This window comes from Actinophytocola algeriensis, assembly GCF_014203735.1.
Taxonomy (GTDB): Bacteria; Actinomycetota; Actinomycetes; order Mycobacteriales; family Pseudonocardiaceae; genus Actinophytocola; species Actinophytocola algeriensis.
Genome location: NZ_JACHJQ010000016.1, coordinates 1 through 55,116, shown reverse-complemented (window position 1 = coordinate 55,116; position 55,116 = coordinate 1). Strand labels below are relative to the sequence as shown.

At 69.1% G+C, this 55,116-nt stretch carries 58 protein-coding genes and 7 pseudogenes (1 of these 65 only partly in view); 30 read left to right on the top strand and 35 right to left on the bottom strand.

The genetic code is table 11. The features are described 5' to 3' along the window. The 10 genes and pseudogenes from FHR82_RS44380 to FHR82_RS44340 form a co-directional block, all read left to right on the top strand. A protein-coding gene (locus tag FHR82_RS44380) for a non-ribosomal peptide synthetase (RefSeq protein WP_221465090.1) crosses the window boundary here: on the top strand, positions 1–615 show its final stretch. 2,622 nt of this gene lie to the left of the window's left edge; the window shows 615 of its 3,237 coding nt (coding positions 2,623–3,237); its start codon lies beyond the left edge, outside the window; its stop codon occupies positions 613–615. A gap of 116 nt (positions 616–731) precedes the next feature. After that, on the top strand, positions 732–1,058 hold the full coding sequence (locus FHR82_RS44375; RefSeq protein ID WP_184816729.1) for a PadR family transcriptional regulator: 327 nt from the start codon (positions 732–734) through the stop codon (positions 1,056–1,058). After that, positions 1,055–1,411, top strand: coding sequence for a DUF1048 domain-containing protein (locus FHR82_RS44370; RefSeq protein ID WP_184816728.1), 357 nt, complete (start codon positions 1,055–1,057; stop codon positions 1,409–1,411). The genes FHR82_RS44375 and FHR82_RS44370 overlap by 4 nt, the downstream gene beginning before the upstream one ends. A gap of 1 nt (position 1,412) precedes the next feature. After that, on the top strand, positions 1,413–1,739 hold the full coding sequence (locus tag FHR82_RS44365; RefSeq protein WP_184816727.1) for a DUF1048 domain-containing protein: 327 nt from the start codon (positions 1,413–1,415) through the stop codon (positions 1,737–1,739). Positions 1,740–1,861: 122 nt separating this feature from the next. Further along, positions 1,862–2,677 (top strand): ABC transporter ATP-binding protein, encoded by an 816-nt coding sequence (locus tag FHR82_RS44360; RefSeq protein WP_184816726.1) that lies wholly within the window; start codon positions 1,862–1,864, stop codon positions 2,675–2,677. Next, complete coding sequence (locus FHR82_RS44355) at positions 2,677–3,441, top strand: ABC transporter permease (RefSeq protein ID WP_184816725.1); 765 nt, start codon at positions 2,677–2,679, stop codon at positions 3,439–3,441. The genes FHR82_RS44360 and FHR82_RS44355 overlap by 1 nt, the downstream gene beginning before the upstream one ends. Positions 3,442–3,855: 414 nt before the next feature. Then, positions 3,856–4,071, top strand: coding sequence for an MbtH family protein (locus FHR82_RS44350; protein WP_184816724.1), 216 nt, complete (start codon positions 3,856–3,858; stop codon positions 4,069–4,071). A 17-nt stretch (positions 4,072–4,088) separates the two neighbouring features. After that, positions 4,089–4,403: pseudogene (locus FHR82_RS48240) on the top strand (AMP-binding protein); the annotation flags it as partial. A 61-nt stretch (positions 4,404–4,464) separates the two neighbouring features. Next, complete coding sequence (locus FHR82_RS44345; protein WP_221465088.1) at positions 4,465–5,931, top strand: non-ribosomal peptide synthetase; 1,467 nt, start codon at positions 4,465–4,467, stop codon at positions 5,929–5,931. Between the two features lie 9 nt (positions 5,932–5,940). Further along, a pseudogene (locus tag FHR82_RS44340) lies at positions 5,941–6,465 on the top strand (FAD-dependent oxidoreductase); the annotation flags it as partial. Positions 6,466–6,473: 8 nt separating this feature from the next. On the opposite strand, the gene FHR82_RS47130 reads toward FHR82_RS44340, so the two are convergent. The 7 genes from FHR82_RS47130 to FHR82_RS48235 form a co-directional block, all read right to left on the bottom strand. Beyond that, a complete protein-coding gene (locus FHR82_RS47130; protein WP_260418219.1) occupies positions 6,474–6,947 on the bottom strand; it encodes a DUF6292 family protein in 474 nt (157 codons plus the stop codon). 360 nt (positions 6,948–7,307) lie between these two features. Beyond that, positions 7,308–7,739, bottom strand: a complete 432-nt coding sequence (locus FHR82_RS44335) for a DUF6766 family protein (protein ID WP_184816723.1) — start codon at positions 7,737–7,739, stop codon at positions 7,308–7,310. Positions 7,740–7,924: 185 nt separating this feature from the next. Next, positions 7,925–8,176, bottom strand: coding sequence for a hypothetical protein (locus FHR82_RS44330; protein ID WP_184816722.1), 252 nt, complete (start codon positions 8,174–8,176; stop codon positions 7,925–7,927). 203 nt (positions 8,177–8,379) lie between these two features. Continuing rightward, on the bottom strand, positions 8,380–9,123 hold the full coding sequence (locus FHR82_RS44325) for a GAF domain-containing protein (RefSeq protein ID WP_311771592.1): 744 nt from the start codon (positions 9,121–9,123) through the stop codon (positions 8,380–8,382). Positions 9,124–9,173: 50 nt separating this feature from the next. Then, positions 9,174–9,878 carry an ANTAR domain-containing protein gene (locus FHR82_RS44320; protein ID WP_184816721.1) on the bottom strand — a complete coding sequence of 235 codons (705 nt, stop codon included), beginning with the start codon at positions 9,876–9,878 and terminating at the stop codon, positions 9,174–9,176. A 141-nt stretch (positions 9,879–10,019) separates the two neighbouring features. Then, positions 10,020–10,769, bottom strand: a complete 750-nt coding sequence (locus tag FHR82_RS44315) for a GAF and ANTAR domain-containing protein (protein WP_184816720.1) — start codon at positions 10,767–10,769, stop codon at positions 10,020–10,022. 191 nt (positions 10,770–10,960) lie between these two features. After that, complete coding sequence (locus FHR82_RS48235; RefSeq protein ID WP_376706504.1) at positions 10,961–12,733, bottom strand: erythromycin esterase family protein; 1,773 nt, start codon at positions 12,731–12,733, stop codon at positions 10,961–10,963. 146 nt (positions 12,734–12,879) lie between these two features. Here FHR82_RS48235 and FHR82_RS44305 point away from each other — a divergent pair, with 146 nt between their 5' ends. The 5 genes from FHR82_RS44305 to FHR82_RS44290 all read left to right on the top strand — a co-directional run bounded on the left by FHR82_RS44305 (position 12,880) and on the right by FHR82_RS44290 (position 16,439). Beyond that, on the top strand, positions 12,880–13,365 hold the full coding sequence (locus tag FHR82_RS44305; protein ID WP_225943834.1) for a flavodoxin family protein: 486 nt from the start codon (positions 12,880–12,882) through the stop codon (positions 13,363–13,365). After that, positions 13,362–13,493: a hypothetical protein gene (locus FHR82_RS47120; RefSeq protein WP_260418215.1), complete on the top strand. Its 132-nt coding sequence runs from the start codon at positions 13,362–13,364 to the stop codon at positions 13,491–13,493. The genes FHR82_RS44305 and FHR82_RS47120 overlap by 4 nt, the downstream gene beginning before the upstream one ends. A gap of 148 nt (positions 13,494–13,641) precedes the next feature. Then, complete coding sequence (locus tag FHR82_RS44300) at positions 13,642–14,439, top strand: alpha/beta fold hydrolase (RefSeq protein WP_221465087.1); 798 nt, start codon at positions 13,642–13,644, stop codon at positions 14,437–14,439. After that, positions 14,436–15,830 carry a hypothetical protein gene (locus FHR82_RS44295; protein ID WP_184816719.1) on the top strand — a complete coding sequence of 465 codons (1,395 nt, stop codon included), beginning with the start codon at positions 14,436–14,438 and terminating at the stop codon, positions 15,828–15,830. The genes FHR82_RS44300 and FHR82_RS44295 overlap by 4 nt, the downstream gene beginning before the upstream one ends. A gap of 45 nt (positions 15,831–15,875) precedes the next feature. Then, positions 15,876–16,439 (top strand): LLM class flavin-dependent oxidoreductase, encoded by a 564-nt coding sequence (locus FHR82_RS44290; protein ID WP_221465086.1) that lies wholly within the window; start codon positions 15,876–15,878, stop codon positions 16,437–16,439. A gap of 48 nt (positions 16,440–16,487) precedes the next feature. Here FHR82_RS44290 and FHR82_RS44285 read toward each other — a convergent pair whose 3' ends face one another. The 4 genes from FHR82_RS44285 to FHR82_RS44270 form a co-directional block, all read right to left on the bottom strand. Further along, entirely contained in the window at positions 16,488–17,459 is a 972-nt protein-coding gene (locus tag FHR82_RS44285) for an SDR family oxidoreductase (protein ID WP_184816718.1), read from the bottom strand. 100 nt (positions 17,460–17,559) lie between these two features. Continuing rightward, positions 17,560–17,895 (bottom strand): STAS domain-containing protein, encoded by a 336-nt coding sequence (locus tag FHR82_RS44280; protein WP_184816717.1) that lies wholly within the window; start codon positions 17,893–17,895, stop codon positions 17,560–17,562. Between the two features lie 652 nt (positions 17,896–18,547). Then, positions 18,548–19,666: an acetate/propionate family kinase gene (locus FHR82_RS44275; protein ID WP_184816716.1), complete on the bottom strand. Its 1,119-nt coding sequence runs from the start codon at positions 19,664–19,666 to the stop codon at positions 18,548–18,550. Beyond that, positions 19,663–21,999 (bottom strand): phosphoketolase family protein, encoded by a 2,337-nt coding sequence (locus FHR82_RS44270; protein ID WP_184816715.1) that lies wholly within the window; start codon positions 21,997–21,999, stop codon positions 19,663–19,665. The genes FHR82_RS44275 and FHR82_RS44270 overlap by 4 nt, the downstream gene beginning before the upstream one ends. An 82-nt stretch (positions 22,000–22,081) precedes the next feature. Between FHR82_RS44270 and FHR82_RS44265 the strand changes: the two genes are divergently transcribed. Then, positions 22,082–22,333, top strand: coding sequence for a metallothionein (locus FHR82_RS44265; protein WP_184816714.1), 252 nt, complete (start codon positions 22,082–22,084; stop codon positions 22,331–22,333). A 24-nt stretch (positions 22,334–22,357) separates the two neighbouring features. Then, on the top strand, positions 22,358–22,843 hold the full coding sequence (locus FHR82_RS44260) for a hypothetical protein (RefSeq protein WP_184816713.1): 486 nt from the start codon (positions 22,358–22,360) through the stop codon (positions 22,841–22,843). A 15-nt stretch (positions 22,844–22,858) separates the two neighbouring features. On the opposite strand, the gene FHR82_RS44255 is transcribed toward FHR82_RS44260, so the two are convergent. The 8 genes and pseudogenes from FHR82_RS44255 to FHR82_RS44225 form a co-directional block, all read right to left on the bottom strand. Next, positions 22,859–23,776 carry an aldose 1-epimerase family protein gene (locus FHR82_RS44255; protein WP_184816712.1) on the bottom strand — a complete coding sequence of 306 codons (918 nt, stop codon included), beginning with the start codon at positions 23,774–23,776 and terminating at the stop codon, positions 22,859–22,861. Between the two features lie 30 nt (positions 23,777–23,806). Then, the gene (locus FHR82_RS48230) at positions 23,807–23,974 is read right to left on the bottom strand and encodes a zinc-binding dehydrogenase (RefSeq protein WP_376706503.1); all 168 of its coding nucleotides are present in this window, start codon (positions 23,972–23,974) and stop codon (positions 23,807–23,809) included. Further along, entirely contained in the window at positions 23,902–24,756 is an 855-nt protein-coding gene (locus FHR82_RS44250) for a zinc-binding dehydrogenase (protein ID WP_376706502.1), read from the bottom strand. Before FHR82_RS44250 ends, FHR82_RS48230 begins: the two co-directional genes overlap by 73 nt. Positions 24,757–24,794: 38 nt before the next feature. After that, positions 24,795–26,250, bottom strand: a pseudogene (locus FHR82_RS44245) (aldehyde dehydrogenase family protein). A 23-nt stretch (positions 26,251–26,273) separates the two neighbouring features. After that, positions 26,274–26,477, bottom strand: coding sequence for a hypothetical protein (locus FHR82_RS44240; protein WP_184816711.1), 204 nt, complete (start codon positions 26,475–26,477; stop codon positions 26,274–26,276). Between the two features lie 3 nt (positions 26,478–26,480). Continuing rightward, on the bottom strand, positions 26,481–28,565 hold the full coding sequence (locus tag FHR82_RS44235; protein ID WP_184816710.1) for a xanthine dehydrogenase family protein molybdopterin-binding subunit: 2,085 nt from the start codon (positions 28,563–28,565) through the stop codon (positions 26,481–26,483). Further along, on the bottom strand, positions 28,562–29,566 hold the full coding sequence (locus FHR82_RS44230; protein ID WP_184816709.1) for an FAD binding domain-containing protein: 1,005 nt from the start codon (positions 29,564–29,566) through the stop codon (positions 28,562–28,564). The genes FHR82_RS44235 and FHR82_RS44230 overlap by 4 nt, the downstream gene beginning before the upstream one ends. Continuing rightward, the gene (locus tag FHR82_RS44225) at positions 29,563–30,075 is read right to left on the bottom strand and encodes a 2Fe-2S iron-sulfur cluster-binding protein (protein ID WP_184816708.1); all 513 of its coding nucleotides are present in this window, start codon (positions 30,073–30,075) and stop codon (positions 29,563–29,565) included. Before FHR82_RS44225 ends, FHR82_RS44230 begins: the two co-directional genes overlap by 4 nt. Before the next feature lie 90 nt (positions 30,076–30,165). On the opposite strand from FHR82_RS44225, the pseudogene FHR82_RS47110 reads away from it, so the two are divergent. Then, positions 30,166–30,744, top strand: a pseudogene (locus tag FHR82_RS47110) (cation:proton antiporter domain-containing protein); the annotation flags it as partial. A gap of 122 nt (positions 30,745–30,866) precedes the next feature. Then, positions 30,867–31,433, top strand: a complete 567-nt coding sequence (locus FHR82_RS47105; RefSeq protein WP_311771591.1) for a cation:proton antiporter domain-containing protein — start codon at positions 30,867–30,869, stop codon at positions 31,431–31,433. A 24-nt stretch (positions 31,434–31,457) separates the two neighbouring features. Here the strand turns inward: FHR82_RS47105 and FHR82_RS44215 are convergent, their stop codons facing one another. The 3 genes from FHR82_RS44215 to FHR82_RS47100 all read right to left on the bottom strand — a co-directional run bounded on the left by FHR82_RS44215 (position 31,458) and on the right by FHR82_RS47100 (position 33,486). Further along, complete coding sequence (locus tag FHR82_RS44215) at positions 31,458–32,198, bottom strand: GAF and ANTAR domain-containing protein (RefSeq protein WP_184816707.1); 741 nt, start codon at positions 32,196–32,198, stop codon at positions 31,458–31,460. Between the two features lie 480 nt (positions 32,199–32,678). Next, a complete protein-coding gene (locus FHR82_RS44210; protein ID WP_225943836.1) occupies positions 32,679–33,131 on the bottom strand; it encodes a DUF421 domain-containing protein in 453 nt (150 codons plus the stop codon). Positions 33,132–33,138: 7 nt separating this feature from the next. After that, entirely contained in the window at positions 33,139–33,486 is a 348-nt protein-coding gene (locus FHR82_RS47100) for a glycoside hydrolase family 15 protein (RefSeq protein WP_184816753.1), read from the bottom strand. 245 nt (positions 33,487–33,731) lie between these two features. Between FHR82_RS47100 and FHR82_RS44200 the strand changes: the two genes are divergently transcribed. From FHR82_RS44200 to FHR82_RS45505, 3 genes are all read left to right on the top strand, one after another. Further along, positions 33,732–34,139, top strand: coding sequence for a four-helix bundle copper-binding protein (locus FHR82_RS44200; RefSeq protein WP_184816706.1), 408 nt, complete (start codon positions 33,732–33,734; stop codon positions 34,137–34,139). A gap of 146 nt (positions 34,140–34,285) precedes the next feature. Next, complete coding sequence (locus FHR82_RS45510) at positions 34,286–34,630, top strand: Rho termination factor N-terminal domain-containing protein (RefSeq protein ID WP_221465084.1); 345 nt, start codon at positions 34,286–34,288, stop codon at positions 34,628–34,630. Between the two features lie 4 nt (positions 34,631–34,634). Next, a complete protein-coding gene (locus FHR82_RS45505) occupies positions 34,635–34,856 on the top strand; it encodes a hypothetical protein (RefSeq protein WP_221465083.1) in 222 nt (73 codons plus the stop codon). Between the two features lie 104 nt (positions 34,857–34,960). Here the strand turns inward: FHR82_RS45505 and FHR82_RS44190 are convergent, their stop codons facing one another. The 5 genes and pseudogenes from FHR82_RS44190 to FHR82_RS44175 all read right to left on the bottom strand — a co-directional run bounded on the left by FHR82_RS44190 (position 34,961) and on the right by FHR82_RS44175 (position 38,895). Continuing rightward, positions 34,961–35,503, bottom strand: coding sequence for an HPP family protein (locus FHR82_RS44190; RefSeq protein ID WP_184816705.1), 543 nt, complete (start codon positions 35,501–35,503; stop codon positions 34,961–34,963). A gap of 4 nt (positions 35,504–35,507) precedes the next feature. After that, positions 35,508–35,687, bottom strand: a complete 180-nt coding sequence (locus tag FHR82_RS47890; RefSeq protein ID WP_311771590.1) for a hypothetical protein — start codon at positions 35,685–35,687, stop codon at positions 35,508–35,510. Continuing rightward, positions 35,663–35,965: a hypothetical protein gene (locus FHR82_RS44185; protein WP_311771589.1), complete on the bottom strand. Its 303-nt coding sequence runs from the start codon at positions 35,963–35,965 to the stop codon at positions 35,663–35,665. The genes FHR82_RS47890 and FHR82_RS44185 overlap by 25 nt, the downstream gene beginning before the upstream one ends. A gap of 3 nt (positions 35,966–35,968) precedes the next feature. After that, positions 35,969–38,482 (bottom strand): annotated as a pseudogene (locus FHR82_RS44180) (molybdopterin oxidoreductase family protein). A gap of 11 nt (positions 38,483–38,493) precedes the next feature. Continuing rightward, positions 38,494–38,895, bottom strand: coding sequence for a ChaB family protein (locus FHR82_RS44175; RefSeq protein WP_184816746.1), 402 nt, complete (start codon positions 38,893–38,895; stop codon positions 38,494–38,496). Between the two features lie 232 nt (positions 38,896–39,127). On the opposite strand from FHR82_RS44175, the gene FHR82_RS44170 reads away from it, so the two are divergent. Both FHR82_RS44170 and FHR82_RS44165 read left to right on the top strand, forming a co-directional pair. Beyond that, positions 39,128–40,192, top strand: coding sequence for an L-dopachrome tautomerase-related protein (locus FHR82_RS44170; RefSeq protein WP_184816704.1), 1,065 nt, complete (start codon positions 39,128–39,130; stop codon positions 40,190–40,192). A 39-nt stretch (positions 40,193–40,231) separates the two neighbouring features. Continuing rightward, positions 40,232–40,396 (top strand): annotated as a pseudogene (locus tag FHR82_RS44165) (zinc ribbon-containing protein); the annotation flags it as partial. An 8-nt stretch (positions 40,397–40,404) separates the two neighbouring features. Here the strand turns inward: FHR82_RS44165 and FHR82_RS44160 are convergent. Next, positions 40,405–40,815: a hypothetical protein gene (locus FHR82_RS44160; protein ID WP_184816702.1), complete on the bottom strand. Its 411-nt coding sequence runs from the start codon at positions 40,813–40,815 to the stop codon at positions 40,405–40,407. A 387-nt stretch (positions 40,816–41,202) separates the two neighbouring features. On the opposite strand from FHR82_RS44160, the gene FHR82_RS44155 reads away from it, so the two are divergent. The 3 genes from FHR82_RS44155 to FHR82_RS47885 all read left to right on the top strand — a co-directional run bounded on the left by FHR82_RS44155 (position 41,203) and on the right by FHR82_RS47885 (position 42,866). Beyond that, positions 41,203–41,346, top strand: a complete 144-nt coding sequence (locus FHR82_RS44155; protein ID WP_184816701.1) for a hypothetical protein — start codon at positions 41,203–41,205, stop codon at positions 41,344–41,346. Between the two features lie 109 nt (positions 41,347–41,455). Then, positions 41,456–42,349: a recombinase family protein gene (locus FHR82_RS47095; RefSeq protein ID WP_311771588.1), complete on the top strand. Its 894-nt coding sequence runs from the start codon at positions 41,456–41,458 to the stop codon at positions 42,347–42,349. A gap of 55 nt (positions 42,350–42,404) precedes the next feature. Further along, positions 42,405–42,866, top strand: coding sequence for a recombinase zinc ribbon domain-containing protein (locus tag FHR82_RS47885; protein WP_311771587.1), 462 nt, complete (start codon positions 42,405–42,407; stop codon positions 42,864–42,866). A gap of 263 nt (positions 42,867–43,129) precedes the next feature. On the opposite strand, the gene FHR82_RS44145 is transcribed toward FHR82_RS47885, so the two are convergent. The 4 genes from FHR82_RS44145 to FHR82_RS44130 form a co-directional block, all read right to left on the bottom strand. Beyond that, positions 43,130–43,495, bottom strand: coding sequence for a hypothetical protein (locus FHR82_RS44145; RefSeq protein WP_184816700.1), 366 nt, complete (start codon positions 43,493–43,495; stop codon positions 43,130–43,132). 69 nt (positions 43,496–43,564) lie between these two features. Continuing rightward, positions 43,565–44,506, bottom strand: a complete 942-nt coding sequence (locus FHR82_RS44140; RefSeq protein ID WP_184816699.1) for a hypothetical protein — start codon at positions 44,504–44,506, stop codon at positions 43,565–43,567. Positions 44,507–44,515: 9 nt separating this feature from the next. Then, on the bottom strand, positions 44,516–44,956 hold the full coding sequence (locus tag FHR82_RS44135; RefSeq protein ID WP_184816698.1) for a hypothetical protein: 441 nt from the start codon (positions 44,954–44,956) through the stop codon (positions 44,516–44,518). 48 nt (positions 44,957–45,004) lie between these two features. Further along, entirely contained in the window at positions 45,005–47,809 is a 2,805-nt protein-coding gene (locus FHR82_RS44130; protein WP_184816697.1) for an AAA family ATPase, read from the bottom strand. Between the two features lie 351 nt (positions 47,810–48,160). On the opposite strand from FHR82_RS44130, the gene FHR82_RS44125 reads away from it, so the two are divergent. Beyond that, positions 48,161–48,892, top strand: coding sequence for a hypothetical protein (locus tag FHR82_RS44125; protein WP_184816696.1), 732 nt, complete (start codon positions 48,161–48,163; stop codon positions 48,890–48,892). Positions 48,893–48,897: 5 nt separating this feature from the next. After that, positions 48,898–50,214, top strand: a complete 1,317-nt coding sequence (locus FHR82_RS44120; protein WP_184816695.1) for an APC family permease — start codon at positions 48,898–48,900, stop codon at positions 50,212–50,214. A gap of 46 nt (positions 50,215–50,260) precedes the next feature. Here the strand turns inward: FHR82_RS44120 and FHR82_RS44115 are convergent, their stop codons facing one another. The 3 genes from FHR82_RS44115 to FHR82_RS44105 are packed head-to-tail and all read right to left on the bottom strand — an operon-like array spanning position 50,261 to position 52,882. Further along, entirely contained in the window at positions 50,261–51,070 is an 810-nt protein-coding gene (locus FHR82_RS44115; protein WP_184816694.1) for a tryptophan synthase subunit alpha, read from the bottom strand. Further along, on the bottom strand, positions 51,067–51,909 hold the full coding sequence (locus tag FHR82_RS44110; RefSeq protein WP_184816693.1) for a prenyltransferase/squalene oxidase repeat-containing protein: 843 nt from the start codon (positions 51,907–51,909) through the stop codon (positions 51,067–51,069). Before FHR82_RS44110 ends, FHR82_RS44115 begins: the two co-directional genes overlap by 4 nt. 19 nt (positions 51,910–51,928) lie before the next feature. Then, on the bottom strand, positions 51,929–52,882 hold the full coding sequence (locus FHR82_RS44105; protein ID WP_184816692.1) for a hypothetical protein: 954 nt from the start codon (positions 52,880–52,882) through the stop codon (positions 51,929–51,931). A gap of 586 nt (positions 52,883–53,468) precedes the next feature. On the opposite strand from FHR82_RS44105, the pseudogene FHR82_RS44100 reads away from it, so the two are divergent. Continuing rightward, positions 53,469–54,626: pseudogene (locus FHR82_RS44100) on the top strand (IS256 family transposase). The last annotated feature ends 490 nt before the right edge of the window (positions 54,627–55,116 follow it).

The window sequence follows — 55,116 nt, the reverse complement described above, 5'->3', positions numbered from 1 at the left end:
AGGGCGGAGGTACGTGGTTTCGGGGTCGACGTGGCGGAGGTCGAGGAAGCACTGTCCGAGCACCCCAGGCTGGTGCGGTCGGTGGTGGTCGGTGGGGAGGACCCCGCCGGGCGGCGGTGTCTGGTGGCCTATGTGGTCCCGGTGAGCGGCGAGGCCGTCGACGACGAGGCAGGCCCTTCGGGTGACGAGCTGCGCCGGTTCACCGTGGGGCGGTTGCCGGAGTTCCTGGTGCCGTCGGTGTTCACGGTGCTTGAACACCTGCCGCTGACGCCCGGCGGGAGAGTGGACCTGGCGTCGCTGCCCGAACCCGAGTTCGGCGGCAGGCAGTACCGGGCGCCACGCAACGACACCGAACGGGTTCTGGCCGAGGCGTTCGCCGACGTGCTCGAGCTGGACCAGGTGGGCATCGACGACGACTTCTTTGACCTCGGTGGCAACTCGCTGCGTGCGATCAGGCTGGTCGGCCTGATCAGGTCGGAGCTGGACCAGGAAGTATCCATCCGCACGCTGTTCGCGGTGCGCACCGTCACCGGCCTTTCCGACATGTGGAACAACCTCGCCAAGTCCAGCAGACCGGCTCTGCGCAGGAAGACCAGGGACGGCCAGGTTCTCTGAGCGTCGTCCGTCTCCCAGCCGCCACTTCCGAGCGGTCCTGGACTTGTCGCTACTCCGTGATAACGTGTAGTGGTACTCGGCACTACGTAGTACCAGGGGCGCGAAGAGGATCCGCGATGGATGACCTGACGGAGATGCTCAAGGGCACGCTCGAAGGCTGCGTGCTCCACATCATCGGCAACGAGGAGACCTACGGGTATGCCATCACGCGTCAGCTGAACGAACTCGGCTTCACCGACGTCGTGGAGGGAACGATCTACACCATTCTGGTGCGACTGGAGAGGAACGGGCTCGTCCAGGTGACGAAAAGGCCATCCGGACAGGGGCCGCCGCGCAAGTTCTTCGCGCTCAACGACGCGGGCCGTGAACGGCTCGCGACGTTCTGGACGAAATGGGAGTACCTCTCATCACGAATAGACAATCTCAAAGAGGGCGGGCGATGAGCTTCTGGGAGACCGTGACAGGCAGTGACCTCACGAGGGAATGGAAGGCGTTCGAGGCGCGGGCCGAGAAACTGCCGGCCGAATACCGGGCGGCCTGGGAACGGATCAAGGTCAACATATCCCCGCACTCGGACTTCACGGGCCGCAACCTGATCCCGATTCTCGATGGCGTCCTGGGGCTGCTCGAGGAGACGGCGGCGGACGGGCTGAGCGTCCAGGAGGTGCTCGGTGACGACATCGACGGCTTCTGCGGGGCGCTGACCGGCGGAGAAGAGGCTCCGAGCTATCGCGACCGGTGGCGCGAGCAGCTGAACAGGAACGTCGCGAAGAAGCTGGGCCAGTTGGGAGGCTGAAGTGGGGATCCAGGACATCATCCAGGGCAAGAAGCAGTGGCGTGCGCACATGGCGCGGGTCAAGGCACTGCCGCAGGACTACCAGATCGTTTACAAGGAGATTCAGCGGTACCTCTTCAAGGTCGGACCGATCGACCTGCCTGACGGCCCGGTGCTCTCGAAGATCGTCGACTTCTTCGAGGAGGGCGTCGCGTCCGGCAAGGGAGTTCTGGAACTCCTCGGCACTGACGTCGCCGCCTTCGTCGACGACCTGGTGAAGGACTCGCGCACCAACGCGGACGTCTATCAGGAGTCCATCAGCGGAGAGACCGGCACGGCCGGCAAGTAACACCCGTCGATCCATCAGGGAGGTGGTCACGACATGACCAGAGAGTGGATCAGGCAGAAGTGGCGCTGCCGGATGATCAGTGCCGCCGGAGAACGCACAGGAAGTGAAGAGAGGGCGGTCTGATGACAACGCACCAAGGTCCGGCGATCCGCGTGCAGGGCTTGGAGAAGTCGTACAAGGACCTGAAGGTGCTGCGCGGCGTGGACTTCGAGGTGTCGCGAGGCGGTATCTTCGCCCTGCTCGGGTCGAACGGGGCAGGCAAGACCACGCTCGTGCGGATCCTGTCCACGCTGCTCCGACCCGACGCGGGGACCGTAATTGTCAACGGCTTCGATGTCGCCACGCAGGCCGCGGACGTGCGGGAGTCCATCAGCCTCACCGGGCAGTTCGCGGCCGTCGACGACATCCTGACCGGGCGGGAGAACCTCGTACTGGTCGCGAAGCTGCGGCACCTCGCCGACCCGGGACGGGTCGCGGACGAGATGCTCGAACGCTTCTCACTGACCGAGGCGAGCTCGCGGCGGGCGCTGACGTACTCGGGTGGTATGCGCCGCCGCCTCGACATCGCGATGAGCCTTGTCGCGAGCCCGCCGGTCATCTTCCTTGACGAGCCGACAGCCGGGCTCGACCCCCAGGGGCGCCTCGAGGTGTGGGAGGTCGTCAGGGAACTGGCCGGACGCGGCACGACGGTGCTGCTCACGACTCAGTACCTGGACGAGGCCGAGCAACTCGCGGACCGGATCGCGATCCTCCACGAGGGCCGGATCCTCGTGAACGGCACCCTCGCCGAGCTGCAGGCACTGCTTCCGGCTCCGAAAGTCGAGTACGTCGAGAAGAAGCCGACTCTCGAAGACGTCTTCTTCGCCCTCGTCGGGGAAAACGGCAAGGAGGATGCCGGCGATGACCACAGCGTCGGTACGATGACCAAGGAGCGATGATGAACAGGCATTTCCTCGGCGACAGCACTGTCCTGCTCGGCCGCTCCCTGCGTCACATCGCGCGCAGCCCGGACACCATCATCACGACCGCGGTCATGCCGATCGCCATGATGCTGATGTTCGTCTTCGTGTTCGGCGGCGCGATCGACACGGGTAGCGGAGAGTCCTATGTGAACTACCTGCTGCCCGGCATCCTGCTCATCACCATCGCGTCGGGCATCTCCTACACCGCTTTCCGGCTGTTCGTGGACATGAAGAGTGGCGTGTTCGAGCGGTTCCACTCCATGCCGATCGCGCGATCGGCCGTCCTGTGGGCGCACGTGCTGACCTCGTTGGTCGCCAACCTGATCTCGCTCGTGGTCGTCCTGGGCGTCGCGCTGATCATGGGCTTCCGCACGGGAGCCGAAGTGCCGGCCTGGCTCGCGGTCGCCGGCATCCTGCTCCTGTTCACCCTGGCGTTGACCTGGATCGCCGTCATCCCCGGCCTGTCCGCGAAGTCGGTCGAGGGCGCGAGCGTGTTCTCTTACCCGCTGATCTTCCTGCCGTTCCTCAGCTCGGCATTCGTACCGACCGACGGCATGCCAGGGCCGGTGCGTGCCTTCGCCGAGAACCAGCCGGTCACATCGATCGTCAACACGATCCGCGCACTGTTCACCGAGCAGTCGGTCGGCAACGACATCTGGGTCGCACTGGCCTGGTGTGTCGGCATTCTCGTCGTCGCGTTCGTGTTCGCCACGGCGATCTACCGCCGTAAGATCTCCTGAGAAGTCGACACAGAACGTAGGCTCGAACCACAACAGCCCCGTCCCGGCTGGATCGTGTTCCGCGACAGGAAACCGATCCAGGCCAGGCGGGGTTGTTGTGCTGAACTGGCCGGATTCAATTCTCGACAAGCCTGTTCGTGGGTGTCCTCCCGGTCATGCTGGCACAGAACGCCGGTGGGATAAAGGTTCGGGTGGGTGGCGGGCGGCCGGGCGATTTCGCTGGTCTTGTGGGTCGTGGAGGTCGGGTCCTAGCGTCTCAAACGCCGGCGTCAGCGTTCTGGGTGTCCGCGAGTGCCGGATGTCCCGTCGCCAGGACACTCGTGATCGGTGAGCTGTCCGGCTTCGGTGTTCTTTTCGCATTGTGTCGCTTCGTTTGCACGCTGGGTCGCGTCGTGTCTGTTGAGGACGGTGGCAGTGAGTACGAACCCTTTCGATGACGAGAACGGCAGCTTCTACGTCGTGGTGAACGACGAGGACCAGCACTCCCTGTGGCCGGTGTTCGTGGAGGTCCCCGCGGGCTGGCGGGTGGTCTTCGGTGAGGCGGCCAGGGCCGAGTGCCTGCAGTACGTCGAGCGGAACTGGACCGACCTGCGGCCGAAGAGCCTGCGGGAAGCCATGGCCACGGACTGAAGGCGCTGAGCACGCACATGATTCTCCGGGGAAAGCGCGTCGCTCTGCCTCCGACGCCCGTCGTCCACGCGCGGTTCGAGGCGCACGCAAGGACCACCCCGGATGCCGTCGCCGTCAGCTGTGCTGGGGAGCGGTTGACCTACGCGGAGCTGGACGCCGCGGCCAACCGGTTCGCGCACTTCCTCACCAGGCGCGGACTGGGCCGGGGCGCCAGGGTCGGCCTCTGTCTCGACTATTCGGTCGACCTGGTCATCGCGATCCTCGGCACGCTCAAGGCGGGCGCGGCCTACGTGCCGTTCGATCCGGCCTATCCCGCGGCGAGGCTCCGGGAGCTGCTGCGGCAGAACCCCGGTCTGGCCCTCGTCGTGGCGTCCCCGGCGACGGCCGGGGCTGGTGGCGTCCCCGGCGGTCGAGGTGGTCGCCCCCGGCCGGCTTTCCGACTGCCTCGGCGATCTTCCGGCGACCGGTCCCGACGTCCTGATCACCGGGGACGACCTGTGCTACGCGGTCTTCACGTCCGGGTCGACGGGTACGCCGAAGCTCACCGGGGTGCGGCACGAGGGCTGGTTCAACCTGCTGAACTGGCTGCGGCTCGAGTACGGCCTGCACCAAGGGTCCGCCAACCTGGTCGTCAGTGCCTTCGGCTTCGACCTCTCCCAGCGCAGCCTGATGATGCCGTTGTTCTGCGGCGCGACCCTGCACCTGATGGCGAGCCGCAACTTCGACGTGGCGATGGCCTACCGCCTGCTGGACGAGCACGGAATACGCACGGTGCACTGCGCGTCGAGCACGCTGTACCTCCTGGTGGACTGGGAGACCGCACGTGGGGGTGAGACGCTCGCCGGGCTGGACTACGTGCTCTTCGGCGGGGAGCCGCTGCTCGTCGGGAGGATCGCGGACTGGGCGGGGCGCGAGGGGAACACCTGCACACTCCTGCACCAGTACGGCGTCGCCGAGTGCACGGATGTCGCCTCGTCGTACGACCTCGCTGGCATCCGGCAGGGCGGACACGACATCGCCCCGGTCGGCCTGCCGGTCCACAACACCGAGATCCACCTCCGCGACGAGCGGGGCAGTGGTGTCGGGACGGGGGAGTACGGCGAGATCTGCATCTCCGGAACCAGCGTCGGCGCCGGCTACCTGAACGGTGAGGGACCCGAGTCGGAGCGCTTCACGACGACCCTCGTCGACGGTGTGCCGCGCAGGCTGTACCGCACGGGTGACCTCGGCTACGTCACCGAGTCCGGGCAGCTCGTCGTCGTCGGCCGCATGGACGCGCAGGTGAAGGTGCGGGGCATGCGTATCGACCCCAACGACGTCGAGCGCGCGCTCTGCAGGCTGGACGGGGTCAGGCAGGCCGCCGTGGTGCCCTGGAAGAGCGACTCGGGCGAGACGGAGCTGATCGCGTTCGTCGTCCCGGCTGGGGACGGCCTCGACGGTGGCGGCCTGCGCGCCGGCCTCCTCGAGACGCTGCCGAGGAACATGGTGCCCACCAGGTTCGTCGACATTCCTCGTATTCCGCTGAGTCCGCACGGAAAAGTGGACCGCGCGGCACTGGTTGCGGATTTCGGGAACCAAAACGCCGACATCGTCGACCGGCCGTTGAAGGCGAACGGGAGTACTGCGATGATTGTCGACGGAGTGCACGCCATCTGGTGCCGGGAACTCCAACGCGACGACATAGCGATCGACGACGACTTCTTCGCTCTTGGCGGCCAGTCCGTGATCATGGCCAGAATCCAGGGATTTCTCATCGAGGAACTGGGCGTCGAAGTCCCGATGGACCAGATGTTCCGCAACTCGACGGTCGCCTCCATTGCCGCGTACATCGAATCCAAGGGTGCCGTAACTCAACAGTAAGCGAGGGCCATGTACGACGTAGTTGTCATAGGCGCCCGTTGCGCGGGTTCGCCTGCGGCGATGCTGTTCGCCAGACAGGGTTACCGCGTCCTGCTCCTGGAGAAGGTGTGTTTCCCACAGGACACCCTGTCGTCGCACTACATCCACCAGCCGGGCGTGGCGCTGCTCGACGGGTGGGGGCTGCTGGACAGGCTCCGCGACGCGGGTTGCCGGCCGATCGACCACCAGAGCTACGAGGCGCTCGGTGTCCGTCTCGACGGCTTCTCCCTGCCCGCCGACGGCCACCGGACCACGTACGCGCCGAGGCGTTTCGTGCTCGACCCGGTTCTCGCCGACGGTGCCGTGGCGTCCGGTGTGGACTTCCAGGAGTCGTGCACGGTCAACGACCTCGTCCACGAGGACGACCGGGTCGTCGGGGTGCGGTACACCACGCCACGAGGCGCCGAGGCGACGGAACGGGCGCGGCTGGTCGTCGGCGCGGACGGCATGCGGTCGCTGGTGGCCCGCAAGGCAGGCGCAGAGAAGGTCGTCGAGCGCTGTTCTCAGCGGGTTGCCGGTGGCAGGCAGGCCGACGGCCGCGGCTTCGGCGATCTGGCTCTCCGCGGCTGTTCTGCCTGGCCGGCGGTACCGGATGGTGTAGGCCGCCAGGCGGGGCAGCAGGTCTTCGGTGTTGTCGAACTTGGGTGGCCGGCCGCCGGGCTCGACGTAAGCGGGAGCATCGCCAGGGCGGAAGAGGTTCTCGACCCATGTCGCCACTGTCGGTGGTGGGGTAGTACCTCGTGCTCGAGGTAGGCCACGGCCAACAGGTCCTCGCCGCTGTGGGTCTCGAGTGCTGCGGACCATCCGGGTTCCTCGTCCCACAGGAGCGCCACGTCGCGGTCGGGGAAGCGGCTGAGCCGTGCGTCCAGGGCGATGTAGGCGCAGGCGGACTCGTCGGCCTGGATGTAGGAGCACTCGCCGTGCAGTCCCAGGGATTGGGCGACGAGTCGCACGTACCGACGTAGGCCGCACAGCATGGTGTCGTCGAAGTCCAGATCCATCATGTCGTCGCCGTCCTCTGCCCGGTTCGGGTGAAGTACGCCGACTGTTTGACGTACCTGGTCAGTACCCGCGTCTGTGTGCGGTCAACCGAGGAAGCGCGGACGGTCTGAATCTGTTCCGATCAAGCGGGCGACGGCGGCACGTCAGACGCTGACCGAAGCGTTCCGGCGACGGCGCTCGGTCGGCGTCGGGGGTGGCGCACCCGAGCGCTGGGGCGACATGCGGTGGTTTGTCCGTGGCGGACGTGGCCGGTTCTTCCAGGACGAGGACCGCATGCGGCGGCACAGCGCGGTGCCGTGGCCGGTGCAGGAACAGGTGTTCCGCGGATGACGAGGTCAGCGCGTGGCCTCCGCAGCCGGGTCGCGTTGGGTGGAGCGTCCGCTGACGTCGTCGACGATGGCGGCGTCGATGGCTTCCACGTCGATGCCGCGTTCTCGCAGGAGTGCGTCCACTTTGGCCTCGAGCCGGTCGTCGCCCTCACGGGACTGTGACGAGCCCCAGTAGAACAGCATCGACAGTCCCACTGCCTGCCAGACCAGTTGCAGGAACTCCGACTGCCAGTTCTCGAAGGTCGCGGAGAGGAACTGGGGGAGGAACTGCGCCCAGGTGAAGACCTGGCCGTGTTCTTCGGCGTCGTTGGACACCTCGATCATCTGCGTGATGAACTGGCCGATCCAGCTGAGCAGGAACAACGCCAGCGTCACGAGCGCGAACGAGTACGCCTTGCTGAACGGCGGCCGTCCCCGTCGGTGCATGTTCTTCCGCATGTGCAGCGCCTCCTTCCGTGGATCGACCGCGGAGGAGCCGCCGGTCGACGTCAGACTGCGCGGATACCCGATGATCAGGACGCGCACACGTTCGTGGCCGATCCGGGAACGCGCATCGCGGTGGATCACCACGTGCTCGTGGAGACGCGCGCGATGGCCGGCGGGGCCGCTGGGGAGGGACCGGGTCAGTCCCAGTCCGCGTCGGGGTCGGTGGTGGCGTCGGCGGTGGCGTTGACGACCGCGATCATCCTGTCCGCCTCGACGTTCTGGCCATTGCTGCCGTTGTCGGTGCGGAGCTGGTCACGGGCTTGTTGCTGTTCGCAGTCGTTCCAGGTCTGGAGGATGCCGATGCCCTCGTTTAGCGTGGTGCGCTGCTGCAGGCGGTGCAGGACTCGGCGAGCTGCTTGCTCCCGGGCGGCCTGGTCGGGTGTCGACATGGGCAACTCCTCCATCGCCGCGATGTGTCCGCAGGGAGGCGGCGACCTCCGGCTCCACCCGACGTATGCGGGGTGAGGCGGTGACGGGACGTTGACCCTGCGAGGTTGACGATCCTGCCGTGGCCGGGCTGCCAGGAGTGCCGACGATCAAGCGATGTCCCCACGCTACCGCACCCGTGGCGGGGGCGCGGTCCAGTGAGGGATCAGCCGCGGCCGGTGCGCGACGTGTCGTGGAGGTCGGCGGGGGCGAGGGCGCCGCTGGTAATGGCGTTCGCCAGGTCTCGGATCGATCGGCCACCCTGCGTGCTGGCTGCCACGAACATGGCTCGTGCGACATCCGGGGTGACGCCCAGGGTGCTCGCGACGACGCCGACGGCATGGCCGAGGTGGGTGCGGTCGTTGAGGGTGGTGAGGGTCTGTTCCGCGAGCCGTTCGACCCGGCGCTGGTCCCGCTCCTGGGTCAGGCCGAGCACGGCCAGGTCGGCGAGTGCCTGAGCGAGTCGCCGGGCGGTCGGCGGCAGGTCGGTCCGCGTGGTGTAGAAGATGTTGAGGCCGCCGACGGCGCGGTTCATCAGGCGTAGCGGGTGGGCGTACATGGACCGGAACCCGGCCTCGGTCATCGCGTCGGCAAAGCGCGGCCAGCGTTCCCGCTCGGTGTCGGGGTCGGGGACGGCGACCTCGGTGTTGTCGTCGATGCACGCCAGGCAGGGGCCTTCCCGCAGCTCTGCCTGCAGCCGTTCGACGAACCGCGTCGGTTCGTCGGAGGCGGCGATGACCTCGACGCCACCGCGGGGGTCGGCGATCAGGACACCGGTGGCGTCGGCGGAGAGTAACGTCCCGCAGGCGTCGGTGACGGCACGCAGAACGGCCATGCCGTCGTGGCGGGCCGCGAGCCGGGCGGTGATGGCCGCGATGGTGTCGCTGACGACGTCCTGCGTGGGGGGCACCGGGCCAGCATACGACCGGGGCTGACGCTTTCGCCGGGTGGCGGGTGGGGTCAGTCCTGGAAGGCGTCGGCTCGCAACTTCCGGGTGAGTACGGCGTGGGCGATCTCGAGCAGTGGTGTGCCGGTGCTGTAGGCGTGCGCGCGGAGGCGGAGTGATGCGTCGGCGATGCTGATGTGCAGTTCGGCGGCGAGCATGCCAATGGCGATGTTGACGTCGTCGTAGTGCCCGGCCCCGTCGGCGCTCCTCGACGGTCCCGTCGTGTCGGGGGAGGTGTCGGTCAGCAGTGCGGTGGTGGCGAGGTCGGCCAGGACGGCCGCGTCGGCGAGTTCCTCGGTCGACAACCCGCCGGTCCGGCGGCGGTACAGGTCGAGCGCGCCCAGCCGGATCGCGCCTTCCTGCAGAGGCAGGGCGAACACCGCGGCGAGTCCCTCCTCGGCCGCTGACCTGGCGAATCCTGGCCACCGCGGGGCGGCGTCGGACAGGTCGGCGACGAGTACGGGACCGGCGGTGGTGTACGCCTCGACCCCGGGGCCCTCCCCGAGGGTGTACTGCAGCTCCTCGAGCCGCTGCGCCCAGGTGCCGTTGACCGCGATCAGGTCCTGGGCACGTCCCGACGTGCGGACCGAGATGGCCGCGCCGTCGACGTCGAGCCGGTCGACGGCGACCGCGCAGACCATCGACCCCCAGCCGGGCCCGTCACCGGTGGCTCGTGCGGTGACGAGCCGCCAGAGCCGCTGACGGCGTTCATCATCCACCGCTGCACCTACCTCCGTGCTCCACCGTCGGCAGCTGCCGTCCTGGGCTCTTCTCGGTGTTCATCTTCGTCCAACGCGGGTCGCGACGCTGACCGCAGGTGCCTGGTACATCACGTGGTCGCCTGCGCACCGGGTCGGGCCTCAGACCTTGCCGTTGACGACGTCGGGATCGTCGATGATCAACCGGGCCAGGTCACGGATCTTCCGGTTGGTCCGCTGGGACGCGTCCACCAGCCACTGGAACGCCTCATCGACGCCCAGGCGGTGGTAGACCATGACGATGCCCTTCGCGGTCGCGATGGCATCGCGGGTCTCGAGGGCGACCAGCAGTTGATCGGTCTGCTTCTCGGCGGCAGCCCAGCGGGTCGCGGTGAGGATGATCGAGGACAGTGCGGAGGTGAACATCGCGATGAGCGTGGCCTCGGCCGGGGCGAAGGCGTCGGGCTGGAAGCTCCACACGTTGAGCGCACCGGACAGCCGGTGGTCGAGTGCCCGCCTGCTCGAGGCGGCGCCGTCGGCGGGCAGGAACAGCGGACACGACAACGAGGTGAGGACACCGGTTGTCTCGGCCACGTCCGCGAACGCCGGCCAGCGCTGCGCCATGTCGGCGCGTTCGGCTCGGACGAGGGTCTCGGTGCGGAGCGCGTCGAGACACGGGCCGGTCCCGGTGGTGTACTGGATCTGGTCCAGAGGCACCAGCGACTCCTCGGTCGCCGCCACGGTGTTCGGTGTGCCGTCGACGACCAGCGTGACCGTCACGGCGTCCGCACCGGGCATCAACCTCACGACGCGGGAGGCGACCCGCGCCAGCAACACCTCGCGTGGCTCGTCGGGCCGGATGGAGTCCGTCAGCTCCGCCAACGCGACTGACGTCTCCTGGATCCGATCCATCCCCACTCCCGTGCTTGCAAATCGCGCCGATGACAAGCGCACACGCGCGACACTAGTCCGGTCACCCCGCCCGGACATGCCGGGACGCCGCGGCATTGTTCCTGGTGCTGCGAGGTGCACCGCACGCCCGGCGCGGGCGTGCCGTACGACCCCAGCGCCCACCGTCCGCCGGCCTCCCCCTCCTTGTGGGCTCAGCTCCGCGGCAGGTCGAGTTCGGTGTGCCTGGAGGCGAGGGTGTGCGCGAGTTCGGCGAGCTTGACGTTGAGGTCCTGTGAGGTTCGCCGCAGCAGGTCGAACGCTTGGTCAGCGGTGATGCCGCGGCGCTGCATGAGGATGCCCTTGGCCTGTCCGATGACGTCGCGGGTGTCGAGTGCGCGGCGCAGCTGGGCCTCGCGGAGTTCGGCGAGCCGGACCGCTTCGGTGCGGGCCAGGGCCAGGGAGGCGTGGGTCGCGAGCAGCAGGGCGCGGTCACGGGTCGTCTCGTCGCCGAGCCTGCCGAGTTCGCGGGAGTAGATGTTCAGTGCGCCGGACAGCCGTGGCGGGTTGGCGTCGACCACGAGCGCGGTGGAGAGCACCGAGCGGTAACCGCGGTCCGCCGCCAGCGGTCCGAAGCGCGGCCAGTCGGGAGAGGCGGCGAGGTCACCGCTGTGGGTGTAGGCGATGCCGTCCTCACGGGCCGCGTCGAGGCACGGGCCTTCCTCGTGGGTGTACTGCAGGCCGTCGAGCTCGCTGCCGACGGGGTCGGTCTCCAGTGGCGTGTGCAGCTGCCCGTCGGTCGAGCGGAGGGTGAGGCTGACGAGGTCAGCGTCCGGGACGATGGCGTGCGTGGCGCGCACCACGAGCTCCAGGGCCGAGGCCACGGTCTCGGTGTGCAGCAGTGTCCTGGTGAGGACCGCGAACTGGCGGGCCAGCGGGCTGTGGTCCGGGTCGTCGGCGACCGGGTGGGGTGCGTCCGCCGGTTCGGCGACGAACGCGGCCTTGTCCCGGCGCCAGATGTCGTCCTGCACGTGCGTCTCTCCGTCGCTCGTCTTGCTCTGTCCTTCGTCGGCGGCTCGGTGGCCGCGGCGGTGACCGGAGCATTGGCCCTGCGCTGTCGAAGGCCAGGGTCGCGACCACCCGGCCACCTGACGGTGCGGCGTGTGCCGCGACCGTCGACCGGCCCGCTTCTCGGCCTTGGCGGTCGGGCCGTAGTGGGTGAGGAGCCGGTCGAGGGTGTTGTCCATGTGCTGGTCGCGCACGTTCCAGGACTGGCGCCCGCCGCCGATCATGGCCCGGTAGTACCGTTCGGCGCCGGCGACGATCTCGGCGTTCTGCCAGGCTCCGAAGCGGTTCGCGCCGTCGGTCGCGGCCTGCTCGCGCAGCCGCACGAGCAGGTCCAAGACCTCGGTCTCACAGCTCGCGGAGGCGAATCGGGTGGCGGCAGCGTAGGTCTGGGGGTCCTCGTCGTACGGTTGGAAGCAGCGGTAGGCGGCCAGCGCGACCGGGACCTGGTCGGGGTCGTGCTCGCGCAGGTAGGTGAGGATCTCGCGCAGCGACTCCCACAGGGAGTAGACGTCCAGGCCGTGGAACCCGACCCGGTCGGCAGGGTCCTGGCGCAGGTTGTGCGAGCGCAGCCACCGGCAGAAGTCCAGGACCTCCTCGTTGGCCCATATCCAGGTCGGCCACCGCTCGAACGCGGACAGCGCCGCGCGGGGGTCGCCGGGTGCGTCCGGCAGGCAGCGCACGGCGCGGTCGATCCGGTCGCAGTCGGGCCAGTCGCCCTCGACCGCGACGAAGGAGAACCCCTTCTCGGTGATCAGGCGCTGGGTGAGCAGGGCGCGCCACCGGTAGAACTCGTGGGTGCCGTGGCTGGCCTCGCCCAGCATCACCACCCGCGCCGCGCCCACCCGCTTCAGCACCGCGTCGAGGTCCCCGGCGTCGGTCAGCGGCCGTGACAGCGCGACGGCGTCGTCCCGGTAGCCCACCGTCCACCACCTCCCACGGCCCGCTCGGGACCGAACCACTGGGTAACCGGCCTCGCCGTCATCAACCACGTCAGTGCCAGGCATCAACCTGACGACTGATCGTGCGTGTGCGAGATTCAGCGGCGACCGGTGGGTAGGCCCACGGCATGGCATCGACACTGACCGCGCTCGCGTTGACCTGCACCCTCAAGCCGTCGCCGGAGCCGTCGAGCAGCGATAAGATCGCCACCCAGGTCCTCGACGAGCTCCGCGGCCACGGCGTCACCGGTGGCCTGGTCCGCGTCGTGGACTTCGACGTGCGCCCCGGCGTCAAGACCGACATGGGCAACGGCGACCAGTGGCCCCAGCTGCGGGAGCGGATCCTCGCCGCGGACATCCTGGTGCTGTCGACCCCGACCTGGGTTGGACATCCCTCCAGCGTCGCGCAGCGGGTCATGGAGCGGCTGGACGCCGAACTGTCCGAGACCGACGATCAGGGACGGCCGTCCATGTACGGCAAGGTGGCCGTGGTGGCGGTCGTCGGCAACGAGGACGGCGCCCACAAGATCATCGCCGACTGCTTCCAGGCCCTCAACGACATCGGGTTCACCATCCCAGCGAGCGGCGCACCTACTGGAACTCCGAGGCAATGAACCCGAAGGACTACCTGGACCTGGACAGCACCCCCGACGCGGTCGCCAGCACCAACAAGAAGCTCGCGGCGAACGCGGTACACCTCGCACGGCTGCTGAAGCAGGACCAGTACCCGCCCGCTCAATGACAACTCCGCACCGCCCCAACCTCGTGGGAGCCCTCACCACTCCACCGGTCAACAGCGCGTGATGGATGTGCTGCCGAGCACCCGAACAGCGGTCATCGAGAGGGGGTATGCGGACGTTTCGGGTAGGGCTGGCCGGGCATCCGAGATCATGGTCGACACTTCCGGGACGCCGAGCATGCCACCGGACCTGCCTGACGAGTACTCGGTGCGGTTCGCCGACACCCGGTACGGCCGCGTTCGTGCCCGCGTGTTCGGGTCGCCGGGGGACGAGCCGCCGGTGGTGACCGTGATGGGCATGGCGGTCTCGGACTACCTGACGCCTGCGCAGGCCGCACTCGGCTGGACCCGGTCGTTCCTGGTCGACCTGCCAGGGTTGGCCGGCAGCGGTGACCCGCCCCGGCGGCTGGAGGTGCCGGAGTTCGCCGAAGCGGTGGGCGACTGGCTGGACGCGGCCGGCCTGCCTCCGGTGATCATGGCCGGGCACTCCAGCGGAACACAGGTGGCCGCCCACGTCGCCGCGTCCCGGCCGGACCTCGTCGCCGCGACGGTCCTCGCCAGTCCCACCCTGGACCCGAAGGCCAGGTCCGTGCCGCGTGCCCTGTACTTCTGGCGCCGGGACTCCGCCTACCCCATGCCCGGACTGGACGAGATCCACCGCCCCGAGTGGCGCCGCGCGGGCGTGCGGCAGATCGTGCACCTGCTCCGCGCGCACCTGCGGGACCGTCTCGAGGAGACGGTCCCGCGAATCCGCGGTCCGCTGCTCGTGCTCCGCGGCCGGGAGGACGCCCTGTGCACGGACCGCTGGGCCCGGCACCTGGCCGACGTCGCCGAGGACGGGCGGCTGCTGACCTTCCCAGGCCCGCACACGTTCCTCTGGCGCGATCCCACCGCGTGGTCGGAGCCGCTGCGCGACCTGGCCGCCGAGGTCCGGAAGGCGGCGTCATGAGGCCGAAGCGTGCCGTCGCGTCGTTCGACTCCGCGTCCACCTTTCACCGGGTGCTCGCGCAGCACCTCCACGGGTCGAGCAGCCCGGCGCTCGGGCTCGGTCCCGCCGCGCGTGCGGTCAGCCGGCTGCTGCCGCTGGTGAACCACATGCCGCTCCGCGTCCGCGAGGCCCTCTACATCTGGTCGGGCTGGTCCGAGGCGGTCCAACCGAGCCGCGTGGGCATGGTGGACACGGACGCGATCGCGGAGTGGGCCTGCTCGCAGTACCCGCGCGGGCAGTACCCGGCGGTGCTCGTCGGCTCGTCCTCCGGCGCGGTCGCCCACCTCGCCGCGCTGGCCGGGATTCCCTGGCTGCCCCAAACCTTCCTCGTCCCGGTGCGCCACCACGGCCTCGACCCCGACGACCCGGCCAAGGCCGTGACCGAACTCGCCGACGCCCGGGACGCGTTCACCGAAGCGAATCCGGGGGTGGCGCTGCACCACATGCACGACGCCAACCAGGACCGGCTGATGATCCGCCGCATGGGCTACTTCCGGTTCAAGTACCAGCAGCTGCCCGACGCCTACCGGGAGTTCCTCCGCGAGAACCTGGCTCCGGGCGGCACCGTCGTGGTGACCGACTGCACGGAACGCTGGCCCACCACGGCAACCGGGTCCCGGCAGGTCTTCCAGCACGGCGCCGTCGGCGACGCCACCGCCGAGGAGTACGCGAAAGGCGGTCCGCGGGTCGCCGAGTTCCTCGCCGAGCAGGGCGCGGAACGACGGGCGTGGGACCCACCGCCCGCGGACGGGGACAGCCCCGAGGCGGAGTGGGGTTTCGACCCCGCGCTGCTGGGCGACCTGGAGGACCTGTGCCGTGCGGAGGACCGGCGGCTGGACCGGCTGACCTTCCCGCGCGCCGACGCGCTCAGCGGCCCGGTCGCCGAGCTGTACCGGTCCTGGTACGCCGAGCAGGGCACGCCCGCGGACCGGCTGCTGGTCAGCTGCTTCGCGGTGATCGACGCCCACCTGCCGCTCGCGCGGGGGCTCGTGCCGTACTGGACGCTGTTCGGCACCTGCGCCGCCCGCGACACGCTCGAGAAGTACGTCCGGGAGGCGGAACCGTACGACGAGATCCACCTCGGCCTGTTCTCGCACGGCACCTGCTCCATCGGCAGGGCCGGCATCGAGGACTGGGACAGGGTTCTCGGCCACGCCCGCCGGCACGGCGCCTACTGCGGCGCGGACACCGACGCCTATCCCCAGGACTTCGCGAGCAACGGCCGCTTCCACCGCGCCGCCGCCGCACTGCCGGAGGTGCCGGTCCTGCCCGGCACGGCGCCCTGGGACTGGGTGCGCGAACGGCTCACCACCCACGAGCACCCCGCGGTCGGCTACACCACCGTGCGCTGACCACCGACGGCGAGAACGCGGCATTCGGCCACGTGCGCGGACATCGTGCGGCGCCTCCTGGCCGGCGACACCGTCGACGAGGACCACGTGGTCACGGTGCGGGCGGCACGGCTGTACACCCGGCCCACGGCGAGCCCGCCGCTGTTCGCCGCGGCGATGACGCCACAGACCGCGCGAGAGGTCGCGTCGTGGGCGGACGGTCTCATCACGGTCAACGCTCCCCGGGACGCGCTGCGGCAGATCCTCGACGCGTTCCGCGACGGCGGCGGGGAGGGCAAACCCGTGCACCTGCAGGTGCACCTGTCGTGGGCGGAGACCGACGAGGAGGTGCGGGCCCAGGCCATGGACCAGTGGCGCCTCAACGCCCTACCACCGGCGCTCACCGAGGAACTGGAGCTGCCGGAGCAGTTCGACGCGGCCACCGAGCACGTGCCGAGCGAGGCGCTCGAGAGCAGCGTCCTGATGTCCGCCGACCCCGGCCGGCACGCCGAGGTGCTGGCCTCCTACGCCGAGCTGGGCATCGAGCGCGTCTACCTGCACCAGGTGGGTCGCGACCAGGAACGCTTCCTCGACGTGTTCGGCGACCGCGTGCTGCCCCAGCTCCGCTGACCTGGTGGCACCTGCCGTCCGATCAGTGGTCCGGTGAGCACAGTCCGGTCAGCGCGTCCGCCGTCGGCTGGCGGCTGCCGCTCCCGCGAGCAGTGCGACAGTGGCGGCACGTCGGACGGCTGTCCGCCGCCTGCCGTGCCAGCCCCCGTCGGCCGAGCCGGAGCCGTCGGCGGAGGGTTCGTGGAGGTTGCCCGCCGTGTGCGGTGCCTGCTGCCGGCGGGAGAGGTGGGTCTGGTTCACCTGGACGGCCATCAGCTTCTCGGTCAGCCCGGGTGTCAGCTTCGCCATCATCAGCAGGTTGCGTCCCATCGGGCCGACGACCACCTCGCGGCGGGGCAACCGGACCAGGTTCACGATGCCGCGCGCGACCCGTTCCACGGGGTACACCGGTGGCATCGCGATCGCCCGGCGGCCGGTGTAGTTGGCGGCGTGCTGGAACAGCGGGGTGTCGATGCTCGCGGGGAGCACCGAGCACACCGCGACGCCGCGCACCCCGGCGACCCGAAGCTCCTGGCGCAGACTGGTGCTCAGTGCCCGGACCGCGGCCTTCGACATGCCGTAGACGTGGGTGTAGGGCTGGGGTATCGCGGCGACGATCGAGGACACGTTGACGAGCACGCCCCGGCGTTGTCCACGCATGACGGGCAGGGCGGCGCGCGCTCCGTGCACGTAACCCATCACGTTCACGTCCAGCACGCGCCGGAAGTCCTCGAGCGGAACGTCCTCGAACGGGCTGAAGACGGTGACGGCGGCGGCGTTGACCCACACGTCGATCCGGTCGAACCGGTCGAGTGTGCGCCCGGCCAGCCGCTGCACCGCCTCCGGATCGGTCACGTCCGTCGGGACGGCGAGAGCCTGCCCGCCCCGGGTCGTGCACTCCTCGGCGACCTCCGCCAAGGCCGTCTCCCGCCGGGCCGCCAGGACGAGGGAACAACCTCGGTCGGCGAACGCGAGGGCGGTCGCCCGTCCGATGCCACTCGACGCCCCGGTTACCACGACCACACGATTCCTCGCCCGCATGGGCTCGGACATACCCAGCGCTCTCCGCGCCAATCCGGCTCAACGCCTCCGGTACCGCCGCATGACCTGGGCTTCGGGTGACATCGGTGGCGCGGACAGCTCAGCCTGGGAACCTCTGCAGCGCCTCCTGCTCGGTGGGGAACACAGGCAGGAGCTCGTGCAGCCCGGTCACGGTGATCGGCCGGATCACCGCTCGGTCGGTGGCGACCACGCGTAGCTGGCTGCCGAGTTCGGCGTAGCGCTCCCCGTACTCGACGAGGGCTGACAGGCCTGCGGACGCGAGGAACGTGACTCCGGTGAGGTCGACCAGCACCGGTACGGGTGGCGACAGGAGCGCCTCGGCGGCACGCAGCTGCTCCACGAGAACCGGTGTGGTGAGCATGTCCACTTCGCCGTGCACCCGGAGGATCACCGTGTGGTTGTCGATGTCCCGCACCCACATGATGTCGGTCGAGTCATGGGAAGGCGTCTGGAAGGCCTGCCACTGAACACTCCACTCCGCCGGGAGGCGATGGTTGTCCAGGCTGGTTGCTCAACCCGCAAGATGCATTGAACTCTACTCTGCGTAGGACAGTCAGCGCCGGTGACACCACTTTCGTGGTCAGGGCGAGGTTATGGGCGAGGGGCCGCGGCGGTCGCTGCCGTACCGACTGTTACTGGCCACCCGGCTGGCGCACGTGGTGCGGGTGATCCATGTTTGCGCGAAAGACGGCGGCGAGGATCGAGAAGGCGTTCCTCGACGTCCCCTTTGTCTCAGCCGCCTCGACTACTCGCTGCGGACCAGGACCGGTCCACCCGATCGGGTGTTTGATTTCCCTGGGGCGGGGCAATTTCCTTTGGGCCGTCCATCACCGAGTGGACGGTCAAGGTCCCGCCGGTTGAACACACAGACGGCGGGACTTCTCCTCTTCGCCCGGCCCAACCACTGCACTTCGACCGTCGGCCGACGCGGCCCGGTGGGGCCGACCTCGATCTCGTGTTCGCGCTGTGGCGAGATTCCCGCGCCGGTCGCACCGGTGACGGCGTCCGGCACCGGTGACGAGCTGCGGTGATCGCGAACGGCATGCAGTTCGGCGGCTCGTCGCTGGTCATCCGTCGTGCTGCTGGTTGAGGGCGGTCATGGTGTCGCGGCACAGTTGGAGCTCCTCCCGGGGCTGCACGACGAGCACCGGGACCGTGGCGTCCGACGGGCTGACCAGGCCGTCGCCGTCGGTGGTGGAGGTCAGGTCGGTGGGGATGCCGAGCAGTGACAGGCCTTCGACGATGCCGGTCCGGACTTCTGGTTGGTCCCAGCCGATCTCGCCGGTGAACACGAGTGCGTCGATCCGGGGTAGGGAGGTCGCGGCGGCGGCGAGTTCGCGGCGGACCCTGTGGGTGAACACGCGCAGTGCGAGGTCGGCGGTGTCGTCGCCGTCCGCGGCGGCGGCGACCAGGTCGCGGGTGTCGTCGGAGCGGCCGCCGGACAGGCCGAGCAGGCCGGACTCGTGGTTGAGGCCGTCTTCGAGGGTGTCGGCGTCGAGTCCGCCGTGACGCAGGAGCCACAGCAGCATGCCGGGGTCGACGCTGCCGGACCGCTTCGCCATGGGCACGCCCTCCAGCGGGGTGAAGCCCATGGAGGTGTCGACGCTGCGGCCCTCGCGCACCGCGCAGACCGAGCAGCCGCCACCCAGGTGGGTGAGGAGCAGGCACAGCTCGGTGGATGACCGGTCGAGGATGCGGGCGGTGCGGTCGAGCGTCCAGCGGTAGGACAGGCCGTGGAAGCCGTAGCGGCGCAGGCCGTGCCGTTCCCGCCACGCCAGGGGGAGTGGGTAGGTGGCGGCGACGTCGGGGAGGTCGGCGTGGAAGGCGGTGTCCGGGCACAGCACGTGCGGTACGTCCGGCAGGCGCTCGCGCAGCTTCTCGAGGAGGCGCAACGCGGGTGGCAGGTGCAGCGGCGCCAGCGACTCCGCACGCCGGGCGGCCGCCACGGCGTCCTCGTCGACGACGGCGGCGGCGCGCAGGTCGGGGCCGCCGTGCACGAGGCGGTGCCCCACCGCGGCCACGTCGCGGTCCGCCTGGTCGAGGAGCTTGTCCAGCACCTGCCCGGCCTCGTCGGAGTCCGGTGGCTGCTCGACCTCCACGGCGTCGCGCACCCGCTCGGTGCCGGCATCGACCAGGTGCGCCTTGAGGCTGCCGGAGCCGGCGTTGACGGTCAGGACCGTGGTCACGCGCCCCACCGCCAGTCGGTGATCTCGGCTGGGTCGACGCCGTCGCGGTGGGCGGCGGCACGTAGCTCGTCCCGCTCCGCGAGCAGTTCGTCGGCGAGCTGGTCACCGCGGCCTGAGCGGCGCAGGGTGTCGGCGGCCAGGTCGTGGCGGCTCATGCCGTTGCTGACCAGCAGGTCGTACGGGGTGGTGGTGGTTCCTTCCTCCTGGTAGCCGTGGACGTGGAACCGCTGCGTGTCCGGCCTGCCGTGCAGCACCTCGTGCACCGCTGAGGGGTAGCCGTGGAACCCGAACACCACCGGTGTGCGCTGCCCGTAGCAGGCGGTGAAATCGGCCTCGCTCATCCCGTGCGGGTGCCGGGTGTCGGGTGCGAGGCTCAGCAGGTCGACGACGTTGACCACCCGCACGACGAGGTCGGGTGCTCGTTCCCGCAGGATCGACGCTGCCGCCAGCACCTCGACGGTGGGGATGCCGCCGGCGCACGCGAGCACGACGTGCGGGTCGCCGGTCCCGTTGCCGGCCCACTCCCACACGCCCGCGCCCGCCGCGCAGTGGCGTTCCGCGGTGTCGAGGTCCAGCCACTGCGATCCGGTGTTCTTGCCGGCGATCACCAGGTTGATCCGGTCGGTGGAGGTGAGGCAGTGCCGCAGGGTGACCAGCAGGGTGTTGGCGTCCGGCGGCAGGTAGACGCGTGCGACGGAGGCCTTCTTGGTGAGCAGGTTGTTCAGGAAGCCCGGGCCCTGGTGGCTGTAGCCGTTGTGCTCCTGGCGCCACCCTTCGCTGGTCAGCAGGTAGTTCGCGCTCGCGACGGAGGCCCGCCACGGCACCTCGCCCGCGATCTTGAGGAACTTGGCGTACTGGTTGACCATGCTGTCGACGATCGAGGCGAACGCCTCGTAGCAGGGGAACAGGGCGTGGCGGCCGGTGAGCAGGTAGCCCTGCAGCCAGCCCTGGCACAGGTGCTCGGAGAGGACCTCCATGACCCGGCCGCCGGGGGCGAGGTGCTCGGCGTAGCCGGGCACCGGCCAGGTGAACGCCCGGTCGGTGGCCTCGAGGAGCGCGTCGAGCTTGTTGGAGGCGAGCTCGTCCGGGCACAGCACGCGGAAGTCGCGCTGGTCCTCGGTCGCGGACATCAGCTCGGCGAGCCACGTCCCCGTCGTGCCGGTGGGGCTCGCCGAACCAGCGCCCGGGGCCGGCACGTCGACGGCGAACCGTGCGACGTCGGGCAGTGGCAGGTCGCGGCGCAGCTGCCCGCCGTTCGCCTCGGGTACCCGGCCCAGCCGCAGGTGCTCGGGCGGCAGGTCGGCGAGCAGGTCGTCGTGCGGGCGGCCGTCGTCGTCGAACAGCTCGTCAGGCCGGTAGGACCGCAGCCACCGCTCCAGCAGGGCGAGTTCCGCGTCGTCGTCGTGCACGCCGCCGAGGGGCACCTGGTGTGCGTGGAACGTGCCCTCCAGGGGCTGTCCCTCGGTGTCCTCGGCGGGCACGCCCCAGCCCTTCGGGGAGCGCAGCACGATCATCGGCCACACCGCCCGTTCCCCTGGCGTCCAGCGCTCCCGCACCGCCGCGATCTCGGCGTGCGCCAGGTCGAGCGTCTCGGCCAGCAGCGCGTCCGGGTCGTCGGTGGTCGTGACGTCGAGGACGTAGGGGGACCAGCCCGCGCCGGAGAAGTACGCGGTGAGTTCCTCGTCGCTCATGCAGCCGTAGATCGTCGGTGAGGAGATCTTGTAGCCGTTGACGTGCAGGACCGGCAGCACCGCGCCGTCGGTCCTCGGGTCGAGGAACTTGCTCGCGTGCCACGAGCCCGCGGTAGGGCCGGTCTCGGCCTCGCCGTCGCCGACCAGGCAGGCGACCGTGAGGTCGGGGTTGTCGAGTGCCGCGCCGAACGCGGTGGCCAGGGCGTAGCCCAGCTCGCCGCCCTCGTGGATCACCCCGGGCACCTCGGGGGAGAGGTGGCTGGGGAAACCGCCCGGCCAGGAGAACCGCCGCACCAGCTCCGCCAGCCCGTTACCGTCCCGGCCCAGCGCGGGGTCCAGCTCGGCGTGGGTGCTTTCCAGCCACAGGTTCGCGTGCACCGCGGGCGCCCCGTGCCCGGGGCCGGTGACGAGCAACGTCCGCCGCCCGGTCCGCCGCACCAGCCCGTTGAGCCCGGCGTAGAGGAACGTGATGCCGGGACAGGTTCCCCAGTGCCCCAGCAGCCGCGGCTTGAGGTGCTCGCGCCGCAACGGCTCGCGCAGCAGCACGTTGTCCTTCAGGTAGATCATCGCGGCGGCGGCGTAGTCGGCCGCACGCCGGTAGCGGCTGGACACGTCGGTGGCGGACCTCGCCGTGGTCGTCATGCGAGCCGGTTACCCCAGGTAGCCGCCACCATGCCCTGATCGACGGCGAATGAACCGCCCGGCGTCGGGTACGTCCCGGTGCATGGACACCACCAACACCGGCACCCGGTGCGAAGTGTGCGGCAACGACTACGACCTCGCCTTCGAGGTCCACGCGCAGGGTGCGGTGCACGTCTTCGACAGCTTCGAGTGCGCGATCCACAAGCTCGCCCCGATCTGTGAGCACTGCCAGTGCAAGGTGATCGGACACGGGGTGCAGGCCGGCGGGCAGTTCTTCTGCTGCGCGCACTGCGCCAGGCAGGCCGGCGCCGAGGAGATCCGGGACCGGGCCTGACCACCGCACACGCCGCGCGACCCGGTGAAAGAGGAACGACCATTGGCTTCACCAGAGGCATCACGACAGCTCGGCCGCGAGCCGTGGGTTCGTCTGGACTATCGCCGGTTGGGCCTGCCCGCGCCGGCGGTCTACATCCCGATCGCGGGGCTGGACCGCACCCTGTTCGAGGCGATCGGCTTCGTGCGTGCTCCCGGGCACGACCAGGCAGTACGGCTGCCGATCTCGCGCTACCTGGCCGTCGATGTCACGACTGATGCGCACGGCATGACGCTGATGGTCTTCAGCTGCCCGTTCGCGCCGACATCCGCGCCCGTGGCGACGGTCCGCCCCGATCTGCGGTTACGCGGCGACTACGACTTGAGCGCCGACGAGGTGTGGCAGAACGCTGCTTACACCGCGCGTCGCGTCATCCTCGCCGCCGGTCCGCTGGTGGCGGAGGTCACCCCCGATGTGCTGTCCCAGCGGGAGGTCATGGTCGTGGGTGCCGGGGTGACCGTGATGAAGTGACCCTTTGCCGGGTCGCTAGCCGGAGAGCCGTGCGCCCCATGTGGTGGTGGCGGTGTCGCCTGGTTCGAGGTGCCGCAATCGGTCGCCGGTGCGGAAGGCGTCTGGTGGGCAGGTCATGGGTTCGACGCCCAGGCCTCGTCGGCGGCGGTCGGGGACGAGGGTGTCGCCGGTGAAAAGCTCGATGATCGGGTAGGTGTGGTCGACCCAGAGTTCGGCGGTCGCGCCGTCGGTGCCCTGGAGGCGGACCCGGGCCCGGCCCTGGTCGTCCCGGGCGAGGTCGGTGAACGGGTAGTCGATGGCGAGGTCGCCGACCGGCCGGGGGCGGCGGAAGTCGTAGGGGGTGCCGTCGACCGGTTCGGTGCCGGTGGGGAGCTGGCGTTCGGGGTCGGTGACGATCCGGGTGGCGGCGTCGAGCTGGAGGTGGGCGTCGTCGATGTGGCCGGTGCCGGGGGAGAGGTAGGGGTGCTGGCCGCAGCCGTAGGGCGCGGTGGTGTCACCGGTGTTGGTCGCGGTGGTGGTGACGGTCAGCCCGTCGGCGGACAGGGCGTAGCGCACGGTCACCTCGAGGTGGAACGGGTAGCCCTGCATCGGGTGAATGTGGGCACCCACCGTCACCTCGTCGGCGCGGTGGTCCGCCACTTCCCACGGCCGCCAGAGCAGGAGCCCGTGGATGGCGTTGTTCTTCTCCGGTTCGGTCAGCGCGAGCTGGTAGTCGGTGTCGCCGAAGCGGTACTGGCCGTGGCCGATGCGGTTGGGCCAGGGGATCAGTGGTGCGCCGTGTGCGCCGTCGGCCATCGCGTCCGGTGGGTAGGGGTCCAGGACCGGCCGGTTCCGGTGGGTGTACTCGCGTATCCCGCCACCGACCTCGACGATCACGGCGTGCTGGTCGCCGCTGCCGATCTCGAACTGCTTCCCGGACGCGAGTGGCGCCATGCGGGTTCTCCTCCTGGGGTTCGGGGTGGGTCAGCTGAGGTCGAGGACGGTCTTGCCGGTGCCGTGCCCGGAGTCGAGGCGTTCGTGGGCGCGGCGGACCTCCTCGAGCGGGAGCACCTCGGAGATCACGGGACGCACCTGGCCGCGTTCGAACACGGGCCGCATCTCGTCGAGGCGGCGGCGTTCGCGGGTGAGCATGATGCCGTGCAGTTGCTGGTTGCGCTGGTAGAGCGGGGCGAGCTCGCCGGCGGGGGGGCGAGCACGGTGGCGATTCGGCCGAACGGGCGGGTGGCGGTCGCGCTGGTGACCAGGTTCTCGCCGCCGACGAGGTCGAGGACGGCGTCCACCCCGGACCCGTCGGTGTGGTCGAGGGCGGCGTCGACGACGTCCTGGGTCGTGTAGTCGATGGCGGTGGCGCCGAGGTCGGTGAGCAGCTGTTGGTCGTCGGTGCCGACGGTCGCGAGGACCTGCGCGCCCGCGGCTACGGCGAACTGCACCGCGAACGACCCGACGCCGCCCGCGCCCGCGTGGATCAGGACGGTCTCGCCGGGACGCACGGCCAGGCGGCGCACGATCGCCTCCCACGCGGTGCCGCCGGCGAGGGGGATCGCGACGGCCTCGGTGTGGCTCAGGTTGTGCGGCTTGAGCGCCACGATGTCGGCGGCGGCGACGTTGTAGTCGGCGTAGCTGCCGGCGCGGGAGTTCATCTCCGGGGTGTAATAGACCTCGTCGCCGGGGGTCAGGTCCGTGACACCAGCACCGACCGACTCGACCACTCCGGACACGTCGCCGCCGAGCACCGCGGGCAGGGGCAGGGCGGGGATGGCCTTGCCCTGGCGGATCTTGGCCTCCACCGGGTTGGTGCCCGACGCCATCACCCGGACGAGCATCTGCCCCGGCCCCGGTTGGGGTCGTTCGACCTCGCTGAGGGTGAGCACCTCCGGGCCGCCGAACTCCTCGATCACCACCGCACGTGCCATGGCCGTTCGGCTACCCGGCGCCGAACCCGCGAAACCGGTCAGAGCTGTGGTGTGCTTTGCTCGTCGCGGAGGGTGAGCCACTGCCAGCGGGTGAACTCGTCGAGGTTGACGAACGCGCCGAACCGACTGGTGCCGCCGGAGTCGCCGATGCCGCCGAACGGCGCGATGGTCTCGTCGTTCACGGTCTGGTCGTTGATGTGGACCATTCCGGCGTGTAGTAGCTCCCCGAACGCTCGGGCGCGTGCCGCGGATCCACTGTGGACACCGGCGACGAGGCGTAGGGGGTCGAGTTGGCCAGCCGGATCGCCTCCTCCTCGGTGCGGAATGTCGTCACCACCGCGACGGGCCCGAAGATCTCCTCGGTGAACGCCGGCATGTCCGGGGTGACACCGGAGAGCACGGTGGGCCGCATGAACAGGCCGTCGCGGGTGCCGCCCGCGGCGACGGTGGCGCCCGCGTCCCTGGTCCGGCCGAAGATGTCCTCGATGTGCTCCACCTGCGAGGAGTTGATGACCGGTCCGAGGTGGACGTCCTCGCGGGGGTCGCCGACGGTCAGGCTGTCCGCCCGCTCGGCCAGTGCGGCGACGTAGTCCTCGGCGATGGACTCGGCCACCAGGTGGCGGCCGACGGCCATGCACACCTGTCCCTGGTGGACGAAGCTGCCGAACGCGCCGGCGGCCGCGGCGGCCGTTACGTCGACGTCGTCGAGGACCACGAACGCGTTGTTGCCGCCCAGCTCGGACACCATCTTCTTGAGGTGCTTGCCCGCCGCCTCGGACAGGGTGCGGCCGACCGGGGTGGAGCCGGTGAACGAGATCATGCCGATGTTCGGGTCCTCGGCGACCGCCGTGCCCAGCTCGCTGCCCTTGCCGGGCAGCATGTGCAGCACTCCCGCGGGCAACCCGGCCTCCTCGAACACGCGCGCGATCACCACCCCGCAGCAGATCGCGGTCTCGCTCGCCGGCTTGAGCACCACGGCGTTCCCGGTCGCGAGCGCCGGTGCCACGGACCGCATCGCGAGCACCATCGGGAAGTTCCACGGCGCGATCACGGCCACCACCCCGTAAGGGACGCGCCGGGCGATGCTGATCCGCCGGGCTGGGTGGTGGGCAGCAGCGCGCCCCACGCGTTGCTGGGCAGTGCGGCGGCCTCGCGCAGTTCGTCCAGCGCGAGGTCCATGTCCAGCTGGGCCGCGCCCCTGGCTTTTCCGGCCTCCCGGACCAGCCAGGTGGTGATCTCGTCGCGGTGCTCGGCGAACAGCTCCGCCGCGCGCCGCAGCACCGCGGCCCGCTCCCGGTAGTCCGCAGCCGCCCACGCCCGGCCCGCCTCGGACGCCGCGGCGGCCGAGCGGGACAGCTCGTCGGCGGAAGCGGTGCCGACCTCCCCGAGGACATCCCCGGTCGCGGGTTCGGTCGACTGCATCGTCGCGCCGGTGTCGACCCAGCTGCCGGTGAAGACCTTCCCGGCCCACACGTCCTTGTCGAGCAGGCCCATGGGGCCCTCGTTCCGTAACGGATTCAACCGCTGTCCTCGCGCCGGGCCACGATTTCGGCCTGGTGCGGGTCGGCGCCCCGGTGCCGCTCGGCTATCGCCTTCCGGAGCTGTTCGGCGGACATCTCCGCATGTCCCTGGATGCCGACCTGATCAGCGCGCTGCCGCAGCCGCGCCAACTCCTCGTCGCTGACCGGCAGGGTCGGTCCGTCGTCGGATGAGTTCGTCATGGTTCACAGCCCAGGTAGGAGCTTGTCGAGGGTGACGGGGAGGTCGCGGACGCGGATGCCGATGGCGTGGTGGACGGCGTTGACGACCGCGGCGGCGGTGCCGACGATGCCGATCTCGCCGATGCCCTTGGTGCCCATGGGGTTGACGTGGGGGTCGTGCTCGTCGAGCCAGGTGGCCTCGATGTCGGTGACGTCGGCGCAGGTGGTGATGTGGTACTCGGCCAGGTCGTGGTTGACGACGTGGCCGTGGCGCGGATCGAGCACGCTGTTCTCGTGCAGCGCCATGGACAGGCCCATGGTCATGCCGCCGATGAACTGGGAGCGGGCGGTGCGGGGGTTGATGATGCGGCCGGCAGCGAACACGCCGAGCAGGCGCGGCACGCGGATCTCGCCGGTGTCGCGGTGGACGTGGGCTTCGACGAACTGGGCGCCGAAGGCGTACATCGCGTACTGCTCGGTGGCCGGGTTGTCCTCGGTGCTGCCGTCGGCCTCGGCACCGTCGGCGGGTGCGCTGCCGTGTTTGTCGCGGAAGGCGCGGGCGGCGTTGACGACGGCGGAACCCCACGTGGTCATGCCCGACGACCCGCCCGCGACGGACGCGACCGGGTAGCGGGTGTCGCCGATGCGCACCGACACGTCCTCGACGTCCACGCCGAGGGCGTCGGCGGCGATCTGGGCCAGGGTGGTCCACGTGCCGGTGCCCAGATCCGCCGCGCCGATCTCCACGACGTAGGCGCCCCGTTCGAACCGGATGGTGGCCGTCGACTCGGCCATCCGGTTGACCGGGTACACCGAGGACGCGACACCGGTGCCCACGTACCAGCCGTCCTCCTCCCGCGCGCGGGGCCGGGGATCGCGGTCGGCCCACCCGAAGCGGGCCGCGCCCTCGCGGAGGCAGGTGACGAGGTTGCGGCTGGAGAACGGGTGGCCGGTCTCGGGGTCGACGTCGGGTTCGTTGCGGATCCGCAGTTCGATCGGGTCGATGCCGAGGGCCTCGGCGAGTTCGTCCATGGCGACCTCGGGCCCGAACATGCCGGGGCACTCGCCGGGGGCGCGCATCCAGGACGGCGCGGGGACGTCGAGCGCGGCGAGGCGGTGGGTGGTGGCGCGGTTGGGGGCGGCGTACATCATGCGGGTGGGCACGCCGGTCTGCTCGGCGTACTCCTTCATCTTCGCGGTGTGCTCGACCACGTCGATCGCGATCCCGGACAGGTGGCCGATCCGGTCGGCGGCCAGGCGCATGCGCTGGATGGTCGGGGTGCGGTGCCCGGCGAGGGAGAACATCTGCTGGCGGGTGAGCGCGAGCTTGACGTGACGTCCGGGGACGGCGCGGGCGGCCATGGCCGCGAGGACGACGTGGACGTGCGGTTCGCCCTTGGAGCCGAACCCGCCGCCGACGTACGGGCAGATCACCCGGACGTGTTCCTTGTCGAGGTCGAACAGGTCCGCGAGCACGGCACGGGTGGGGTGGACGCCTTGCGTGGAGTCCCACACGGTGAGGTGCTCGCCGTCCCAGAACGCGGTCGTGGCGTGAGGTTCGAGCGGGTTGTTGTGGTACATCGCCGTGGTGTAGGTCTGCTCGACCGTGACCTCGGCGGCCGCCATCGCGACGTCGACGTCGCCGTCGCTGGTGTCGGTCTCGTAGGACGGGTTGACCTTCTCCGGCTTGTACAGGTCGTCCCGGTCCGCCGACAGCGCCACGTCGTGCGGGGCGGTCGAGCAGGTGACCTCGACGAGTTCGGCTGCTCGCAGGGCGGCCTCGGCGGTGTCGGCGACGACCAGACCGATCACCTGCCCGCGGAAGGCGATCTCCTGGTCCTGCAGCACGGCCAGCTCGCCCCCGTCGGTGTGCAGCGACTCGGCGGTGAACGGGGTGATGACCGCCCGCACCCCGTCGACCTGCCGGGCGGCGTCGGTGTGCATCGCCTCGACTCGGCCGCGGGCGACGGTGGTCTGCACGAGGCGGCAGTAGGAGGCGTTGGGGACGTCGGCCTCGTAGGCGTAACGGGCGCGGCCGGTGACCTTGTCCATGCCGTCCCGGCGGACCAGGTCGCGGCCGATGGCGACGGGGCGCAGCAGGTCGCTCATGACCGGGCTCCTTCGGTCAGGTCGCGCAGGGCGGCGACGATCGTCCGGGCGGCGAGGGTGGTCTTGAAGCCGTTGCCGCCGTCGACACCGTCCAGCGGGCGGGCGTCGGCGAGTTCCGCCGCGGCCGCCGTCTCGAAGGTCTCCTCGAGCGGTCGCGCGCCGCGGAGCACGGCCTCGGCGCGGTGGGCCCGCCAGGGCTTGTGCGCGACCCCGCCGAGGGCGATGCGCACGTCACTGATCCGATCGCCGTCCAGCTCGATCGCGGCGGCGACGCTGACCAGCGCGAAGGCGTAGGAGGCGCGGTCGCGCACCTTCCGGTACAGCGAGCGGCGGGCCATGGGCAGGGCGGGCAGGTCGATGGCCGTGATCAGCTCGCCGTGCGCGAGGGTGGTGTCCCGCTCCGGTGCGTCGCCGGGCAGGCGGTGCAGGTCGGTGAACGGGATCGTGCGTTCGCCGTCGGCACCGAGCACGCGCACGGTGGCGTCGACCGCGGCCAGCGCGACCGCCAGGTCCGACGGGTGCGTCGCGATGCAGTGCTCGGAGGCGCCGAGGATGGCGTGGTAGCGGGTGTAGCCGCCGTGCGCGCCGCACCCGGAGCCCGGTTCGCGCTTGTTGCAGGGGGTGGTCACGTCCTGGAAGTAGACGCAGCGGGTGCGCTGCAAAGGGTTCCCGCCGATCGTGGCCATGTTGCGCAGCTGCCCGGACGCACCGGCCAGCACCGACTGCACGATCAGCGGGTAGCGCTCGCGGGCCCGCCGGTCGGCCGTGAAGTCGCCGTTGCGGACCGCGGCGCCGACCCGCGGGCCGCCGTCCGGCAGGTCGGTGATCTCCGCCGAGGTGGCGCGGGTGATGTCGACGAGGGCGCCGGGGGTCGCGACACCGAGCTTGAGGTGGTCGACGAGGTTCGTGCCGCCGCCGAGGAACGCGGCGTCCGGGTCGTCCGCCACCAGCCGGACGGCCTCATCCGCGTCGGTTGGCGTGGCCAGGGTGAACGGTTTCACCGGACCTCCCCTGCCGCCTGCTCGATCGCGGGCACGATGTTGACGTAGGCGGCGCACCGGCACAGGTTGCCGGCCATCCGCTCGCTGATCTCGGCCTGCGAGAGCCGCGGTTCGGCGGTGAGGTCGGTGGTGGCGTGGCTGGGCCACCCGGCGGCGACCTCGTCCAGCATGCCGACCGCGGAGCAGACCTGGCCCGGCGTGCAGTAGCCGCACTGGAACGCGTCGTGGTCCAGGAACGCGCGCTGCACCGGGTGCGGGGTGTCCCCTTCGGCCAGTCCCGAGGCGGTGGTGACCTCGGCGCCGCCCACGGTGGCGGCGAGGACGAGACAGGCCAGCACCCGCCGCCCATCCAGCAGCACTGTGCAGGCACCGCACTGGCCGTGGTCGCAGCCCTTCTTCGGGCTAATGTTGCCCAGCCGGTCCCGCAGCGCGTCGAGCAGGGTGGTCCTCGTGTCCACGGTGAGGCGGTAGCCCTCGCCGTCCACGGTCAGGGAGATGGCGGCGTCCATGCGGTCAGCAGTTCCCGGTGCGGGCCCACCCAACCCCCGCGCCCGGTTTCCGTCGCCCGGACCCGGGAAGCCCCGTCCCCGGAACCCGCTGTGCGCGGACGTGGAGAGGGGTGGCCGGTGGCGCTGGTGCTGGCGTTCGGGATCGTGCTGCTGATCAGTGTGTCACTGTCGGGACTCGCGGCCAGGACCATCCTGTCGACCGCACTGCTGTTCCTCGCGGCGGGCGCGTTGCTCGGCCAGGGCGGGTTCGGCGTCGTCGACATCCCCTCCGACAGCCCGTTCGTCGCGGCGTTCGCCGACATCGCGCTGTTCACGGTGCTGTTCACCGACGGCCAACGCGCCTGCCTGCCCGCGCTGCGCGACGCGTGGCGGCTGTCGGGGCGGGCACTCGGGCTGGCCATGCCGCTCACGATGGTCGGCATCGCCGTCCCCGCCCACTTCCTCGCCGGGCTGGACTGGCCCACGGCGTTCCTCGTCGGTGCGATCCTCTCGCCGACCGACCCGGTGTTCGCCGCCGCGATCGTGGGCCGCGCGGACGTGCCGCTGCGGCTGCGGCGCCTGCTCAACGTCGAGTCCGGCCTCAACGACGGCCTCGCGCTGCCGTTCGTGCTGATCTTCCTCGCCACCGCCACCCACCACCAGCCACACCTCGGCACCGTCGCGCTGGAACTGCTGATCGGCCTGGCAATCGGCCTCGCCGTCCCGGCGGCGGTGACCCTGGCCTGGCGGTTGCCGGTCCTCACCGCCGAACCGCGGCTCCAGGCACTCGGCCCCCTGCGATCGGTGTGGTCGTGTACGCGGCCTGCGACCTCACCCACGCCAACCCCTACCTGGCCGCGTTCGCCGCGGGCTCGACGATGGCGAGCCTCGACCCGGTGGCCGCCGAACGGTTCGAACGCTTCGGCGACCTGCTGTCGGAGACCACCAAATTCGCCGCGCTGCTCGTGTTCGGAGCGCTTATCACCACGGACCGCATCGCGGACCTGTCGGTCGGGGACTGGGCGATCGCCGTGCTCGCCATCCTGGTGGTGCGACCGGCCGCCATGCTCCTGTCGCTGCTGCGCACCTCGCTCCCGTGGCAGCAGCGCACGGTCGCGGCCTGGTTCGGTCCCAAGGGGTTCGCCTCGGTCGTCTACGGCCTGCTCGCCGTCCAGGCGGGCATCCCGGACGCCCACCACGTGTTCGACCTCGTCGCGGTCACCATCGCACTCTCGATCGTGCTCCACTCGTCGACCGACGTGCCGATCGCCAAGGCCCTGCGCGTCGAACCCCCCGACAACCTGCCCGGCACCCCCGACGAGGGCGACCCCTCGACGCCCGCACATCCAGGTGACGAGACGCGTGGTCACAACCGGTGAGGGACGGCGTGGTGCCGGTTCAGATCAGATGGTCAGCTCGCCGGTCTGCACGAGTTTCTCGGCGAGCTCACGGAGCCTGACGTTGGCATGCTGGCTGGTGCGGACCAGCAGCGTGAACGCCTGCTCGGCGTTGATCTTGTAGCGTTCCATGAGGATGCCCTTGGCCTGGCCGATGATGTCGCGGGTGTGGACGGCCCGACCCAACTGCTGCTGTTGTTGTGCGTTGGACAGGGCGACCGCGGCATGGGCGGCGAACATCAGTCCGACCTGCTCGGACTCGTCGTCGAAACCGTGCTGCTCGGCCGAGTAGAGGTTGAGCGCGCCGAGGTCACGTTCGGTGACGAAGAGCTGGAAGGACAGCATGCTCGCCACCCCGAGCGCGCGTGCCCGTTCCGTGAACGCCGGCCACCGGCCCTCGGCCGCCAGATCCGGCATGCTGACGGTCTTGTGTTCGTACAGCGCGTCCAGGCACGGGCCCTGGCTGGTCTCGTACTGGGCCTGGTCGACCTTGCCGACGATGTCGTCGTCTCCGGCGACGGTCCGGACCTCCTGCCGACCGAGAACCATCATGATCCCCGCGTGCCGGGCCCCGGGGATGAGGGCCACCGCGCTGCGGACGATCTCGTCCAGTGTGTCCTGCGGATTGTCCTGGTCGTGCAGTGCCCGCGCCACGTCGGTGAGCTGGACCGCGATCTCGTTCCACCGACCGCCGTCCAGCGCGGCGTCCTCCTCGTGGCCGGTGCGCACACGATCGTCATCGCTCATGTCGGCGGGCACGACGTGTCAACTCCCTCCGTCCGATCACGAGCCTTCCCTCGTCGTGATCACACACCATAGGCCACCGACACTCCGGTCGTCAGACGACGGAGGTCAGGACCAGAAGGGTTGTCGCATGCCGAGGGCCCGGTTGAGGGCGACGGACAGGAGGGTGACCAGGCCGACGCTGGCGGCGATGGCGAGCAGTTCGTCGGTCGAGATGAGCGCGACCGACAGGGCGGCGGTGCCGATGAGTGCTGGGGTGAGGCCTTCTAGATGACCGGTGGGTGGTCGGTGAGCTCGAACACCACAAGGCACCCGGCCCCGGGCCAGCAGCGCGACACCGTGGCCGATCAGTGTGCGGTCGTGCCTCGTGTTCGGGGGAGAGGCCTACGAGCCGACGTATCGCCGACGGGGCTCAACGCGGTCGCTCCGCCGGGACCGCCACGTTCGCGAGGGCGCTGCGGGATCCGGCGCTGCTGGTGGTGATCACGCTGAAGCTGCCGTCGGTCTCCAGGACCACGGCGTCGACGGTGTCGAGGTCGCCGATGCCCTGTGCACGGACTGCTGGTGCACCTCGTCCTCGGTCACGCGGTGGGCGCGCAGTGCTTCGGGCAGGAGTCGGCCTCGGTGGAGGAGGTAGGAGGGCTGTGACTTGACCGCCTTCCTTACGGTGGACGACCGGGCCGCGAGCCACGCGACCAGGAACTGCAGGACCACGAGGACGGCCAGTGCGGTAACGCCTTCCAGGAGGGCGACCTGTTGGGTGAGCAGGATGGTCGCGAGGGTCGACCCCAGGGCGACGGTGACCACGAGGTCGAAGGCGTTCATCTTCGCCAACGTCCGTTTGCCGGACAGGCGGAGCGCGACCACTACGGCCAGGTAGGCGAGGGCGCCGAGAAGGGCGACGCGGCCGACGCCGGACCAGCTGTCGAAGAACATCGTTGGCTCACTCCGGAACTGGTTCGGTCAAGGGCGGGGTGGAGGGGCGTTCCCGGTGGGGGTCGAGGTGTTGTCGTTCCCGGGAGGCGGAGGTGGTGGTGTGGCTCCCGGTGAGCTGGCGGGCGCTGTTGATCAACCCGACCATGCTGAACGCCTGCGGGGTGTTGCCGACCTGTCTGCCGGTGGCCGGGTCGTACTTCTCGCTGAGCAGGCCGACGTCGTTGCGCAGGTCGAGCAGCCTGTCGAACAGCGCCCGCGCTTCCTGGTGACGGCCGGTGCCGGCGAGACCGTACTCGCCCCGCGCGATCTCCTTGTCCGTGCCGCACACACCCAATGCCAGGCCCTCCGCCAGCACCGCGCCTCACCCGGGTGCGGTTCCGGTACCTCGGCGACCTGCTGGGTCCGCTCTGACCGGGTTCGACCGTCGATGCACGCATCCTGCCGGACTACCCGACGTCCGACGGCCTACCCCCTCGGGGAACGGGATCGTCAGGCAACCGCCAGGTAGTCGCGCGGTTCACCCGGCTCGGGACCGGGTAGGCCCGGAAGCGCAGGCGGAGCCAGGAAGGCATCTCGGAACGTCACCGACAGAGGAGAGCCATGACCAGCACGACCATGCCGATGCTCGAGACCTACCCCGCGGAGATCAACCTGGACCGTGCGAAGCTCGCGGCCACGATCGACGCCATCGTCGCCTGCGCTGCGGCCTGCACCGCCTGCGCGGACGCCTGCCTCAGCGAGAAGTCGGTCGCCGACCTGACCAAGTGCATACGGACCAACATGGACTGCGCGGACGTCTGCGCCGCGACCGCACGGGTGCTGTCCCGGCACACCGGCTACGACGCCAACATCAGCCGCACGCTGCTGGAGACCTGTGCCACCGTGTGCAAGTCCTGCGGCGACGAGTGCGGATCGCACGCCGGGATGCACGAGCACTGCCGGATCTGCGCCGAAGCGTGCCGGGCATGTGAGCAGGCCTGCCGCGACCTGCTCGCCACCATCAGTTGAGAAAGGACGGACCCTGTGCCACACAGCTTGCCGGAGCAGTGGCTCAGCTCCTGTACCGGGATGGGTCACAACTCCCCGAAGGTGTGAGGTTTCCACACGGGTCGCATGGCTGGCATACGTCGAGGGCCCTCGGGCACGCCGGTGCCATGGCTGAACAACCAGGGAACCAGACCCCGAACACCCTCGACGTCAACGAGACTGACCTGCGGGAGATGAAGGTCGACGAGCTGCGGTCCAAGGCCTGGGAACTCGACGTCTTCGGTGTCTCCGACCTGCGCAAGGAGGAACTCGTGCACGCCGTCGGCGGCCGGGGTGGCGGTGGGGACGACACCGGTGGCGGTGGGGGCGGCGGTGTGCGCACTGACCCCGGCACGTCGAAGTCGCTGAAGTACTCCCAGGAGATCACCTCGACCGACGACGACCCGGAGCGCCGGCCGCAGCCTGGTGACCACCGGCCACGACGTGATCCGGCAGTGGGCGGAGCAGCGTGACGCGGTGCCGGCAACGGTGGAGGGCACCGAGCACGGTGACCACCCCGGGGTGCTGCGGTTCGACTTCCCCGGCTACGGCGGGGACAAGTTGCGCCAGGTCGACTGGGACGAGTGGTTCGCCACGTTCGACCAGCGCCGGCTGAACTTCATCTACCAGGAGGAACGCAGCGACGGCTCACCCAGCAACTTCTTCCGCCTGGAGAACCCTGACCGCGAGGACGCTTGACGGAACGTGCGCCGCTGTCCGGTCGGGATGACGAGCCGGTCGCGGCCAGGCCCTCACGCGGTCCTCGGTTTCCTGAACGGCGCGCTGGCTCGCGGGTGCGAGTTTCAGGACCAGATCGGTTGTCGTACGCCGAGGACCCGGTTGAGGGCGACGGCCAGGACGGTGACCAGGACGACGCCGGCGGCGATGGCGAGCAGTTCACTGGTCGAGGTGAGCAGGCCGAGGCTGACGATCAGCGTGGTCGCCCCGGCCGGTGGGTGCGGGCAGCTGAGGAGCCGCAGGACCAGTGCGGTGAGCGCGACTGACAGTGCGGCGGCGCCGATGCGTGCCGGGGTGAGTCCCTCCTGGATCACCGGTGGGTGGTCGGTGAGCCCGAACACCACGAGACAACCCACTCCGGCCAGCAGTGCGACACCGTGGCCGATGAGGGTGCTGCGGGGTGTCGCGGACTTGTGGGTCGGGGACTCGAAGAACAGCATCACGGTCGGGCCGAGGCTGGGGAACAGGTAGGGCTGTTTCACGAGCAGCCCGATCGCGCCGGCCGCGGCCAGGGCGACCAGGCAGAGGGCGAAGGCGTAGCCCGCGGCGCCCAAGCGACCCGCGCGGCGTTCCGCGGCGCCCAGGGCACCGCCAGGGTCGTCGGCCATCAGCTCACCTCGCCGCGATCAGGGCCTGGGGTGCGCTCTGCTTGATGCGAGTGCGCAGCCACCCCAGGTGGCGGGTGGTGTCCTGTTCCGCGGCACTGACGATGTCGAGCAGTTCGTGGTCGCGCAGCCCTTGGGCGGCCTGCCCGACGACGGTCCAGGTCATCTCGGTGAGCGAGGTGAGCATGTACAGGTCCTGGAGGTCGCGCAACAGGCCGACGGGGCCGGTGCGATGGACTCGAGGCCGGTGGCGTGCAGGCGTTCCGGTTCCTGTTCGCGGTGCTCGCCGTAGCGTTCCACCACGGGGCCGAGCTGTGCCAGCTGGTCGTCGATCCGGCCGGCGAGCACCGCGCAGGTGTGGGCGACGTCCGGTTCCTCGCGGTGGCCGCAGCCCACCTCCCGATAGGCGTCGGCAAGGGTCTCCAGTGACGTGTGCAGCAGGCCGAGGTAGGTCGCCAGGTGCATCGCTCACGCCTCCCTGGTCGCGGGCTGGGGCACGTTCGGGACGTGACCGGGGGTGGGTGGCGATTCCGGCGGTTCCGCCACGTCGATGTCCTCCCGCACGTCGTCATCGCCACGGGTCGGGGGAACGGCCGATCCGTCGGCGGGGGCCGACGCGGTCGTGGTGGGTGCGGGCGCCGGGCTCCGGCCGTCGGCGACCTTCTCGACCCGGACGGCCGCGAGCTTGAACAGCGGTTGCTTGGAGACCGGGTCCCACTCGGTGATGGTCAGCTCGTTCGCGGCCCGCGTGTGGTCCTCGCCGGCGGTGTCCCAGTAGCCGAAGTGGAAGGGGAGGAAGACCACGCCGTCGCGTCCGCGGCCGATGCGGGCGGGGGCCTCGACGGTGCCGCGCGGGGAGGTCACGCGGACCACGTCCCCCTCGGTGACCCCGAGTTCGGCGGCGTCGTGGGCGGACAGCTCGACCCACGGGCCGGGCGCGGCCCGGTGCAGCCGCCGGGAGCGGCCGGTCTTGGTGCGGGTGTGGAAGTGGTAGGCGGTGCGGCCGCTGGTGGCCAGCAGCGGGTGCTCGTCGTCGGGGCCTTCCGGCAGCGGCAGGTACGGGGCGGCCTTGAGGAACGCCCTCCCGTTGGGCCGCATGGCTTTGTACCGGTCGGGTTCGACCGCGCCGCCGGTGATCAGGTCGTGGCCGAAGGCCTCGCACACGGTCGGGTCGGTGGGGAACACGCCGTCGGCGTAGAGCCGGTCGCAGCCGTCGGGGTGGTCCTCGTCGCAGGGCCACGGGATGCCGCTGCCACCGCGCAGCTTGTCGTAGGACAGCCCGGTGTAGTCGCAGGGCCTGCCGCGGCTGCACTCCTGCCAGGCCCGGAACGCGCCCTCGGGGTCGGACCACCGGATCAGGGGGTTGCCGTCCTTTGTCGCGGAAGTCCATGCGTCGCGCGTAGTCGAGGAAGATGTCCAGGTCGCTGCGTGCCTCGCCGGGCGGTTCGACCGCCTTCTCCGACAGGTGCACGGTGCGGTTGACGTTGGTGAAGCTGCCCTGCTTCTCGCCCCACAGCGCGGCGGGCAGGACCACGTCGGCCAGCTCGGTGGTCTCGGTGGTCTCGGTGACCGTCCTGCGCGACGACGAACAGGTCCTCGCGGCGCAGGATGTCGCGGATGCGGGACAGGTCCGGCAGCGAGACCGCGGGGTTGGTCGCGGAGATCCACAGGAACTTGATGGAGCCTTGTTCGGCGTAGCGCCAGATCTGCATGGCGTGGGTGGGCGGCGCCCAGTGCGGGATGGTGAGGGGGTCGACGTTCCACAGGCGCGCCAGCTCGTCGATATGGTCGGGGTTGCTCCAGTTGCGGAACCCGGGCAGGTCGCCGTCGGCGCCGCACTCGCGGGTGTTCTGCGCGGTCGGCTGTCCGTTCATCTGCAGGACCCCGCAGCCGGGCCGGCCGATCAGGCCGCGCAGCAGGTGCAGGTTGTTCACCTGGCAGGACGCGGCGGTGGCCTGGTGGGACTGGTAGAAGCCCTGCAGCACGGTCGACAGGACGCGGCCGGAGGTGCCGAAGATCTCCGCCGCGCGCCGCAGGTCCGCCGCGGGGACCCGGCAGATCTCGGCGGTGTGCTCGGGGGTGTAGGGCGCGACGGTGGCCGCGAGGTCGGCGAAGCCGAGGGTGTGGGCGCCGAGGTAGTCGTGGTCGACCCAGTCGTGCTCGATCAGTTCGCGCACCAGGCAGTTCATCAGCGCCTGGTTAGTGCCGGGCAGCGGTGCCAGGTGGACACCCCCGGACTCCACCGCGGCCTCGGCGACCTTCGCGCGGCGCGGGTCCACCGCCACCACCACCGGCCGGTCGGGTCCGTGCAGCCGGTCGAGCACCCGGGCCCACAGCACTGTTTGGGTCTCGGCCATGTTGTGCCCGAACAGGAACAGTGCGTCGCAGGACTCGATGTGGGTGTAGCTGCCGGGCTGGCCGTCGGAGCCGAAGCTCTCCTTCATCGCCGCCGCGGCGGTGGCCGTGCACAGCCGGGTGTTGCCGTCCATGTGCGGTGTGCCGAGCCCGGCCTTCCCGATGACGCCGAGGGTGTAGTACTCCTCGAGGAACAGCTGCCCGCTGGTGTAGAAGCCGTGCGAGAGCGGGCCGGTCTCGTCGAGCAGCTGCCGCGAGCGCGCCACGATCCGGTCCCATGGCGGTGTCCCAGTCGGACTCCACGAGCCTGCCGCCCTCGCGCACCAGCGGGCGGGTGAGCCGGTCGCGGTCCTGCCACTGCCACGACCCGTACAGCCCCTTGGGCCCGAGCCGCCCGTGGTTGACCACGTCCCCCGCACGGCCACGCACGCCCACCATCCGGCCGTCCTTCACCGCGATGTCGCACGCGCACCCGTTGCTGCACAACACGCACGCCGACTGCACCCACCGGTCCACATCGGACTCGTCGAGGCCCTGGTCGAGGTGCTGGTCAACCCGCACCGGCCAGGGGGTGTCGCGGGCGTGCGGTGTCCGGGCGCCCCAGATGTCCGCGATGCGGTCTGCCACAGGTCCTCCCGTTACTTGGCGCGGGCCTTGGCGGTCTTCTTCTTGTTCGCCTTCTGGAGCGCGTCCACGAGTTCCTGCTTGGTCATCGACGAACGACCGGGTACGTCCAGCTGCTTGGCGAGGTCGTAGAGGTGCTGCTTGGACGCGTTGGCGTCCACGCCGCTCGCGGTGCTGGTGCGCTTGTCGCCGGCGCCGCGCTTGGCCTGCTTGTCCGAGGGACCGCTCTCCTGCTTGGGCTCCCAGTGGTCGCCGACCTTCTCGAAGGAGTGCTTCAGCGCCGCGAACGCGGTCTGGTGCGCTCGTCGGCCCTCGCCGTAGGTCTCCACCGCGGAGTCGTGCGCCTTCACCCACGTCCGCTGCGCCTTCTTCGGCGAACGCCGCAACGTGTCCGGCATGGCCTCCTCGCCCGGCATGGTGATCTCCCGTCGCCACTCGATCAAGACGCCGTCGGGTTTCCCACCCTCCGTGGTTCAAACCTCCGCGAGGGCGTGTTTCCGCTGCTCCGACAGGTGAAGTCGAACCAAACACGCGAAATTCGCAACCAGGACAGGACCAGGCTTCGGCCAGCGACGTCGTCGACCGGGTTCAACCGGTGGCGGGTGGGTAGGCCCTGCGGCACGGAAGTCCGCCGTCGAGGAGGGTCCCATGTCGTTGGACGTGGTGCACGAGTTCACCGGACCGATGCCGACCGGGGTCAGCGTCTCGCACACCGGCCGGATCTTCGTCAACTTCCCCAAGTGGGGTGACGAGGTGCCCGCGACGGTGGTGGAGCTGCGGGACGGCCAGGAGATGCCGTTCCCCGACGAGCGGTGGAACTCGCCGTCCTCGGACGACGACAGCGAGGCCTTCGTGTCGGTGCAGAGCATCGTGGTGGACCCCGCGGACCGGCTGTGGGTGCTCGACACCGGCAGCCCGATGTTCCAGCCGACCAAGCCGGGCGGCCCGAAGCTCGTGCGGGTCGACCTGGACACCGACACCGTCGGGCAGGTCATCACGTTCCCACCGGACGTGGCGCTGGAGACGACCTACCTCAACGACGTCCGGTTCGACCTGCGGTGCGAGGCCGGGGTCGCGTTCATCACCGACTCGGCCGACTCCGGACGCAACGGGATCATTGTGGTCGACCTGGCGTCGGGGGAGTCGTGGCGGCGGCTGCACGACCACCCGAGCACCAAGGCCGAGCCGCTCGCCGTCTTCCGGCCTGTCGTGGAAGGCCGGCCGTTCCTCGAGCGCCCGGATGACGGCGAGGCGAAGCCGGTCACGATGGGTGCGGACGGCATCGCCATCGCCGCGGACGGCGCACGGTTGTACTACTGCCCGCTGGCGTCCCGGCGCTGGTACAGCGTGCCCACCGAAGCCCTCGTGGACCGCTCGCTGACCGACGACCAGGCGGGGGAGCAAGTGGTCGGCGAGGGTGACAAGGGCGGCGGTGCGGATGGCCTGGAAACCGACGACAAGGGCAGGCTGTACCTGACGAACTACGAGCACAACGCCGTCCTGCGCCGACTACCCGACGGCACGTTCGAGACCGTCGCCCACGACCCGCGACTGCTGTGGCCGGACACCATGTCCGTTGCCGACGGGTACCTCTACGTCACCGCCAACCAGCTGCACCGCCAGGAGAAGTACCAGGGCGGCAAGGATCTGCGCGAGAAGCCCTACCACCTGTTCCGCGTACCCATCGATGCCGGAGCCGTCCGGCTCCGCTGATCAGGACGCTATTCGTCATCACCAGCTGAGGAAGGAGAGACGACCATGTCCGCCCATGCCGGCGACAAGGCACAGAAGACCGGGGTGTTCCACTGCGCGAAGTGCGACGAGAAAGTCTCGGTGCAGGAAGGCGAGAAGATTCCGAAGTGCCCGAACGGCCACACCGAGTTCAACAGCCGTACCCAGGAGCCGGGCAACAAGTGATGGCGACGTCACTGATCACGTGAACCGGATTTCCGCGGCGAGCACTCGTCGACGGGAGGAAAGACCTGGGGTGTCGCCACGGCTTCGGCCCAGAGGCGGTGGAACGCCTCCCTCCGCGTCATCCCGGTTGGCTGGCCGCACCCGTCACGGTCCGGTGACTCCGGGTCGTGGCCCACCATGCCGCACAGCGCCAGGAACACGACCTCAGCCATCTCCCATCGGAGGGGTACGTTCAAGCCCACCAGCATTCGCCGTACGGTCTCCTTGCTTACGGTGGCGGGCAACCCGTGCTCGGGGGAGATCCATCCTTCGATCGCCGTGAGGGAGGGGTGGCCGGCCTGCTCGTAGTAGGAGAACAACGCGACCACCAGGCGCCGCCGCGGCCCGGCAGGCAGATCGGGCATGGAGATCGATGACATGGCTCGGCCTCCGTACCAGATCACTGGGCAACTGCTCTCGACCATTGTGTTCGTGCCCCGCCGCCACTGCGTGGTGAGCAGGAGCCGAGAGGGAACGCCCTCCGGTTACGACCGCCGGGACGGGTAGCCGACGGAAGGGCGCCACCCGACGACGTAAGGAGTGAGCATGTCATCTCCAGGTGGATCCGCTGGCCCCATCGCGCAGGTGGAGGTCGGCATGCGAGTGGTCGACAGCGACGGTGAACAGGTGGGCACGGTGGCAGACCTGAAGATGGGCGACCCGAGGCGGCCATCGAGCAGGGGCAGCGGCAGTCGGGTGGCCGCTCGGCGGGGTCATCGCCGCGGTCGTGTGCCGAACCGGACGTCCCACAACCGCGAGCCGCGCAGTTGCTGCGCACCGGATACGTCAAGATCGACGCGAAGGACTTCTTCGCCCACGACCTGCACGCCGGAGAAGATGAGATCCACGAGGTGAACGACTCCGGGGTCCGGCTGTCCGTGCCACGCTCACGACTCGTACCTGAGGACTGACCCCGGCGAGCAGGTGCTGCTGTGGAGTTGTCCCTCCTCACGTCACGACTGAAGGTGGCTGGAGTCTCAGCAGTGAAGGACGTGCTGGGACGACACGCCGGAGTGGCCTGTGGACATTGCAGACGAGAACCTGCTCGCGGGTTGGGCGACAGGGAAACAACCACGCCGCAGGGTACGGACGGAGAAGTACCGGCAGCACGGGTTGCGGTTCGCGTTCTACGGCCGTACATCCACAGAGGATTACCAGGATCGGGCATCGTCCGAGTATTGGCAGCGCGACGTTGCCGAGAACGTCATCACTGGCCACGGTGTGATCGTGTCCGAGTTCTTCGACAGCGGCTACTCGCGGCGTTTGCCGTGGGCGGACCGTCCGGCGGCTGCGGCGTTGCTCGATGCGGTGGCTGATCCGGATCGTGGGTTCGACGCGATTGTGGTGGGGGAGTTCGAGCGGGCGTTCTACGGCAACCAGTTGCAGCAGTTGATGCAGGTGTTCGATCGGTGTGGGGTGCAGTTGGGGTTGCCGGAGACTGACGGTCCGCTTGACCTGAATGATGTGACGCATCAGGCGTTGATGCTGCTGCTGGGCGCGCAGTCGCGGCGTGAGGTGTTGCGGTCCCGTCATCGGGTGACTGCGGCGATGCGGGCGCAGGTGTGTGAGCAGGGTCGGTATTTGGGTGGTCGGCCGCCGTATGGGTATCGGTTGGTTGATGTTGGTCCGCATCCGAACCGTGCCCACGCGCAGTGGGGGCGACGGTTGCGGAGGCTCGACCCTGATCCGGCGACAGCACAGCATGTGCGGTGGATGTTCGCGCAACGTCTCGCGGGAAGGAGCGTGGCTGGTATCGCGCGGGAGTTGAACGAGAGGGGAGTGCCGTGTCCGTCGCATGTGGATCCGGAGCGGAACAGTCATCGCAGTGGTGAGGTGTGGACGTTGCGGACGGTGGCGGCGATTCTGGCGAACCCGCGGTACACGGGTCGTCAGGTGGAACCGGCAGGGGCGTGACTACGAGGCGGCACGCGGTAAGCAACGGCGGGGCCCGGTGCATCGGTGGAACCCGGTGCAGGACTGGGTGATCTCCAAACAGATTGTGCACCCGCCGTTGGTCACCGAGCAGGACTTCGTTGCCGCGCAGGCTATCCGCGCCGCCCGCCCTACCGAGGATGGCGCCACCCGTGTGTACCTGCTCGCGGGGCTGGTGCGGTGCCGCCCCTGCGGTCGGCGGATGGACGCCCACTGGGTCAACAACCGGGCCGGCTACCGCTGCCGCCACGGCCACACCAGCGCTCAACGAGCGACTTCCCACCGGGCGAAGAACCTCTACGTCCGCGAGGACCACATCCTCGCCAACCTCCCCGTCCAACTCGCCGTCCTCGAGCTCGACGATGAACTGGACCTCGAAGAGCGGGGGAGTGGCGACAGCGGGCAACGCCGAGACCTTGCTGAACGGATGCGCAAGTTCGATCTGACAATCGTGTGTGACACCGCAGGGTGGAGCGTGGAGACGGCAGCCACGGCGTAGTATGTCGATCGATGAGCGCGTGAACCCCGGACGGGAACGTGAAGATCGTTCATGGGGTAATGATGTGTCCGAGTCGTGCTCGCTAACCACACGCCTCGTCCTTCGTCGTTCGACCAGAGGTTACGTGGATGGCGTGCAAGGTGCAGATCACTCGGATGAGCTCCACCGTCTCAACGTAGCTCAAGAAGTGTGCTGACCTGCGGGAATGCGAATCCAGCAGGTCAGTGGCCAGTCAGGAGGCTTGGAAATTGGTGGAAACACGACTAACTGTCGTTCAGGAGCGTGATCTTGTCGAATGAGGGCGCGTATCCGCGCGTCCCGGAGAAATGTGCGATGCCTTGGCCGGGAACCGGTCGCACTTCCAGGCGAGCGAACCCGTTGTTCTCGACAGGGCCGGTCACGAGGTCCGATTGACCGTCGTCGTAGTCGACTTGCATGACCGCCCCGTCGTGCGGCGGTGGCGCGCTGGCCGGTGAGGTTACTTGGAGGAGGATCAACCCGGTGCCGCGTTCGGCGACCCGGATCGTGGTCGCGACGGCGGTGCGGACTGCCAGCGTCGCTCCCGTCCCGGTCCGGGGGGTGTAGGGGTCGGCTTTGCACGTCGCTTCACGTGATGTGGCGATATTCAACCGCGCGGTATTCCTGGCTTTGGCGATGGTGGCGTGGACAATGTTGGGTTGCCGCGGCCTGCCGACCGGTCAGATCATGGGTGGCGGCTCGATGGGTCCGACCTTCGCGCTCCGCACGCGGAAGTAGACGATGTAGTGACCGTCGCCCTTGGCTTCCAGTGTGTGGGTGTACTTCATCCCTCCCGGTCCGATCTTCACGGCGGCGTCGAAAGCCGCTTGGTCGTGCAGACGGACGAGCTCCGCGAGGCCGATTTCCTTGGAGTCCCTGCCGATGACGTCGTCACCGAGCCCGAAAAGCTCGACGATCCCGAGCGAGATGATCCTGGCACCCCACGTTACGAGTTCCGAGCCGGCGATCTGCCCCGCCTCGTCGCCACCGGCCCCGAACGCGGTCGCGATGGCGGATGCCCCCTTACGGGCATATTCCTTGACCTTTTCCTCGATCTTCTCGCGTACCTCGTCGGGGTCGCCGAGGTCCTGGTCAAAGACAGCGGCGGTCACCTTGATTCCGGTGCCGGCAACGATCCGGTCCTCCCAGATGGTGATGGTATCCGGAACCACCGCGTCTTCCGCGATGTCGTCCAGCGGACCGATCTTGGCAACAGCGGCTAGGTCGTCGTCACCGGTGTGGTTCGGGTTGAGCGTTGTGACGCTGAAGATCACATACGGGTCGTCGTAGGTCTCGTTGGGCTCGATGACCTGTAGACCGATGTACTCGACGATGGGCACGTAGGTGACCTCGGGATGCGGCTGCCACCCCCCACTGCGGATGAGGATCCTGCCGCTGACCGTGGGAAGCTGGAAGCCGTCGGCGACCGGGGTGACGGGTTGGGTCACTGCGCCGAGCGGACCGAACTCGGCGCAGTAGTTGTTGCGGTGTTCCTCCGTGGCGACGATCGAGGCGATCAACGCGCGGACGCTGTCGGTACCGTGCTCGTTGAGCCGCTGTCGCAGCCTGCTTGTCGTCGACGAGACGTCCCTGGCCATCATGGCCCGCAGGGAGGCGGTCATGGCAGCCCCTCACTTCCCGTCGACGACATCCCCGAAGGGAATCTGAGCCCAGGTGGCCGGGGTCTCCCCGACGAGCGTCCGAAAACCGACGCACATCCACAGCGTCAGTTCCTCGCCGAGCATCAGCCCGTCACGCATGATCGTGCTGTGCACAACGACCAGGTCGCCGACCTGCCCGTCCTTCGGCAACTTCAGCCCGCCCGTCTGGTGGTCAACCGCGAGGCGGAGACGGGCGCCGACAATGCGGACACCGCCCGGATAATCGCCGTTGAAGTTCACGGTCAGGCCGTCGTCGGGATTGTGAACCAGTGCCCGGCGGTACGGTCCGCCCTTGGCCGTCCGGTACGCCGGCGCCTCGAGGATGAGGTCCGACATCTTCGCATTGAGAACCGCACCCTCGACCGTTACCCAGCCGTTTTTCTCGCTGTCCAGTTTGATGTCGCTCTGCATGGGGGAAGCCTCGCCACGGAGCGGATCCGGCACATGAGGGATGACCCCCTAAGTTTGGCGGCGCGAGGTCGGGAGCGCGTCTGCCAGTAGCTCTCGTGACCGCACGGCCAGCTTCCGATACACGGCACCGAGCTGGTTCTCCACCGTCTTCACCGTGACAAACAGTGCCTGCGCGATCTCGCGGTTGGTCATCCCCTCTGCCGCCATGCGCGCCACCCTGGTCTCGCCAGGCGTTAGGGAACCAGGTCCGGTCACGCTCCGCCGCCTCGGCCGCGCCCCGCAGACCCGCAACTCCTGCTCGGTCCGGTCGGCCAGGCGCACTGCCCCGCACTCGGTGGCCAGGCCGAGACCGGCCCACAACTGCTCGCGCGCGGCAACGCGATGCCCCGCCCGACCGAGGGCTGTACCGAGTTCGACCAACGTCCGCGCCTGTTCGAGGTTCGCCTCTGTCGGTTCCAGCAACCGCCGCGACTCCCAGAGCAGGTCAAGGCCCTCCGTGCCGCCTGCCAGGAGACCGGCCGCACGAGCCGCGACACCCTTCGCCCGGGGCGACCGAGCATCCCGTAGCTCGCCATCGACCAGTTCGCGGGCTTCGTCGAGCATCTCCGGCGGAAGCACCAGCGCCAGGGGCGACCGCCACAAGACCAGTACGGGGTTGCGGAACTCGAGTGCGGTGAAGATCGCACCCGCGGCGCGCATATCCGCGATCGCCACCCCGTGTGCGCCGCGCCGGGCTCGTACCCGGCCACGCGCCGTGAGCACATAGGCCCCGACGCTGGTACCGGCGAACGCCGGGTCGAGATCGACCCTTTCGAGCATCGCGGCGACATCGTCGAGGTCCGGACGCTCCAACAACACGTCTATCCCAAAGAAGTACATGGAAGGCAGAGCAAAGGTCAGGCCGTGCTCGATCGACAGCCGATATAGGGTCCGGATGTGCTCTGCTGCGCTCGACAACGCGCCGCGCCTGGCTCCGACACATAGCTCGTGGTACGAGGCTGCGGCGTAACCGAACACCGAACCCCGGCGTCTCGCGTCGGCCAGCACGGCGGCTCCGGCCGCCGCCGCCCCAGCCAGATCGTCGACGCCCAGCAGCGCTCCGACAGCGAGCGAGAGGTAGATCGACGAGCTGCCCTCGTCACTGAGGAACCGCCCACCGGCCAACCCCTGCTCGACCAGCACCGGTACCTGCTCGAGGGAGTCGCCGCGGAAGGCGAGGCGGGCGCCGAGCGCGAGCCCGAGGGCTCGGCCCGCGGGCCGAGCGGCCGCGAGGAGGTCCATCAGCACCGGCAGTCGTTTGTCCAGATCCGGCGCGAGCTTCGGGTCGTTCCATTCGGTTGCGGCCAGCGCCGCGTGCACCCGGAGGGCTGTGTCAGTGTCCTGGTCGGTGGCCAGATCGGCGAGTGCCTGGTGTAAACAGTCGACTCGCGCAGCCATGTCGCCGGCCATGAGGTGGACCTCGGCGATTTCGAGGTTGAGCTGTGCCCGCGCCGGCGGCTCGGCCGTGAGCCGCAGTGCCTCGCCGAGATCGGCGAGCGCACGTTCCTCGTGCACCAGCGCCTCGGCCCGGCCGAGCTCGTGCAGCACTGTCGCCCGCGTGACGACATCGCCACCCTCGACGGCGGCGCGACGTAGATACGCGATTCCGCTTCGCACCGCGCCACGGCCGGTCGCCGAGACGGCGGCCGCACGCAACCACTCGGTGACGGCGGGGTCGGCGGCCGGCTCGGTCAGCAGCAGGTGTGCGGCGACCTGCTCGGCCGGCGCGTCCTCAGCGATGAGCTGCCGCGCCGCCCGCGCGTGTGCCGCACCGCGTTGCCGTACTGACAGAGCACTGTAGATGGCCTCGCGTAGCAGTTGATGGACGAACCGCGGCGGCCAGTCCGGCGCGAGCACGCGCATACGCGCCAGCTCGTCGAGGACGACCGACAGTTCCGGTTCCGCCAGCCCCGCGAGAGCCGCGACGCGATCCACTCGCGCGTGCCGGTCAAGCACCGCAATCGCCCGCGCGGCGTCGATCGCAGCCGGGGACAGGTGCGACAACCGGAGCATTGTGGCCCGAGTCACAGACTCCGGAGCCGTTCGAGCGACGCGGTACACCTCCGAGTCCGTCGGGCTCACATCTTCAGCGGCCAGCGTGGCCAGCAGTTCTTCCACCAGGAACGGCACCCCTCCGCTCACCCGGTGACACGCCTCGACAAACGACACGTCCGCGCCGGCACCGAACGTCCTGTGCACCAGCCGCCCGACGCCGACGGGCGAGAGCGGTTCAGGCGTGAGCACCCGACCAGAAGCCAGCAACTCGGACAGGAGCGGGTCATCCGAACCCGGATCACCGGTACGCACCGCCACGACGAGCAGCAGACGCAATCCGTCGAGCCGACGGGCGAGGTAACGCAGGAACGTCAGCGACGCCGGATCCACCAGGTGGGCATCGTCAACAACGAGGACCAAACCGGACCGCTCCGCGAGGTTCGCCGTCAACCAGTACAGACCGTGGACGACCGCGTCGTGATCGACCACCCCCGGCATGGCGTTCGTCGGATCAACCAGCGGCGCCGCCAGCGCTGCGGCCCCGCCGAGAACGGCGACCCGCTCGGCCGCCGACGCGGCGACGAGGATCGGCTCGAACAGCTGACGAACCACGCCATAGCCAAAGTTCCGCTCGACAACCGCTCCCCGAGACGAGGCAATCAGCAACCCACGCGAAACGGCCAAGCGCCCAACCCCGGTGAGCAACGACGACTTCCCAATCCCGGCCACACCCCACACCGCAACCAGTCGGCCCCGCCCACGGGCGGCCTCGCTCAACTCATCGTCGAGCACGCCCAGTTCGAGTTCTCGTTCGACCAAGTCCGACGCGCAAGCCATAACGCATACTCAGCCGCCCGTGACCACAAAGTCAACCATCCACTCGAATTAGTCCACCTCTGACTTTGACAGTCTCTCTTCACGTCGACCCGGAACCCTGGGAATAAAGGGGAACCCATCTCTTTTGCTTCACAAAGGCGCAATTCAGCTCGCCATTTGATGGAGTTTGTTCTGTTCGTCACGCAACTTGATCGGCCTATCTAACTGACAACTGAGGACGTAGCGGTACGTAGGTTTGTGGTACTCCGCCGAGTTCGCCATCTGCTTGCGATCGACGTCACCACGATCCGCGTACGTGGTTGTTGTGCGTTCGAACCCCGGGCGGCGCGCGGGATGCACACGGGTTCGGAATCCGTCCACCGTGAGGGGGCCGGCTCGCAGGCGATCCGCAACGACCTCGGCGTGCACGTGCAGTGGTCGGCGTCGCGTACGTCGGTGCAGCGCCTGGCCGACCGGCAGACCGCGCTCGGCACCCGGCTCCCCGACGGCGAGGAGAAGGCCTGGGTCGGGGTGCCGCTGACCGTGCACCGGCGCTGTGACCAGGCGATGTTCGACATCGTCAACACGGTCGTCTACGACGGCCTGATGATCGACGGCACCGGCACCGGCACCGGCACCGGCACGGCCGCGGGCACGGCGTTCGCCGAGGCCTACCCGACCCCGCCGCCGTCCAAGTGGATCGACGTGGCCGGGGCGGACGCCAACGGCCGCTGGAACCCCGCCGAGGGCCAGCAGCTCGACCGGATCCTGCGCACCCACCGCTTCCGTGACTGTGCAGAAGAGGTGTCAACCAACCCTGGGCAGACCCCCTTCAGGCAACTGCGGTCGTTACGCAGCGTATCGAAAGCGGCGGGCGGGGCGGCCAGATCGACGTCGGCACACCGCCATCCTGACCCAACGTCACCGACCTCGCCAATCCTCTCAACCAGACGGCGGCGCTGCATGGAGGTTGTTCGATGGGCTCATGAACCCGCTGCCGACGGAACGGCGTCGGGGCCGGCTGTCCACCCACCTGTGAGACCGCAGGGTCCGGCGTGTAAGGGGGGTGGGGTTGCGGGTACATAGCTGGTATGGGTGAAGCGCGCGGGGACGGGACTGACTCGGCAACGTCGACTGGTGGTGGTCATCTGACGGTGGTGCAGGGTGTTGCTCTGTATGTGGGGGCGGTTCTGGGCACGGGCTTGCTTGCGTTGCCATCGTTAGCGGCTGAGGCTGCGGGACCGGCGTCGTTGCTGGCGTGGATGGGGTTGATTGTGGTGTCGATCCCGGTGGCGGCGACGTTCGCCGCGTTGGCGGGGCGTTATCCGGATGCCGGTGGCCCCGCCACGTTCGCGCGGCGGGCTTTCGGTCCGCGCGTGTCGGCTGTCGCGGGCTGGTGGTTCTATTTCGGGGCGTTGGCTGGGATGCCGGCGGCGAGCGCGTTCGGCTCGGCCTATGTCACCGAACTCATTGGGGGCGACCAGACCACCACGATCGTGGTGGCGGTCATACTGGTGGCGATCACGGTGACCGTCAACGCTTTTGGGGTGCGTGTTTCCGGACGTGTGCAGCTGGTGTTTGCCGGCGTGCTGGCGTTGCTGCTGATCGTGGCCGTGGTCGTGTCGGTTCCACGTGCCGATGTGTCGAATCTGCAGCCGTTCGCACCACATGGGATCAGTGGGCTCGCCGTGGCGATGAGTTTGTTGGTGTGGGCGTTCATTGGCTGGGAGACCGTGACCCACCTTGCGGTTGAGTTTCGAAATCCGCGACGCGACCTGCCGTTGGCCACGGGAATCTCGTTGGCGGTGATCAGTGTGTTGACCCTGGCGGTGGCGGGGGTGACGATCCTGGTTCTCGGCAGAAAAGCCGCACAAACCGACGCGCCTCTGGCGCTGCTGCTGGCCGAGGGAACGGGGATCTCGGCGCGGACGGTCACCGCGGTAATCGCCGTGGTGGTCAGTTTGGGTGTGTTGAACGCGTTCATCGCAAGTTTGTCCAAACTGGGGTCGGCGCTGGGTCGCGATGGTGCGTTGCCGGGATGGCTCGCCAGCGGCAGCGAAGCCGGGGAAGTGCCACGACGCAGCCTGTTGGTCGTCACCATCGGGACAGCCCTGAGCTTCGTGATAGCCATGTTGAGCGGCTTCCACATCGAACCGTTGCTCCTGGCGGAGAACGCCTGTCTGATCGGGATCTACGCTATCGCCATGGCTGCCGGCACACGGTTGTTGCCCACTGGCAGCTGGGGATGGTGGCTCGCGCTGATCGCGTTGTGCCTGGTGCTGGTGGTGCTGGTCCTTGCTCGCGAGTACCTGCTGTTCCCGCTCGTGCTCGCTGTCGGAGCGGTGACCTACCGGCGCTGGTCCAGCGGAGGCAACCATAACAGGAGCGCCGACGCCGCTGCGGAATAATGGTCTTTCCCACAGCGGCGCCGGTGCGACCGACGAGTATGCGGTGTCAGCGTGATTGTGCAGGCAGAGCGGTCGCCCGTGCGGTGGTCATGCTGCGCAGCCAGTGTTCATAGGCGCCGAGGCCGCCGGTGCCGAGTAGATGCAAGGCGTGACTGCCGACGATGAAGCCGTCGGCACCGGCCGCTGCCACGGCGGCCACATCGTCGGGGGTACGGATACCGAACGCCGCATACACCGGTAGATCGGCGCGGTAGTCGCGTGCTGCGCGGATTTTTCTGGCGACCGAATCATCGATGCTGCCGCGTTCGCCGGTGGTGCCGCTGAGTGCGAGATAGATGAACCCGCCTCCATGTTCGAGCACGTCGATGTCGTGAGCATCGACGGTGTCCGGCGTCGCCCGGATAGTCGCGACCAATGGAGTACGCCACACTCGCGCATGCCGGGCGTGCCCTTGAAACGGTGTCGCGTTGTGCTCGCAGATCAGCCCGGCACAACGATCGGCGAGCGTGTGCGGGATTCGGCAGTCGTCCAACGCCGGCCAGGCGGACTCGTAGACCACGCCGACTGGCGCGGGGATCTCGTCGAGCCACTCATACAGCGCGGGAGAGGCGAGATCGAGCAGGTCCGGGTGGGCTTTGGCGAGAGCGGCGGCCACCGGGCCACCGGTGCGTGCGGAGAACGTTCGGTCACGCAGGATCGGGAACTCGATGAAGTCGACATCCTGCGTCACGGCCGCACGCACCGCGTCAACACTGGCCTCCCAGGTCGGGTACCCGGGTATCAGGTACAGGCCGAATCCCAGACGGTGCCGCAGTCGCGGAGCGCTGGCCAGGTCTTGCAGCGAAGCGCGGCTCATGCGTGCACCTGCCGATGCTGGGTGGCGATGTCGAGTACCCGCAGAGCGCAGTAGGTCTCCCATAGGGAGGATCCGGTAGTGGAGGTGAAACCGCCGTCAGGTTGCCGGCACGCCGCAGTGGCAGCATGTACGTCGTCCCACGGCCAGTCCAACTCCAGCAACTCAACACAACGGTTGCCCCAGTAGCCACTGGCCAAAGACCAGTCCGGACTGCTCGGACGCATCCTAATGTGTCCACCGCCGTCATAGCACGAGCGGACGAACGGTTTCTGCGCTCGGGCGGCCTCGTGATCACTGTCGCCGCCCATCCACAAGGAAATGGCGACCGCACAGTACGTCCGCTCGATATCCGGCGCGGCATCAGGCAGCAAGCCGTACCCACCATTGACGTGCTGACAGGTTTGCAGGAAGGTGCGCACCGCGTCTTCCCCACTTGACGAGAGCCGCTCACCGGCGAGGTTGAGCGCACGGATGCCGTAGAACAGATCGTCCATGTCCACCACGACACGGCCCTCGCCGAACAGTGTGTCGACGAGCCAGCGCGCGATCTCGTGAGCGTCGGATGGTGGGTGTCCGGCCAGTTCTAACAACCGAAGCGCGTAGTAGGTGGCGCTCAGAGCGGGCTCTTCGGCATCGTCGTCCATGGCGTATCCCGCACCGCAGTGACGATCGGCGACGAACCGCAACTCGGCCTCGGAGGGGCGGCTACCAATCAGTTGCAGAATTTCGGCGCCAAAGCGACTCGCTTCCAGACTCGGTCGGTCCTCGTCGGTCTCGACGAATCTTCCTGACTCATCGCGGCACCGGTCGAGGAACGCCGCTACGTTGTGCTGACGCATGGGTGATTCCCCTTCCTTGTCATCCCGGAACGGACCCGAAAATTTCGTTCTGCGGTGGAAAGCTGTGGAAGTCCAGGTCGTCGAATCCGTAACTTGCCGGCAGTTGCTGGGGAGCAGGGGCATGGAAGAGCAGAGAATCGCCGAGCGCACGGTTGCTGCCTGCGTAGGCATAGACGTTGTAGAGCTCCAGCGCCCTCCGTTGGGTTTGCGAGATGGACGCCAACGGACCAGCGTCGACATAGTCGTCGACCTCTTTGAGGACCGCCATGCTCAAGCAGAATGTCAAGAGGTCCTGGATCTCACCGGCGAAGATGTCACCATGGTCGACCACCCGGTATGGCTTGGGCAGAGCCTCCAGCAGATCGCCCGCGTAGATCACGAAGTCAGCGACGTCATGACCAAGGATGTCAGCTTCCAGAATGCTCGGGCTCAACAGGTAGTTCAGAAACCCGAAGATCCTTGGATTCCGGCTGAAGAAGAACAGGCACGCTGCGTGCTCGGCGGGGGTCGCCGGAGAGTCGAGATCCTCCACCAGACGGGAGACCACGGTTCCATAACAGCCCGAGTCCACCACGGCGAATGGTTTCGGCACAAAGTGGCCCGTCGAGCCGGTCCCCATGATCTTGCTCACGCTGCCATGGTGGTTCCGTGACGCGTGCGCCAAGCGGATGTCCAGCCCCGTCCCGACCCGGGAATCAAGTCGACGCGCAGTGAGGTACGTCGACAGCATGTCTCGAGCCAGAAAGATCAACTGTTGGCGCTCGCGATGCACGCACCAGCGCACCGACCAATGCGCGAAGGATACCCATAGGGGAATCCAGGGTCGGATCCGCCACACAAATCTTTCCATCGCGTCCGCCAGCCACACCTCCAATGGCCGATCGCCCGGTGAAAAGATTGTGCTGCAAACCTGTTCGATCTGCTCGTCGCAGAGATCGCCTTCGCTACACATCGTCGCGGTGAACTGATCCACCGCGTCTCGTCGTGATGGCAGCCCACGCCCAGAAGTGCGTCGCCACACGTCAGACCAATGCTGCGCTGACCACTGCCAAACCTGCGGACCTGCGGGCCTATCGCTGGGGCGTGGAACGTCTTTGACCAGGCACGAAACCCATCGTGCGGGGTTGTTGATTACCGGCCCGGCAGTTTGTAACGCTGGCACAGTACGGCTCCCAATCCGTAAGAGTTCGACATCGTCGATGTGACCTGTATTCCGCGTCATACCAGCGTCAAACGTCCCGTGACGATGCACGCTGAATCGGCCGCCGAAGGTGTGACTCTCCGTGGAAACAGAACGTCAGCAGCCGTGGGGAGTTCCCTCGTTCAGCGGAGTCAAGGATCGAGCAATGCGCTCCAACCAACCCAGAGTGTTCCGGATGCACACGCGCTCTGGACATCCTCAGCGCGCCCAACGCGTTCGCCCCGCGGGCGGACCTGGGCGGCCCGGCGAGCAATGCTTGAGACCTGTGGATCGGCCGGTGAAGGGCGTACCTTCCCGGTGATCGAGTAACTGGTCTCGAGCAGGCCGACGTTGGCGCGTCGGTCGGGAAGGTACGCCCATGCTCACCGTAGTCCCTGACCCCACATCTGGTGACAACGACCATCCGACCACGGGCGAGTCGTCGCTGATCGACCAGATCGTCCGCGACGGCTCCCGCCGGATGCTGGCCGAAGCACTGCGCGCCGAGGTCGACGCCCACATCGCCGCGTTCGCCGACGAGCGCGACGAACACGGCCACCGCCTGGTCGTGCGCAACGGGTACCACCAGCCCCGCGAAGTCTCACCGCCGCAGGCGCGGTGGACGTCACCGCGCCGCGAGTCAACGACCAGCGCGTCGACCCCGCGACCGGCGAGCGCAAGCGGTTCGCCTCGGCCATCCTGCCCGCCTGGGCCCGCAAGACGCCGAAGATCACCGAAGTGCTGCCGTTGCTGTACCTGCACGGCCTGTCCTCGGGTGACTTCGTGCCTGCGCTAGGCCAGTTCCTGGGCTCGACCGCGGGTCTGTCAGCGCCGGTGATCACGAAACTGACCGAGCAGTGGAAGACCGAGCAACGTGCTTTCGCCGAACGGGATCTGTCACAAGTGGACTACGTCTACCTGTGGGAATCGACCGAGTCGTGGGGCAGATCTGCTGCGCGACTGCGCCCGGCGAGGGATGACCGCTCCGGTGCTGGCGGTGGGTGACGGCGCACTGGGATTCTGGGGCGCGCTGCGCGAGGTCTTCCCGGCCACGCGCGAGCAACGGTGCTGGTTCCACAAGATCACCAACGTGTTGTCGGCCATGTCGAAATCGGTCCATCCGGGGGCGAAGGAAGCCCTCGCGGAGATATGGAACGCCGAGGACCACCGGCACGCCCTGGACGCGGTCAAAGCCTTCGAGGCCGCCTACGGGGCGAAGTTCCCCAAGGCGGTCTCCAAGATCAGCGACGATGTCGCCGAGTTGTTGGCGTTCTACGACTACCCGGCCGAGCACTGGATCCACTTGCGCACCACGAATCCGATCGAGTCCACGTTCGCGTCGGTGCGTCATCGGACGAAGGTCACCAAGGGACCAGGCTCGCGGGCGGCTGGTCTGGCCATGGCATTCAAGCTGATCGAGTCAGCCCAGGCCCGCTGGCGTGCGGTCAACGCACCCCACCTGGTCGCACTGGTGCGCGCCGGAGCTCGCTTCGAGCGCGGTGTCCTGATCGAGCGCGACGAGGTCACCGCAGCATGACGCCGCATGAGCAACGCCCGTTGCTGTTCCTCGATGTTGACGGAACGCTGCTGCCGTTCGGCAACGACACGCAGCGCGAACCACCCGGTGCTGCGGCAGATTCGCACCTGGAGCGGCTCAACCCCCAACTCGGGCTTCGGCTGGCCGCGTTGCCGTGTGAACTGATCTGGGCCACCACGTACGCGAGTTCCGTGGGCGGGTCACGGACGACATGGCCCGTGCCGGGGAATTTCTCTCCTTCACAGAACAGGCCCGAAGTTTCCGCCTCTGGCGGCAAATCGAAGCGAAGCCCTAGCTGTGCTGTCGCATGAGGTTGGTACCGCCTGGCGGCGGGCGGCAGCCCATTGGTCCGTGTTGCTGCGTGGGTCGTCGGAGTCCCGGACAACTGTTCGGTGCCCGCTCAGCTTTTCCGGTCACTCAGGACACAGAACTCGTTGCCCTCCGGGTCGAAGAGGGTCACCCAGTGCTGCCCGTCCTTCACGGTGTCGAC

Coding starts and splice junctions, on each gene's coding strand:
- FHR82_RS44375 (WP_184816729.1), top strand. CDS start 732: ATGGATGACCTGACGGAGATGCTCAAGGGCACGCTCGAAGGCTGCGTG.
- FHR82_RS44370 (WP_184816728.1), top strand. CDS start 1,055: ATGAGCTTCTGGGAGACCGTGACAGGCAGTGACCTCACGAGGGAATGG.
- FHR82_RS44360 (WP_184816726.1), top strand. CDS start 1,862: ATGACAACGCACCAAGGTCCGGCGATCCGCGTGCAGGGCTTGGAGAAG.
- FHR82_RS44355 (WP_184816725.1), top strand. CDS start 2,677: ATGAACAGGCATTTCCTCGGCGACAGCACTGTCCTGCTCGGCCGCTCC.
- FHR82_RS47130 (WP_260418219.1), bottom strand. CDS start 6,947: ATGCTGTGCGGCCTACGTCGGTACGTGCGACTCGTCGCCCAATCCCTG.
- FHR82_RS44335 (WP_184816723.1), bottom strand. CDS start 7,739: ATGCGGAAGAACATGCACCGACGGGGACGGCCGCCGTTCAGCAAGGCG.
- FHR82_RS44330 (WP_184816722.1), bottom strand. CDS start 8,176: ATGTCGACACCCGACCAGGCCGCCCGGGAGCAAGCAGCTCGCCGAGTC.
- FHR82_RS44315 (WP_184816720.1), bottom strand. CDS start 10,769: ATGGATCGGATCCAGGAGACGTCAGTCGCGTTGGCGGAGCTGACGGAC.
- FHR82_RS44305 (WP_225943834.1), top strand. CDS start 12,880: ATGGCATCGACACTGACCGCGCTCGCGTTGACCTGCACCCTCAAGCCG.
- FHR82_RS47120 (WP_260418215.1), top strand. CDS start 13,362: ATGAACCCGAAGGACTACCTGGACCTGGACAGCACCCCCGACGCGGTC.
- FHR82_RS44300 (WP_221465087.1), top strand. CDS start 13,642: ATGGTCGACACTTCCGGGACGCCGAGCATGCCACCGGACCTGCCTGAC.
- FHR82_RS44295 (WP_184816719.1), top strand. CDS start 14,436: ATGAGGCCGAAGCGTGCCGTCGCGTCGTTCGACTCCGCGTCCACCTTT.
- FHR82_RS44285 (WP_184816718.1), bottom strand. CDS start 17,459: ATGCGGGCGAGGAATCGTGTGGTCGTGGTAACCGGGGCGTCGAGTGGC.
- FHR82_RS44270 (WP_184816715.1), bottom strand. CDS start 21,999: ATGACGACCACGGCGAGGTCCGCCACCGACGTGTCCAGCCGCTACCGG.
- FHR82_RS44265 (WP_184816714.1), top strand. CDS start 22,082: ATGGACACCACCAACACCGGCACCCGGTGCGAAGTGTGCGGCAACGAC.
- FHR82_RS44255 (WP_184816712.1), bottom strand. CDS start 23,776: ATGGCGCCACTCGCGTCCGGGAAGCAGTTCGAGATCGGCAGCGGCGAC.
- FHR82_RS48230 (WP_376706503.1), bottom strand. CDS start 23,974: ATGCTCACCCGCGAACGCCGCCGCCTCGACGAGATGCGGCCCGTGTTC.
- FHR82_RS44250 (WP_376706502.1), bottom strand. CDS start 24,756: ATGGCACGTGCGGTGGTGATCGAGGAGTTCGGCGGCCCGGAGGTGCTC.
- FHR82_RS44240 (WP_184816711.1), bottom strand. CDS start 26,477: ATGACGAACTCATCCGACGACGGACCGACCCTGCCGGTCAGCGACGAG.
- FHR82_RS44235 (WP_184816710.1), bottom strand. CDS start 28,565: ATGAGCGACCTGCTGCGCCCCGTCGCCATCGGCCGCGACCTGGTCCGC.
- FHR82_RS44225 (WP_184816708.1), bottom strand. CDS start 30,075: ATGGACGCCGCCATCTCCCTGACCGTGGACGGCGAGGGCTACCGCCTC.
- FHR82_RS44215 (WP_184816707.1), bottom strand. CDS start 32,198: ATGAGCGATGACGATCGTGTGCGCACCGGCCACGAGGAGGACGCCGCG.
- FHR82_RS44210 (WP_225943836.1), bottom strand. CDS start 33,131: ATGTTCTTCGACAGCTGGTCCGGCGTCGGCCGCGTCGCCCTTCTCGGC.
- FHR82_RS44200 (WP_184816706.1), top strand. CDS start 33,732: ATGACCAGCACGACCATGCCGATGCTCGAGACCTACCCCGCGGAGATC.
- FHR82_RS45510 (WP_221465084.1), top strand. CDS start 34,286: ATGGCTGAACAACCAGGGAACCAGACCCCGAACACCCTCGACGTCAAC.
- FHR82_RS44190 (WP_184816705.1), bottom strand. CDS start 35,503: ATGGCCGACGACCCTGGCGGTGCCCTGGGCGCCGCGGAACGCCGCGCG.
- FHR82_RS47890 (WP_311771590.1), bottom strand. CDS start 35,687: ATGCTCACCTCGCTCACCGAGATGACCTGGACCGTCGTCGGGCAGGCC.
- FHR82_RS44185 (WP_311771589.1), bottom strand. CDS start 35,965: ATGCACCTGGCGACCTACCTCGGCCTGCTGCACACGTCACTGGAGACC.
- FHR82_RS44175 (WP_184816746.1), bottom strand. CDS start 38,895: ATGCCGGGCGAGGAGGCCATGCCGGACACGTTGCGGCGTTCGCCGAAG.
- FHR82_RS44170 (WP_184816704.1), top strand. CDS start 39,128: ATGTCGTTGGACGTGGTGCACGAGTTCACCGGACCGATGCCGACCGGG.
- FHR82_RS44160 (WP_184816702.1), bottom strand. CDS start 40,815: ATGTCATCGATCTCCATGCCCGATCTGCCTGCCGGGCCGCGGCGGCGC.
- FHR82_RS44140 (WP_184816699.1), bottom strand. CDS start 44,506: ATGACCGCCTCCCTGCGGGCCATGATGGCCAGGGACGTCTCGTCGACG.
- FHR82_RS44135 (WP_184816698.1), bottom strand. CDS start 44,956: ATGCAGAGCGACATCAAACTGGACAGCGAGAAAAACGGCTGGGTAACG.
- FHR82_RS44125 (WP_184816696.1), top strand. CDS start 48,161: ATGCACACGGGTTCGGAATCCGTCCACCGTGAGGGGGCCGGCTCGCAG.
- FHR82_RS44120 (WP_184816695.1), top strand. CDS start 48,898: ATGGGTGAAGCGCGCGGGGACGGGACTGACTCGGCAACGTCGACTGGT.
- FHR82_RS44115 (WP_184816694.1), bottom strand. CDS start 51,070: ATGAGCCGCGCTTCGCTGCAAGACCTGGCCAGCGCTCCGCGACTGCGG.
- FHR82_RS44110 (WP_184816693.1), bottom strand. CDS start 51,909: ATGCGTCAGCACAACGTAGCGGCGTTCCTCGACCGGTGCCGCGATGAG.